The organism is Rhodococcus sp. UNC363MFTsu5.1, assembly GCF_000686785.1.
GTDB classification, from domain to species: Bacteria; Actinomycetota; Actinomycetes; order Mycobacteriales; family Mycobacteriaceae; genus Rhodococcus_G; species Rhodococcus_G maanshanensis.
Genome location: NZ_JMLO01000025.1, coordinates 1 through 55800, shown reverse-complemented (window position 1 = coordinate 55800; position 55800 = coordinate 1). Strand labels below are relative to the sequence as shown.

Sequence of the window (55800 nt, the reverse complement as noted above, 5' to 3'; positions counted from 1 at the left end):
CGGCCCGCACCAGCACCTGCGGGTCGACCCCGAGTTCGTCGCTCACGACCGGACCTCGGCGGGCGGGAACGCCATGGGCGACGGGCCCGCGATGTCGACGACCACGCCGGTCGGGTTCGGCAGCCCTGGCACGAGTTCGTCGACAATCCGGCCGCCGAGCAGGGTGCGGAATGCCCGGCCCTCCTGGCCCCCGCGGGCGGCGAGGTACCGGGCGTACTCGCCCTCGCCGGTGAAGGCGCAGATCCAGTCCAGCCCGCCGACGGCGCTGGTGAGCAGCCTGTCGTCGTCCGTCACCGGGATCAGCAGCACCGACGACCGCATCGCGTCGGTCAGCGCCCTGGGTTGGCCGAACCCCTGATAGAACGCGTCGATCTCAGCCAGCAGCGCGCTGCGGCCGCCGTCCACCGCCCCCAATTGAATCCCCCCGGATTGACTACAGATCCCCCGGACGCCGGGCAGCCGGGTGGACCGGCTTGGGCGTCACGCGGCCAAGAATAGCCGCCTCGGCGCGGTCGTCGCGCGGGCTCACTCCCGCCCGGCGCCGAGCAGCCGGTGTGCGCACAGCCCCACGTACAGCTCGGCGGCGTGCACCGGGTCGGAGAAGTCCCGGCCGGTCAGCTCCTGGATCCGGCGCAGCCGGTACAGCACGGTGTTGCGGTGATAGTGCAGCTCCGCTGCCGCGGCCGTCGTCGATCCGCGGGCGGCGAACCAGGCCTCGAGGGTCGTCAGGAGGCTGCGCTGCTCGTCGGCGGGCAGGGCCAGCACCGGCCCGAGAACCTGACGGACGGCGAGCTGACCGGCGTCCGGCTGCCGGATCACCAGCAGCGGCACCGGAACTGAGTCGTAGCGCGTCGGGTCGCCCGACCCGTCGGGCGCGCAGCGGCGGGCCTGCCTGGCCTGCTCCACGGCCGCGCCGATGCCGCCCGGTCGACCGAAGCCGCGGCTCACCCCGACGGGTCCGCCGCCGATCTCGCCCAGCGCGGCGAGGGCCGCGTCCAGTGCCGCCTCCGCCGGTGCCCACAGCAGGCCGATGCGGCCGTCGACCTCGGTGTCCCACACCGAGTCGATGCCGACCGTGCTCACCCTGGACCGCAGCGCGTCCGCCGACGGGCAGGACGACGAATCCCGAACGGACACAACCAGAAAGGCTCCTCGCTCGGGAATCCGGAACGCCCGCACCGCGTCCGCGACGCCCGCCGGGTTGAGGGCGTGGTTCGCGAACAGCGTCCGGATCAGCCGCCTGCTCGCCTCGGCGTCCTCCCTGGCACGCCTGTCGGCCGCCTCCCGGTAGGCGTCGGCCGCGGCGTCCGAATAGACATCCACCAGCGCCCAGACCTGCGCGGCCATGTCCAGCAGCCACTGGCTGGCGCGTCCGTCCGACCGCGCCGTCAGCTCCTCCCAGATCAACCGTCCGCCGAGCCGGAAGGCGTGCAGCAGCGCGGCCAGCGACACGCCCTGCTCGGCCTTCATCCGCCCGGCTGCGCGAGCTGACTCCAGCCGGACCGGCGCGGTGCCGTCGAGGTTCGCCAGCATCGAGGACAGGTTGTCCCAGCAGGCGAACCGCAGCTGCTCCGGCGTCAGCAGCGAGGCGTCGGCATAGTCCTGCTCGGCGGCCACGATGCGCGCGACCAGCTCGTCGGCGAGATCGTCCACCGAGGCGCGCATGTCGTGCAGCAGCTCGGCGGGCGTGGGTGGAGCGATTTCGGGGCTTACGGACATCGCCCCAGGGTAGCCGCCCCAGAGTGACCCACGCCATAGCGGTTTGTGCGGTCGCACAAATGGGTCGTCGACTTCGGCGCCGTCCGCCTATGGCGCGCGGCCCCCGATGGGACGAGGATCACAGTAGAAGATCCGACGAGTCCGGCCCCCGCCCGCCTCGAATCGAACGGAGTTGTCCGATGTCCGATCACGACCCCGCCAGCACCCACCCGGCCATCGACGAAGCACTCGCCGATCTCGTCGAGGGAGAGAAGGCCTGGGCGGGTATGCCCTTGAGCGAACGCCGACGACTACTCGAGCGGGTCGGCGAGCTCACGGTGCAGCATGCGGCCGAATGGGTGGCGGCGGCGGTCGAGACCAAGCGACTCGACCCCGATTCGCCCCTGGTCGGCGAGGAGTGGATATCCGGGCCGTACCCGATGGCCACGGCCACGACCGCGCTGTCCGCCAGCCTCGCGAAGCTCGAATCGGGCACCAGCCCGCTGGCCGGGGCCACCTTCGGCACCGCCCCCGGCGGCCGCACCACCGTGCGGGCGCTGCCGATGAACGTCTTCGACAGGCTGCTGCTGAGCGGGTTCAGCGTCGACGTCTGGCTGCAGCCGGGCATAAATCGTGCGACCGCACAGCGCGAGGCGGGCCTCGCCCAGCTCGATCCCACCCGGACACAGGGCGTCGGGGTGGTGCTGGGCGCCGGCAACATCACCTCCATCGCCCCGCTCGACACGCTGTACGAGCTGTTCGCACACAACCGCGTCGTCGCCCTCAAGCTCAACCCGATCATGGACCGGATGCTGCCTGTCTTCGAGAAGGTGCTCGAGCCGTTCATCGCGGCGGGCGTCGTCAGGTTGCTGACCGGCGGCGCGGACGTCGGCACGTACCTGACCCGGCACCGGCTGGTCGATCACGTCCACATGACCGGCAGCGCGCTCACCCACGACGCGATCGTCTTCGGCACCGGCGAGGACGGCGCGCGCCGCAAGGCGGCGGGCGAGCCGATCCTCGACAAGGGGATGACCAGCGAACTGGGTGGGGTGTCGCCTGCGATCGTGCTGCCCGGCAAATGGAGCCGCGCGGACATCGAGTTCCAGGCCGAGCACATCGCGACGCAGCGCCTGCACAACGGCGGCTATAACTGCATCGCGTCGCAGGTGGTCGTGCTGTCCTCGCGGTGGCCACAGCGCGACGAGTTCGTCGCGGCGTTGCGCGCCGCGGTCGACCGCGCCCCGACCCGCCCCGCCTACTACCCGGGCAGCGACGACCGCGTCGCCTCGGCCGCGCAGTCCTACCCGAAGGCCGAGCGGTTGGGCGAGCGCGGCGGCCGGGTGCTGGTGTCGGGCCTGCAGCCCGACGAGTTCGCCCCGCTGCTGCAGACCGAGTACTTCGGGCCGGTGCTGGGGGTGATCGAGCTGCCGCACGAGGGCGAGCAGTTCGCGACCCGCGCGGCCGAGGTGGTCAACGAGCAGTTCGTCGGCACGCTCGGGGTCAACATCATCGCCGAGCCCGGCACCATCGACGCTATGGGTGATCGCTTCGACACGCTGCTCGAGTCCCTGCGGTACGGGACCATCGCCGTGAACGCGTGGACCGGGTTCGGATTCCTCACCGCCGCGGCGCCCTGGGGCGCCTTCCCCGGCCACACGCTCAGCGACGTGCAGAGCGGGATCGGTATCGTCCACAACGCCCTGCTGATCGACCGACCGGAGCGCACCGTGGTGCGCGGCCCGTTCCGGCCTTCCCCGCGTTCGCTGCTGCACGGCGAGTGGTCGATCTCGCCGAAGCCGCCGTGGTTCCTCACCAACAAGACCGCGGCCGGGACCGGGCGTCTACTGACCGAGTTCGCGGGCAAGCCGTCGTGGACCCGGCTGCCCGCGATCTTCGCCTCGGCGCTGCGCGGCTGAGAGCGACGGTTCCTCACCGTGACGAGAACCGCCTCCCCCCAAAACCTTTCGATGTGGAGATAAACGCATGATCCAGGAAACGACGGTCGCCGACTATGTCATCGTCGGCGCGGGATCGTCCGGCGCCGCGCTGGCCGGCCGGCTCAGCAACGACCCGCGCACCGAGGTCGTCCTCCTCGAGGCCGGGCCACCGGACAAGGACAAGTACATCCACATTCCCGCGGCCTTCTCCAAGCTGTTCCGCAGCGAGGTCGACTGGGACTACCTGACCGAGCCCCAGCCCGGGCTCGGCGGCCGCAGCATCTACTGGCCGCGCGGGAAGACGCTCGGCGGTTCCTCGTCGATGAACGCCATGATGTGGGTGCGCGGCTTCGCCGCCGACTACGACGAGTGGGCCGAGCTCGCCGACGACTCGTGGTCCTTCGGCAAGGTGGTGGAGTACTTCCGCAGGATCGAGAACGTGGAGGGCGGCGCGAGCGCCGATGACGCAGGCACCACCGGCCCGCTGACGGTGAGCAACCAGCGCAGCCCACGCCCGCTGACCGGCGCCTACCTGGAGGCGGCGCGCGAGACGGGGTTCCCGGTCGAGCGCGCGAACACCGCTGCCCCCGAGGGCTTCTCGCAGACGATGGTCACCCAGAAGCGCGGCGCCCGATGGAGCACGGCCGACGCCTACCTCGCGCCCGCGCGCAAGCGCGCCAACCTGACGGTGCTCACCGAGGCCGCCGCGACCCGGGTGCTGTTCGAGGGATCCGCCGCCGTCGGGGTCGAGTACCTGCAGGGCGGCGTGCGCCGCACGGTCCGCGCCCGCAACGAGGTGGTGCTCGCGGGCGGCGCGATCAACACCCCGCAGCTGCTGATGCTGTCCGGCATCGGCGACGAGCAGCAGTTGCGCGAGCACGGCATCGCCGTGCGGCACCACCTGCCGGAGGTGGGCCGCAACCTGTCCGATCACCTGGTGTCGATGCTCGGCTACCGCGTCGAATCGGACACGCTCTTCGCCGCCGAGAAGCTGCCCGAGCTCGCCAACTACCTGGTCCGGCGCCGCGGGATGCTCACCTCGAATGTCGGCGAGGCGTACGGGTTCACCCGCAGCCGTGAGGAACTCGCGCTGCCCGACCTGGAGATGATCTTCGCGCCCGCCCCGTTCTTCGACGAAGGCCTCGTGCCCGGCACCGAGCACGCCGCGATCCTCGGCACGATCCTGCTCAAGCCGGAGAGCCGCGGGGAGATCACGCTGCGATCGGCGGACCACGCGGACAAGCCGATCATCGATCCGCGCTACCTCAGCGACGACGGTGGCGTCGACCGCCGCGCGATGCTCGAGGGCCTGCGGGTGTGCGAGGCGCTCGCCTCCGCCCCGGCGCTGAAGTCCCGTCTCGGCGAGATGATCCGGCCCGCCGTGACCGCCCCGACCCCCCTCGAGGACGTGCTGGCGACCGCGCTCGAGCGCAACTCGCACACCCTCTATCACCCCACCGGAACCTGCCGGATGGGCAAGGACGCGGACAGCGTCGTCGATCCCGAGCTGCGGGTGCGCGGGGTGAACCGGCTGCGCGTGGCGGACGCGTCGATCATGCCGACCATCATCCGCGGCCACACCCACGCGCCGTGCGTCGTGATCGGGGAGAAGGCGGCCGACCTGCTCCGACGGTCGAACTGAGCGGGCCGGCCGGGCCGCGGGTGACGGGTCGCGCGCCTACAACGACTTCGCGATGATCCCCTTCATCACCTCGTTGGCCCCGGCGTAGATCTTCTGGACGCGGGCGTCCTCGTACATCCGCGCGATCAGGTACTCGCGCATGTAGCCGTAGCCGCCGTAGAGCTGGACGCACCGGTCGATCACCGCGCACTGCTGCTCGGTGAGCCAGTACTTGACCATCGCCGCCTCGGACGGGTCCAGCTCGCCGCGCAGGTGCGCCTGGATGCAGTGGTCGAGGAACACCTCGCAGGTGCGCGCGATGGTCTGGCACTCGGCCAGCTCGAAGGCGGTATTCTGGAACTCGAAGAGGCTGTGCCCGAACGCCTGTCGCGACTTCGTGTACGCGACGGTGTCCTGCACGGCCCGGTTCATCGCGCCCGACGCCTGCGCGCCGATGATCAGCCGCTCCTGCACTAGCTGCGCGATCAGCTGGCCGAAGCCCTGCCCCTCGGCGTCGCCGAGCAGGTTCGACACCGGCACCCGGACGTCGGTGAACGAGAGCTCGGAGGTGTCGGCACCGTGCTGGCCCACCTTGTCCAGCACCCGCCCGACGGCGAACCCCGGACAGTCGCGCAGGTCGACGATCAGCAGGGACACGCCCTTGGCGCCCGCCTTCGGGTCGGTCTTGACGACGAGCACGATCACGTCGGCCGAGGCACCGTTGGTGATGAACGTCTTCGAGCCGTTGACGATGTAGTCGTCGCCGTCGCGGATCGCGGTGGTCTTGATGGCCTTGAGGTCCGAGCCGGCGCCGGGCTCGGTCATGCCGATGGCGGCGAGGATCTCGCCGGTCGCCATCCCCGGAAGCCAGGTCTTCTTCTGCTCCTCGGTGCCGTACTCGGCGATGTAGTGCGGAACGATGCCGCTGTGCACAGAGATCCCGAACGCGAGGTCGCCGGCGTAGCCCTGGGCCTCGAAGACGGCGAGGTCGTGCGCGAAGGTGCCGCCACCGCCGCCGTATTCCTCCGGGATGGAGCAGCACAGCAGGCCCAGCTCGCCTGCCTTGAGCCACACCTCGCGGTCGATGCGGTGCTGGGCGTCCCACTTCTCGTTGTGCGCGACCACCTCCCGCTCGAAGAATCCGGCCGCGAGCTCGGACAGCGCACGGACCTCGTCGTCGTGCCAGCTGGGGAGGTACTTCTTCACGACGTCGACCGCCTTCTGGGATACCGGGACGCCGGCCGCGTCTGTCGGCCGGTCGCTACTTGGTGCCCATGCTAACGATGTGCACCGGCGCGTCGCGGAACGCCCTGGTCTACCATCGAACGGATCAGATCCGGGGGGGGCTGAAGATGATCGAGCACACTCAATTCGGCACGGACGTGCTGTTTGTCCCAACGCGTCCGCGCGACGCATCCGGGCAGGTCCAACTCGAGCTTCGCACTTTGCCGGACGGCCGTCTGGCGCTGCCGGTCTACACGTCGATCCCGAGTCTCGTGCGCTGTTGCGGGCCGTTCCAGCATTGGAGCGCCATCGACGGCAGCGGATTCGACAGTGTGAAGGCTTCCACCGGATTCGACGTCGCGCTGGTCGATGCCGGCATCCCCAACGAACACCGACATCGACCACCGGAGCCTGTTCAGGTAGACGACGCGGCGCCGCCCGATTCGTGGCTCGAGTCGGGATCGGCGTGGGGCGAAGGGAATCTGCGATGAGTTCACCGATGGAGGTCGGTGACCTCTCCCCCGCGGCTCGCTCGCTGGCCTTGGGCGCGAACGGGCTCCAGGAGTTGGCCGCGCGGGCACCCCAGCTACCGAATGCGGGCGCATCCACGGCATTCGTCGGTGACGTGTTGGCGGCCTTGGCGGAAGCGATGTCGCAGGCCGCCGCGGTCGAAGCGAGCGCAGCCGACACCGTCCACGTCAACGCCTCGTCCTACACAGAGTCGGACACGAATGCCGGTCAGATTCTCGACAGGACCGGGCAAGCACTGCCCGGCCAGGGTGGAGATCGCTGATGCCGATCTATGTTGCCGTCGATGCGGATCCGCAATCGTGCACCGCCTGTGTCGACGCGCTGTACGCGATCGCGAACGGAACCGACGAGGAGGCACGGACCTTCCTCGATGCACGGTCGTCCTCCCAGTCGAACTGGCGCGGCGACGCGGGCGACGCCTTCCGGGACCGGATCACCGCGTTGGAGCGCGTGACCGCGGACCTCGCGGATCGGGCGCGCGACACCGCCAAGACGCTGCAGCAATTCGTCGATGCCATCACCACGGCCAAGGAACGCATGGTGCAGGCGGCCGCCATCGCCCTCGAGGCCGGGCTGTATGCCGGACCCAACCCATGTGACCCGCTGTGGATCGGCGATCCGAAACGCGTGGTCTCGGTGGGACCCGTCAGCCCCGCAGATGACGCCGTCTTCGCGAAACAGCAAGCCGCGTACGCCGAGTCCCTCGCGATGGCGGGCGAGGGACGAAGGCTCGAGATGCAGGCACACGCGGCACTGCGCGAAGCGATGCTGGAGAAGCGGTCGGCATTCACCACCTTCAAGGGCGAATTCCTGGACGAGGCCCCCTGGCTCGGGGCCGGACTCGCGACCGGCTACGTGCAGGCCATGGTCGCCAAGCAAGCGCCGTGGGACGACTTCGCCCGCACGATGACCGCACAGTCGGAACGATTTCGGACAATCGCCGCCGAACCGCTCCCGGATGCGGTGCGCCGATCCGCGATGAACGCCGCCGAACGGTTCGGACTCGGCGCCGACGACGCGGTGAGGGCGGCCTCGAACACCCCCTACAACCGGATGCTTCCCGGCGGAACGGGGCATCCCCTGTGGCAGAGGATCTCGGCGCCTGTCGTTTCCAGCGGCGGAACATCGATGCTGTCGAAGGTCGGATCGAAGGTACCGATTGCCGGTGTGGTGTTGACGGGGTGGCAGACGGCAGACGAGGTGATGGGCGCCGAGGATAGGGGCGACGCGGCGCTGGCCGTGGGTAAGAACGTCGCCGGCTTCGCCGCGGGAACTGTAGCCACAGAACTGATGATGGCGAGTGTGGCGGGTGGCCCCGCAACTGTCGCGGTCGTCGTAGGCGGTGTCTTCATCGGTTGGGGTGTCAGTGAGGCCATCGAATGGGCCGGAGGAGAGTGATGGGACGCCATGGCCCGTTCTCGGTGAACCCGCTGAAACACTCATCCCCGGTTCCCGATCCCTCAACGGGGCTTCCCCGGCCACCACGGGCGCCCCGCGAATGGAACGGGTACAACCCCACCCCTGTCGACCGCGAGCCGCGAAACCCACTGCCCGGCCCAGACGATCTTGGAAAGCGCCTCGAATGGAACCAACACTCGAGGCGGGACATCCGTGTTGCGGATCTGGGCATCATCGCCCTGTTCGCGGGTTTCGCGACCTGGCGTGCCGGTGGCCTGGTCTGGATGACGTGGTGGTGGTCTTGGCTCGTGCTCGGACTATGGCTTGCCCATGGTTGGTGGTTCTCCCGCCACGGCAACTGGCTGGCCGCCGGCGCGGTGTGGGTTCAACAGGACAAGAACTGGGTCAACATCTACGAGCTGACCAGAATCAGGTTCACGGTCAGCGGGCTGAACCGCGTCCTGAATCTGACCGATTCGTCGGGCCGAACCATTCACGGCCTCGTGATCCGCGACGTGCAATCCAATCAACCGATGTGGGACCTCGTCTACAACGGCATCCTCCACTCCGTCGCGTCGGGCAACTGCGACATCTCGGACAAGGCGCGTTCCGTCCTCAAGGTGCCCACCGATCTGGGCAGGCCACCGACCGAGGACCACCCGGGCTGACGACACCCGCCCCCGAAACCGCAGCACGTTCCGCTGCTTCGGTGACCTGATGGCGGCCCCGCCCGCGGGCTGGTGAGCAGGCCGAGCCCGGCGGCGACCCCTTTGCCCGAGTACGCCCGCTTCCAGTAGCGTCTGGACATGTGTCTAGCGAAGCTAAGTTCGAATCCACTCGCCGACGCCTGACCGAGCAGCAGGCCGAGACCGTCGACAAGCTGACCACAGCGGCCGTCGCGGTGCTCCGGGAGCAGGGATTCTCCGGCCTCACCGTGCGCATGGTGGCGACGGAGGCCGGCGTCGCGGCCGCCACCGCGTACACCTACTTCTCCTCGAAGAGCCACCTCGTCGCGGAGGTGTTCTGGCGGCGCCTGGCCGCCATCCCGCGGGAGGTACCCACCGACCTCGATCCCGTCGCCCGGGTCTGCCAGGTCCTGCGCGACGTCGCCTTGCTCGTCTCCGACGAGCCCGCCCTGGCCGCGGCCGCCACCACCGCGATCCTGGGCGACGACCCCGACGTCGAACACCTGCGGTTGCGCATCGGCAAGGACATCCGCGGCCGCCTCGTCGCGGCCCTCGGCCCCGGGCACGATCCGGACGTGCTCGAGGCCCTCGAGATCGCGTGGTCCGGGGCGCTCGTCCGCGCCGGCATGGGCTACGAGTCCTACACCCAGATCGCCGACCGACTCGAGACCACCGCCAAGCTGATCATGGCGGGTCAGCAGTAGCGTCGCCCGCTACCAGGCCTTCGCCCCGACCAGCGGCAGGTTCAGGAAGCTGGGGCGGTCCGGCGACAGCTGCACGTGCTGCGGCCGGTTCTGGCCGTCGGCCATCATCGGGCCGAGCGGCAGGTACCGGGGAACGCTGGCGGCGTAGACGTCCACCCGCAGCCGGTGCCCCGGCTTCAGCAGCGCGTCGGTGGGCACGAGGTTGATGTCGACGGGCGTCACCTGGCCAGGGATGACGGGCTGGCGCGCGGACACCGTCAGCTTGTGGTGCGGTTCGGTGTAGTCCCCGTTCGCCGAGCGCTGGCTCAGCGCCTCGTCCACCTCCCGCAGCGACGCGGTCAGCGCCCCGTTGGTGAGCGTGGTCGAGGTGCCGTCGGGCGCGACGTCGTTGAGGGTGACCGCCCAGAAGCCGTCGAGCGCGTCGAGAACGGTCTCCAGGTGCAGGTTCACCGGACCGGACAGCTCGGTCGGCTCCGCGACAGGGGCGCTGGTGAACGCGAGCCCCTCGGCCTCCTGGATCCGGGAGTCCTTGCTGCACACCGAGCCCAGGATCACGGTCATGCCCGCGGTGCCCTGCGCGCCGTCGCGGGAGCAGAACCCGCGCAGCCCCGGGGCGGCCGTGAGCCGCGCCGAGCTCTGCGGCGTGCCCGCGACGAGGCTGCCGTCGCGGGCCGCGTGGCCCGCGGTCCCGCTCGGCGCGTCCGACAGGTACATCCGCTGATACTCGACACCCGCGCGGGGGAACTGGTCGGTCGTCGTCCAGCCGTTGCCCTGCTGGTACAGCGTGACCGGGCCGTAGCGGTCGATGCCGTTGTCGATTCCCTTGAGCCACTTGTCGAACCAGGCCCGCTCGAGGACGTCGAGCCGCGGCGGCGCGCCCTCCTCACCGAATCCGCCGCCGAAGGTGACGTGGTAGTTGTCGCTCATGATCAGCTGCTTCTGACCGGCCGGGAGCGGGATCGCGTTGTAGACACGGGGCTCACTGTTGGCGAAGATGTCGTGCCAGGCTCCGTAGAGCATGGTGGGCACCGCGATGTTCTCCACGTTGGCCTTTCGCTCCTGGTAGAAGCTGCCGTCCTGCGCGACGCGCAGCGTGGTGGGATCGAGATCGTTCACGGTCGGGACGGTCATCACCTCGCCCAGTTCGGCGATCAGGGTGAGCGGATCGCGCAGCCGGTCCTGCAGCCACTGCTGGTCGAACCGCCCCTGCACGAGGGACTGCACGTCGGGGATGAGCTTGGTCCCGTTGACGAGGGCGAGCCAGATCGGCATGAAGCCGACGCCGAGTCCGCCTCCGGTGCCGACGATGTCGCGGATCAGGTCGTTGCCCGGTTCGGTCGGGAAGATCGCCTTCAGCGCGGGCGGCCGGTACCCCGCGGCCTGCAGGGAGTTGATCCCGGAATAGGACACGCCCGCCATGCCGACCTTGCCGTTCGACCACGGCTGCTTGCTCACCCAGTCGATGATCTCGACGGAATCCTGCTGCTCACGCGGGCCGAGCGTCTGCCACTCCCCCTGGGAGAATCCGGTGCCGCGGGTGTCGACGACCACCTGCGTGTAGCCGCTGCGGACGAGGTCCCGGTTCACGGCGAACACGCGCATCCCGCCGCCGGTGAGCACCTTCGCGGTCTCGCCGACGCCGTCCAGCGGGGTGCCGGCGAGGTCGTAGGAGTTGACCAGATCGACGAGCGTGTCCTCGAGCCCGGGTACGGCCATCATCGAGTCGACCACGTTGCTGATCAGCTTGGTGTAGGGCGTCACGTTGAGGATCGACGGCATCTTGGTGTCGATCGGCTTGCCCGAGGCGTCCGCGGGCCGATAGACGTTGCCCTTGAGCACGGTTCCGTCGCTCATCGTGATCGGCACGTCCCAGTCGATCGCGACGACCGGGTACTCCGGAGGGGCGTCGGCGGTGGCCAACCACTTCGCGCCGTCCGCTCCCCCGCTCGGGTCGGCGGACGCGGCGCCGCCCGGCGCGACCGCGAGGCCGATCGCCAGGGCTCCCGCCAGGGCCAGCGTTCCGGTCCGCGACAGCGACCCTCGTCGAGCCATCCGTGTGCGCATCGCTACTCGAACCCCCCATGGATTCTCCGGTGACGCTCGATCCCCGGGTGGTCGCCGTCACAAACTTACTGGATAGTAACCACCCATACACCCGCCGTCAATACTGAAGTTAACCTCGATTCGCCGCCACCAAGGCGCGTATCAGCGTTGCGCGAGAAGGCAATTCGCGCCGACCTACGCCCAGCCGGACCCCTGTCGCGCGGCCTGATGCCCGACCAGTCGCTCGACGAGCGCGATCAGCTGCGCGCGCTCCCCCACATCGAGCGGCGCGAGCAGGTCCTCCTGGGCCTCGACCGCGAGGGCTCCCAGTCGCCGCCGGTGCCGCTCCCCCTCGGCGGTGATCGTGACGACATTGCGGCGCCGGTCGAGCGGGTCCGGCTCGCGCACGAGGTGGCCGCCGCCCTCGAGTTCGCCGACCACGGCGGCGATATCGCTGCGATCGAGGCGGCAGTGGCGGCCGAGCGACGCCTGACTGAGCGGACCGTGCTCGGCGAGCGCGGACAGCACCGAGTAATGCCACCGGTGCGCCCCGGCCTCCGCCATCCGCTCGTTGAGCAGTCGCTGGGCGTGGATGCCCGCCTGCCCCATCAGCCAGGTCGGCGATCGACGCAGCGCGGTCGGCGGGCCGTCATCGGTGGACTCCATGCGCACCATCCTAATAACCGTTGGCGTCACCAACAAGTTCTGTTATCGTTGGCGACACCAACGATTAGCCCCAGGAGGTTCCGATGCCCGACACGACCATCAGCCCGTACCGGATCGACATCCCGCAGTCCGCACTCGACGACCTGCGCGACCGGCTGGCCCGCACCCGCTGGCCCGACGAGCTCGACGACGCCGGCTGGGACTACGGCATCCCGCTCGGCCGGATGGGGGAGCTGGCCGACTACTGGCGCGACGGATACGACTGGCGCGCACACGAGGCCGTTCTCAACCGCCACCCACAGTTCGTCACCGAGATCGACGGCGCCACCATGCATTTCCTGCACGTTCGCTCCCCCGAACCCGACGCGACGCCGCTGATCCTCACCCATGGCTGGCCGGGCTCGTTCATCGAATTCCTCGACGTAATCGGCCCGCTGTCCGACCCGCGCGCGCACGGCGGCGATCCCGCGGACGCCTTCCACCTGGTGATCCCGTCGATCCCCGGCTTCGGGCCGTCCGGCCCGACCCGCGACCGCGGCTGGGACACCGCCCGCGTCGCCCGCGCCTTCGCGGAGCTCATGGACCGGCTGGGCTACGAGCGGTACGGCGCGCAGGGCGGCGACTGGGGCTCGGGCGTGTCCCGGCTGCTCGCGGTCGTGGCGCCCGAGAACGTGATCGGCGTGCACGTCAACTACCTGCCGCACGGACCGGTCCCGACCGAGGGGCTCTCCGACGACGACGCCGCGCGGGTCGAGGTCATCCGGGACTTCCTCGCCAACACGCCCGGTTACATGCGGATGCAGGCCACCCGCCCGCAGACCATCGCCTACTCCCTCACCGACTCACCGACCGGGCAGCTGGCCTGGATCGCCGACAAGGTCCGGGAGTGGACCGACCCGGCGTACCCGCTGCCGGACGACACGTTGCTGACCAACGTGTCATTGCACTGGTTCTTCGGCACCGCCGGATCCTCGGCGCGGCTGACGTTCGAGTCGGGCGGCCCGCGCAGCGGCGGGCCGACGGGCGTCGCGCCCCTCGGGATGGCGGTGTTCGCGCACGACATCGTCCTGCCGGTCCGCAGCATCTCGGAGAAGGCGCACCCGACGCTCGTGCACTGGAGCGAGTTCGACGAGGGCGGGCACTTCGCGGCGCTGGAGGTCCCGGACCTGCTGGTGGGCGACGTGCGGGCGTTCTTCCGTGACCGTCGCGGGTAGCGGCGGCGTCAGGGCCTGCGGTGCAGGTACACCTCGGTGAGCAGGCTGAAGACGTCCCGGCCCTGCGCGTCCGCCAGCTGTCCGGTCGTGGTCACCAGCCCGCGGCCGCGCTCGTCCAGTTCGACCTCGTCGATCACCATCAGGCCGGTCAGCACATCGCCGGGGCGCACGGGACGCAGGAACCGGACGTCCCGCAGCCCGCGCGCACCGATCACGCTCCAGTGCCGATAGGCGCCGAGCACCGCGAGCCGTTGGTAGACGGCCAGGGTGTGCATGCCGCTGGCGATGAGTCCGCCGAAGTACCCCTGCGCGGCCGCCCCCGCGTCGAGATGGGAGTCCTGCGGATCCCAGACGGTCGAGAAGGCCACCATCTCGGCCTCGCCGACGGTGTGCGAGCCCAGATCGATGACGTCGCCGACCATCAGGTCCTCGGCGTACTTCACCTCGTCCATGGGTCCATCGTGCCAGGACACCGCCCCGAGCCGGGCAGATCGGCGCGGGCGCGCCGCGATCGGGGTTGTCGCGTCAGACGCGAACGCCGGACCGGGTGGCCTCCACGGCGTCGCCGATCCACGGCACCACGGCGGCGTGCACGTCGACCGGGCTCGGCAGCAGGCCGTTGGCGGCCAGCAGGTTTCCGGCACGCTGCTGCTCGTCGAGGAACGCCTCGCTGACCCGATGCAGGCCGAACGGGCGCCCGCGCAGCGCGCGCTCCCAGCGGTCGAGGTCGGCCCGATCGCCGCGGGCGAGGGCGTCGTCGACGAAGTACTGCGCGGCCTCGCGCGGGTTGGCCTCGATCCACGCGTCGGACTCCTGCAGCGCCGCGATGACGGCCTCGAGCGCCTCGCGGTTTTCCTCTGCGAAATCCCGGCGGGTGAACCACAGCGACGGGTGGCTGAACAGCGATTCGGTGTCCACGAGGGTGCGCAACCGATGGGACGTCTCCAGCGCCTCGAGGCCGGGGTAGGCCCCGACCCACGCGTCCAGGTCCCCGCGCAGCAGCGCGTCGGCGCCGTCGTTCACCCCGGTGTCGACCGGCTCGATGTCGGCCCAGGTGAGCCCGGCCCGCTCGAGCGCGAACAGCAGCAGCGTGGTCTGCCAGGATCCGTGTGCGATCCCCACCCGCTTGCCACTCAGGTCCGCCGCGGTCTCGATGCCGGACTCCGCGAGCGCCACCAGGCGGCCGTTCTCCACCCGGGGGCCGGAGATGCCGATGTAGACCACGTCGTGGCCCTTCGCGAGCGCCGTCAGCGGCGGGGTGAAGCCGGTGCCGATGACGTCGTAGCCGCCCTCGGTGAACAGCCAGTCCGAGTGCAGGCTCGGCAGCCCGGTCTTGGGATCCACCGCCTCGGCCTCCGGAAGGGCGCGCAGGTCAACCCATTCCACGTCGGGCAGCGTCCGCTCGAGGATGCCGCGGTGACGCAGGACGAACAGGGAGTTGTTGTGCGGGAAGTAGCCGACGCGAACGGTCATGAGAGTTCTCCTCGAAAAATGGGGGGTGGGTGAGGCGCTTCGCGCCCGTGAGTCCTTGTGGCCCCCAGGAGGACCAGAAGGACTCACGGGCGGCGGAGCCGCCTAGACGAGTCCGCGGCGGCGGGCCTCGTCGACCAGGCCGCTGCGGGACCACTGGGCGACGAGGTTGGTCTTGTCGAATTCGACCGTGCCGCCGACGGACTCGCCGATGGCCTGGTACTGGGCGCCCTCCTCGAGCAGCACCACGAACTTGGCCAGCTCGAGCAGGCCGTCGCGGCCGATCACGTTGACGCCGCCGTTGGCCTCGAAGATCGCGACCAGGTCGGGGTCGCGGACCAGCTCGCCGAGGATGAAGTCGCCCGCGCCGATGCTGCGGTCGATGTGCGGCGGGATGGACCGCGACAACGTCAGCCGCTGCGAGGCCGCGTACCGGATCGGCAGCGGCTGGTGAGTCTGCGCGAAGCCGCCCAGCCACGGGGTGTGCACGTGCACGATCGAGGTGATCTCCTGGTGCTCGCGGAATACCTTGGCGTAGCCGGTGACGAAGCCGGCGGAGCCGCGTCCGGAGAGCACCTCGCCGTCGAAGGTCGCGACGACGGGCTCGATGGTGCGGTCGTCGGCCCAGGGCCCCGGCTCGTTGAGGGCGACTGCGATCTCCTCGCCTGGCACCCGCTCGACGAAGTTGACGGTGCCGTTGGCGGAGACGGTGCCGGTCTCGCGGAAGACGCGGAACGCCTTCTCCGCGTCGCGGGTGGCGCTCTCGACGAACGCGGTGACGGTCTCGGAGACGCGGGATTCGGTGGTGGTCATGGTTTCTCTCCTGGTATTCGAATGTGGACTAGGGAACGAGGAGCCGTGAGTCCTTCTGGCCCGCAGGGGGACCAAAAGGACTCACGGGCGGCGGAGCCGCCTGGAGCAACGGGAGGACCTCCTCGCCGACGCGGTAGGCCTCCTCGAGGTGCGGGTTGCCCGCGAGGATGAACGCGTCGACGCCCAGCTCGCGCAGCTCGTCGAGCCGCTGCGCGACCTGCTCGTAGCTGCCGACCAGGCCGAAAGCGGGGCCGCCGCGGATCAGGCTGAACCCGGCCCAGACGTTCGGCTGCACCTCGAGATCGCGGTAGCCGGTGATGGTCTCGGGCACCCAGCCCTTGATCCTGGCCGCGCCGACCGAGTCGCCCTGGGCGGCGCGGTTGGCGGCGTCGCGGTCGACGAACGCCCAGCCCTTCTCCACCTCGGCCCAGGCGGCCTCCTCGGTGTGCCGGGCGACGACGTCGATCCGGACCGCGAACTTCGGTGTGCGGCCCAGCTTCTCGGCGTGGGTGCGGACGCCGTCGAACTTGGCCCGCAGGTCGCCGAACGGCTCGAGCCAGGACAGGTAGTAGTCGCTGTGCAGCCCGGCGGCGCCGACCGCGGCTGCCGACGAACCGGAGAAATAGACCTCCGGGAAGGGCTGGCCGGCGAGCCCGGGCGGCAGGGCGGCCCCCGCGGTCCGGAAGAACCGGCCGTCATGGTCGTAGGGCTCGCCGTCCCACACCCCGCGCAGGACGTCGAGGAACTCGCTGGTGCGCGCGTAGCGGTCGTCGTGGTTCACCTTGTCGCCCCACCACAGCTGCGCCGGTCCCCCGCCGCCGCTGATGATGTTATAGACCAGCCGGCCGCCGGTGGCCCGCTGCAGGCTCGCCGACATCCGCGCCGCCTGCACGGGATGCAGGAAGCCGGGCTGGAAGGCGACCATGAACCGGTAGGTGGTGGTCTCGCGGGCCAGCGCCGCCGCCACCGCCCACGGGTCCTCGGTGACCGGGAACGACGGCAGCAGCCCGCCGAGGAACCCCGCCGACTCCGACGCCCTGGCGACCGCAGCCATGTGGTCGATGTAGCCGTAGCCGTCGAGTTCGCCGCCGCGGATCGCGGGCGCGATGTTGCCGGGACCGTGCCCGTTCGCCTCCCCGCGGTTGTAGCGGCGCGGGGTGCGCAGCGACGCGTGGTCGCCCTCCATCCCGATGCGCCAGTAGAAGTCGATGCTCATGCGGTGGCCTCCTGACCAGCCAGGGTGCGTCCGGCCGGGTCGACCAGGTGCAGCAGGTGTTCGCCGGTGCGGTGCAGTTCCTCGATGTGCGGGTGTCCGTCCAGCACGATGCTGTCGACGCCGGCCTCGACGTACTCCGAGAGCCGCTGCGCCACCTGCTCGTAACTGCCGACCAGACCGATCGGTTGCTCGTAGCCGATCTCGGTGAAGCCGGCCCAGCGCCCGCCGCCGAGGTCGAGCGAACGCGCTCCGACGCCGTCGTCGTGGATCTCGTGCCACTGCCGCTCGGCCCGCGCCCAGGCCTCGTCCTCGGTCTCTCGGGCGATGATCGGCAGCTCAAGGCCGGCGCGCACCGTGCGGCCCTGTGCCAGCGACCGGCGCCGCAGGTCGGCCACCGATGCCGCGACCCCGTCGACGGTCTCCACGAACAGGTGCACGTCGCCGTGCCGCGCGGACAGCTCCAGCGCCTGCTCCGAGTCGCCGGACAGGTACACCGTCGGGAACGGCAGCCCGGACAGGATGCCGCGGAACCCGCCGTCGATGACGTCGAAGTAATCGCCGTCGAAGTCGAACCCGGTGCCGTTGAATCCGGCTCCGGCGACCGGGGTCTCGTTCCACACCCCGCGCGCGACGGTGAGGAACTCCGCCGCCCTGGTGTATCGGTCCACGCCGGTGACCCGGTCCCCGCGGGCGCGGGCGTCGGCCTCGTCGGTCTCCACCTGCAACCGCCAGGACAGCCGGCCCCCGGAGAGCCGCTGCAGCGTCGCGGACACCTTCGCCGCGTAGACGGGGGTGCCGAAGGAGGGGTGGAACTCGACGATCACCCGGGAGTGCCTGGTGTCGCGCAGCGCGCCACCGCCGACGATCCACGACTCCTCGCCGAGCGGGTCGTAGGGCGCGAGCACCCCGTCGAGCCCGGACAGTTCGGCCGCGAGCACCACCTGGGCGAGGTCGTCGAAGGGCCCGAAGTTACCGGGGCGCAGGTCCGTCGCCACGGTGGGCACCTGCGGTCCGCCGAACCCGCCACGGTTGCGCGAGCCCGGCGACGCGTGCCTGCCGTCCCCTCGCGAGGGCAGCCGCCACAGGAACTCGGTCATGACGGCACCTTTCCGGCGGCCAGCAGCTCGAGGGCCTGCTGCAGAGGCTCTCGGGCCACCCAGGATTCGAGGTCGAAGTCGGCGGCCAGGAACCCGTGGGTGTAGAGGAACTGCTTCTGGATCCCGATCAGCTCGACGCGCTCGTCGGAGAGCGAGGGGTGCAGGTCAAGGTGGAAGCCCTCCTTGTACGCGGCGACGACTCCCTCCGGGCCGGAAAGGGTTTCGCGGGCGAGCACCTCGCGGACGCGGTCCAGGTTGTCGGCCGCCCAGTCCGCGGCGCGCAGGCTCTGGGCGAGGAAGCCGACCACCAGCTCGGGCCGGGACTCGAGCAGGTCGGCGTGCACGGTGATGGGGCGCGGGGTGCCGTTGTTGACGCGCAGCCGCTTCGCCTCGGTGGCGTCGAGGTCCACCGCGACCCGCAGGCCGTGCTCGCTGGCCACCTCCTTGGCGCGGGCGCCCTTGACGTAGATGGCGTCCACCTCGCCACGCAGCAGCTCGTCGACACCCCAGGTCGTGGTGCGCCGTTGGTCCCGAACGGCGCTGCGCACCTGCGGGTTCCGCTCCACCTCCACCTCGACCGCGGTGACATCGGCGAGGGTGAGGCCGGCAAGGCGCAGCGCGTTCGCGAAGCCGTGCAGGGCCATCGCGCGCGGGAAGCTGCGCGCCTGGTCCTGCGCCCAGGCCGGGATGCCGATCCGCAGGCCGGCCAGGTCGGCGGCGCCCGCGACCGTGGAGTCCGGCCCGACGAGGATGGCCTGCGCTTCGTCGATCCAGGTCAGCCCGATCAGCCGGGTCGGCGAGCCCTGCGCGCGGGCCGCGATCGCGGGGACGTTGCCGCCCTCGCGGACCAGGCCGAGCAGCTGGTGGTCGAAGTGGCGGACGGCCAGCTCCGGGCCTGCGTCCTGCAGGACGCCGAGGCTGACGCCCGCCTGGGCCGCGGTCTCCCCCAGCCAGCCGAGGCTGTGCGCGAGGCCGCTCGCGGTTGGCACGGGGCAGCGGGTGTACCAGAGGGTGTCGAGGGTGGTGTCAACTGCTGCGGTCATCTCGGGCTCCTAAGTGGTTGTGGGGGAAGCGGTGCGGCCGACGCCGAGCTCGGCGAGGAAGGCGGCGCGGTAGCGGAGGGACTCGGGGTCGGTGCGGTCGCGGGGCCTGGCGAGGTCGATGTCGACGTCCACCGCGAACCGGCCCTCGTTGAGGATCAGCACCCGGTCGGCCAGCCGCACGGCCTCGTCGACGTCGTGCGTGACCAGCAGCACCGCGGGGCGGTGCCGGGCCACGAGATCGCCGACCAGGTCCTGCATCTGCAGCCGGGTGAGCGCGTCGAGCGCGGCGAACGGCTCGTCGAGCAGCAGCAGCTCCGGCTCGCGGACCAGGGCCCTGGCCAGCGCGACCCGCTGCGCCTCGCCGCCGGACAGGGTGGCCGGCCACTGCCGCGCCTTGGCCTCCAGGTTCACCTCGGCCAGCGAGCGGGCGGCGCGCTCCCGGTTCTGCGCGGTCCGGCGCTGCCCGACGGTGACGTTGGCCAGCACCCGCTTGGACGGGATCAGCCGCGGCTCCTGGTAGACGGTGGTGCGTTGGCCGGGTACCAGGATCTTTCCTGCGTCCGGCCTTTCGAGGCCGGTGAGCAGCCGCAGCAGCGTCGTCTTGCCGGTGCCGCTCGGGCCGAGCAACACCACGAACTCGCCGCGGTGGATCTCCAGGTCAACACCGTCGAGGACGGTCTTGTCCCCGAACGCCTTGCTGACCCCGCGCAGCGACACGGCGACGGGCTCGCCCGCCCGCCGGTCGCGGGCCGCCGTCGCGGTGCGTTCCCGGACCGCCAGCGGCGGCAACGCGGTATCCTGGGCGCTCATCGGACCGCCACCTGTCCCCGCCAGGGCATCGCGAACTTCTCGATCACCCGGACGATGCCGTCGAAGATCAGGCCGAGCACCGCGTAGAGCACCACGCACAGCACCATGTAGTCGGTGCGGTTGTACTCCTGCGCCAGCGTCACCAGGTAGCCGATGCCCTCCCTGGTGCCGACCTGTTCGGCGGCGATGAGTCCGGTGATGCTGATGGACAGGCAGATTCGCAGCGCCATCAGCACCCCGGGCAGCGCGGCCGGCAGGATCGCGCCGAACACGAGCCGCCATCCCCGCAGGCCGAAGCTCTGGGCGGCCTCGACCATCTTGCGATCCACGTTGCGGACACCGAGGTAGGTGTAGGCGTACATCGGGCCGACGGTGGCCACCGCGATCAGCAGCACCTTGAAGGTCTCGTCGATGCCGAACCAGGCGATGAACAGCGGCACCAATGCCAGGAACGGGATGGCCCGGTTGATCTGCATCGTGGAGTCGATGAGTTCCTCGCCCAGGCTGGACAGTCCGGCGAGCACCCCGAGCGCCAGGCCGATCACGACGCCGAAGAACACGCCGACCGCGGCCCGTTTGAAGGACGCGATGGAGAAGTCGACCAGCTGCCCGGTCTGGTAGAGCTCGGTGAAGGCGCTCCACACCGCGGGCGGTCCGGCGAGGATCTCCTCGGGGATCGCTCCGGTGGCCGAGCCGATCCACCAGGCCGCGACGATCAGTGCGGGCACAAGGAAGCGCAGCGGGATCGACACCCAGGCGGGCCGGGTGCGGCCGGCGCGGTACCGCGGCTCCTCGAGTTCCAGTGTGGTTTGCCCGCCGCCGCGATCCTCCCGCGTCCTCGGCGGGGTCAGCAGCGCCATGTCAGTTCCCGGACTTCGTCGGGGCCGACTGGACCTGGGCGGTCGCGTCCACCTTGGACTGCAGCGGATAGAAGACGTCCTTGGCGGTGAGCGCGCGGATGGTCACACCGTTCTGGAAGAACAGGTCGGCGACCTCCTGCAGGTCCGCCTCGTCGGCCGCGGTCGGGTAGTGCGGGACCGCGGCCCTGCGGCCGAGATCGAGCGCCCGCTCGAGCCGCTCGCCGGACAGCGCTCGCGGGCCCGCCTTCTCGAAGACGTTCTGGTAGTCCTCCGGGTTGCTGCGCTGCCGCTCGGTCAGCGCCTGCAGGGTCTCGAGGTACTTGGCCGCGACGTCGGGGCGCTCCTCGAGCACCGCGGTGCGGAACGCGACGATCGTGTTGTCCTTGGAATCGATGCTGGCCTCGGTGGCGATCTCCACCACGCCGTCGCGGGCCTTGGCCTCCTGGTAGGGGTCGTTGAACGAGGCCCACGCGTCCACCTGGCCGGTGGAGAAGGCCGACGCGGCGTCGGAGGGCTGCAACGGCACCCGCTCGACCTGGTCGAACGGGATGTTGGCCCGGCGCAACGCCTTCAGGGTGATGTACTCGCCCTTACCCGCGGGGTTCACCGCGATGCGCTTGCCGACGAGGTCCTTGACCTCCTTCACCCCCGAGCCAGGGGACGCGATGATGCCGCTCTGGTCCTGGTCGACCGGGTCCGCGACGGCGATGATCCGCACCGCGACGTCCTTGGACAGCGCGCCGACCACCGGGCTGTACGCACCGCCGGAGACGTCGAGCTGACCGGCGTTGAACAGCTTGAGGTTCGCGCTGAACGCGGGCGGCGCCTTCACCCACTCGACCTTCGCGCCGAGCGGGGCCAGCGCCTCGTCGAACGTGCCGTCGCGCTTGCCGACCGCGAGCGGTCCGGCGTTGCCGGGGTCGGTCACCTTGAGCACGAACGTCGGCTCGGCGGAGCCGGCGGCGTCCGCGGGGGCCTCGGAGTCCGACCCGCAGGCGGCAACCAGGGCGACGACGGGGAGAAGCGCGAGCGCGAGGCGCGCTCGGGGAAGTCGGCGGTTGCGGGACATCGGGGGCTCCTGTTCGAGAGGCTGGTCGATCTACGCCCCGAAAACTAGGCCAGCTAAACCCCACCGGATAGGTATAGTTTTCCGTTGATTGGAAATGTTGACAGATGCGGGGTCCGGCAGGTTGCGCTCGGACCACCAGCACTGCTGCCGAATACTTGCCGCCGGATACCGACGCCACCCGGACCCATCGGGGCAGCTTTCCTAATAATGGAAAGCTCTCGGCCCCGCCGCACGTGTTAGCGTCGCGACGTGGAGACCCCCTCAGACCTCAACCCCACGGCGACCGGCTCCGTGCAGACCGTCGCCCGCGCCCTGTCGGTGCTCGGCTGCTTCCGCGGCGGCGACGAGCTCGGGGTGTCCGAGGTGGCCCGCCTCCAGGGGCTCGCGGTCAGCACCACGCACCGACTGCTCGCCGCCCTCGTCGACGCGGGCTTCCTCGACAAGGACGCGGAGTCGAGCCGGTACCGTCTCGGCGGCGCGCTCGCGGAGTACGGCCAGATCGCCTACCGGCAGCACCGCATCTACCTCGCCGAGCCGCACCTCGAGCAGCTCGCCACCACCACCGGCGCGAGCGCCTCGATCGCGACGCGATACGGCAACGACGCCGTGCTGCTCGGCACCAGCCGGTGGCGGGAGGCCGACGGCCACCAGCTGCAGGGGGTCCGGCTGCCGCTGCACGCCAGCGCGCTCGGCAAGGCCCTGCTGGCGTGGTCCCAGGTCACCGACGACGAGCTGGGCCGGCTGCCCTACGAAACGGGTACGGCGCGTTCGGTTCCCGGGCCACAGGAGCTGGGCAAGGAGCTGGCCCTGACCCGCGAGCGGGGTTACGCCTTCAACGACGAGGAGCTGGCCGCCGGGTACCGGACGATCGGCGTCCCGATCGTCGGGGACGACGGTCTCGCCCGGTTCGCGCTGGGACTGCGCGGGCCGACCGAGCTGATGATCGCCGAACGGGTGCCCTTCTTCGTCGAACTGGCCAGGGTCACCGCCCGCGAGATCGCCGCCGTCATGCAGTGACGCTGCGGCGAATTCAGCAGAGGGCGTTACTGAGCAGGGCGAGGGTGTCGACCTCCTGCGGCGGCGCCTGGGTGACGGTGATCGCCGCGGCCCGGCCGTCCTCGGTGGCACCGGAGAGCGTGTGGAATCCCGGGATGTCGCCGGAGTGCCCCCAGAAGATCTTGCCGCAGGACAGTTTCGCCGACATCAACCCGAGCCCGTAGGACATGCCGGGCTGATCCATCGGCACGATGTCGGTCATCGCGGCCCAGGACGCCTCCGAGGTGAGCCGGCCCTCGACCAGCGCGCGCAGGAACGTGGTCAGGTCCGGCCCGCTCGAGACCATCGCGCCCGCGGCCCACGGGCCGGACGGCTCGGTCGCCGTCATCTCGACGATGGTGCCCCCGTCCGACTCGTAGCCGGACGGGTGCCGTCCGCGGATCTGCTTCTCCCCCGTCCCTGGCAGGTAGGTGTCGGTCAGCCCCAGCGGCCCGGTGATCCGGCTCGCGAGCTCGTCCTCGACCGTGTTCCCGGTGACCTTCTCGACCAGCATCCCGTTCACCAGGTAGTTGGTGTTTGTGTATTTCATCCGCTCACCGGGGCGGAACTGTGCGGGGTGCGCCATCGCCATGGCGAGCAGGTCCTGGCGGGTGAACCGTTCGCCGCTGCCGAGATAGGTCTGCGTGATGCGCGGGTCATCGGAGTACTCGGGCAGGCCGCTGGTGTGCTGCAGTAGCTGCCGGACCGTGATCGCCCCCGGGTCGACACCCTCCGCGACCAGTGCGCCGGGCAGATAGCGATCGATGGGGGCATCGAGCTCGACCTTCCCCTCGTCGACCAGCTGCATCACGATGGCCGCCACGAATGTCTTGGTGACACTGCCGATCCGGACCTGCGCGCCGGCCGGGATCTGCTCGGCGGTCACCCGGTCGCCCACCCCGCTGCGCAGCTCCACCGTCTCGCCTGGAACGGACAGGGTCGCGACCGCGCCGCCCACGGTCGAGCGGACCAGTTCGTCCAGGTCGGCCTGCACGGCCGCACGATTGGGAAAGCTGTTGACCACCACGGGATCCGAGGTGTCCGAACATCCGGCGAGCAGGAGGACCGAGATACCGACCGCGACCGCAGCAGATTTCATGCCCCGACCCTATGGCGCGAGAACCGTTCGGCGCATCCGGATTTACCCTGATATCGCCGCCGTCACACCCTCACCTCAGCCGCGAAGGTACGCCAGCACCGCCAACACCCGACGATGTCCGCTGTCGGAGGCGGACAGCCCGAGCTTGGCGAAGATGTTGCCGATGTGCTTGCTCACCGCGGTCTCGCTGACCACGAGCCGGCCGGCGATGGTGCCGTTGTCCAGGCCCTCGGCCATCAGGCCGAGCACCTCGGACTCGCGTGGGGTCAGCGAGCGGATCGGGTCGTCGGACCGCCTGCGGCTCATCAGCTGCGAGATCACCTCGGGGTCCATCACCGTGCCGCCCGCGGCGACCCTCCGCAGCGCGTCGGTGAACTCGGCGACCCGGCCGACGCGCTCCTTGAGCAGGTACCCCATCCCGTTCGCGCCCTCGGCGAGCAGCCTGCCCGCGTACCGGTCCTCCACGTACGCGGAGAGCACCAGCACCGGGAACCCCGGCCTGCGCCGTCGCGCCTCCTCGGCCGCCTTGAGCCCCTCGTTGGTGAAGGTCGGCGGCATCCGGACGTCGAGCACCGCGGCATCCGCGGAATCCAGCACCTCCAGGAAGGACTCGGCGTTGTCCACCGCGGCGACGACCTCGAAGCCCTCCCCGCGCAGCAACAGCGCCAGACCCTCGCGCAGGAGGGCATCGTCCTCGGCGATCACGATCCGCACGGCAGCTCCACCTTCAGCGTCGTCGGCCCGCCCTCGGGGCTGGCCAGTTCCATCGTTCCCTCGAAGGCCTCGGCCCTGCGCCTGATCCCGCTCAGCCCGCCGCCCGCCCGCTCGACCGCTCCCCCGTGCCCGTCGTCGGTGATCGCGATCCGCAGCACCTCGCCGGAATCCCGGTCGGCCGTGCACAGGCGGACGGTCACCCCGCCCGCGCCGCCGTGCTTGACCACGTTGGTCAGTCCCTCGGCCACCACGAAGTACGCGGCCGACTCCACCGCGACCGGCGCCCGTCGCAAGCCGCCCAGGTCCAGCACGCACGGCACCGCGCACCGGCCCGCCAGCGCCGAGACCGCACCCTCGAGCCCGAGCTCGTCGAGGATCGGCGGGTAGATGTCGTGCACGATGGTGCGCAGGCCCGCGAGCGCGTCGGCGGCCGCGTCCTGGGCCCGAAGCAGCTGCGGCAAGGCCTGTTCCGGATTCGTCCGCAGCGACCGTTCCGCGATACCCAACATCATCCCCCCCCCGACGAGCCGGTTCTGGGCGCCGTCGTGCAGGTCCCGTTCGATCCGGCGGAGCTCCGCGGCGTGCGCGTCGAGGGCGGCCGCGCGGCTCGCGGTCAGCGCGCTGACCCGCTCCACCAGCCGCGACTCCCGAGTTGGCGCCAGCAGCCGCACGGCCAATCCGCACACCCCGCGCGCCATCAGCGGGGTCAGCCACAGCGCCAGCGCGCCGTAGGCGACACCGACCAGCGGCATGGCCGCAGCCCCCCACCACGATGTCACCGGGTAGATGTTGGTGACCGGCTCGTCGGCGGGCATCAACTGCCAGTACGCCGGGATCAGCAGGGAATTGACCGCACCGGCGGGGAGCGCGACCGCGAGCAGGCCCGCGACGGGCGCGATCAACGCGTGCGCCGCGAGCCAGCCTGCGTCCCGACGGGTCGAGGCCGCGGTCGCCAGTCGCCGCAGGTCCTCGAACGTCGGGTCGGCCGGGATCGGCAGGTATCGCTCGGGCAGCACCTCGCCCGAGAACCACCCCGCCCGGCGCCGGGCCAGCCCGGTCCACCATCGCAGCAGCCGCACCGCCCTCGGTGCCAGCAGCAGGCCCGGCCCGAACAGCAGGAAGATCATCAGCACCAGCCCGGCGACCAGCAGCGCCATCGACGCCATGCCCGCGACACCCTCCGCCGCCAGATAGCGCAGCGCACGCCACCAGCTCCGCAGCCGCCCGGTCCTCGCCATGCACCCAGCATGCCGCACCCCCGTGGGCGCTGTCGGTATAGCCAGCCACACCATGGATTCGGTAGCGCGCGGGATCGTCCGCCGCCGCGGCCGTCCATAGCGTCGACATCCATGAGCACACAGGTTCTGAGCCCGCCCGTCGCCGCCGTCCGACTCGAGCAGGTCAGCAAGAGGTACGGGTCCGGCCCCGCCGGAGTGACCGCGCTGCGCGGCATCGACCTCACCCTGCCCCGCGGGGCCTTCACCGCCGTCATGGGCCCGTCGGGCTCCGGCAAGAGCACCTTCCTGCACTGCGCGGCCGGCCTCGACCAGCCGACGTCGGGCTCCGTCTGGCTCGGTGACACCGACATCTCCCGGCTCAAGCCCAAGGCGCTGACCGTGTTCCGGCGCGACCACGTCGGCTTCGTCTTCCAGGCATACAACCTGCTGCCCGCGCTGTCGGTGGAACAGAACATCACCCTGCCGCTGCTGCTGGCCGGTCGCGGCGCCGACCCCGGCTGGCTCGACTTCGTGACCGGCGCCGTCGGCCTGGCGGATCTGCGCGGGCGCAGGCCCGCGGAGCTGTCCGGCGGCCAGCAACAACGGGTCGCGATCGCGCGGGCCCTGGTGACCCGGCCCGATGCCGTGTTCGCCGACGAGCCGACCGGCGCACTGGATTCACGGACCGGCCGCCAGGTCCTCGAACTGCTCCGCCGTACCGCCGAGGAGCTCGGGCAGACCGTCGTGATGGTCACCCACGATCCGATCGCCGCCTCGTACGCCGACCGGGTGCAGTTCCTCGCCGACGGTGCCTTCGTCGGTCACCTGGACCGGCCGAGCGCCCAGCAGGTCGCCGACCACATGACCCATCTCGGGGAGTGGTGACCCGATGAGATCGCTTGCAGGCGCGAATATTCGCGCGCACCGCGGCGGGTTCGTCGGCATGTTCGTCGCGGTGTTGTTCGCCGCGATGCTCGTCACCGGTCTCGGCGTTCTCATCGAGTCCGGGATCCGCGGCGGGATCGAGCCACAGCGCTACGCCGGCGCCGACGTCGTCGTCGGCGGCACGCAGTCGCTCGTCGTCGAGGAGGACATCGACCAGCCGTTCGCGGAGCGGGCGCCTCTGGCGGCCGACATCGTGGGCGAACTGGAGTCGATTCCCGGCGTGGCCCGGGCCGTCCCCGACCTCAGCGTTCCGCTCACGTGGTCGGGCAGGCCGGTGCAGGCGCACGGCTGGGCCTCCGCCGCGCTGACGCCCTACGAGATCCGGGAGGGACGGGCACCGAACGGTGCGGGCGAGGTCGTGGTGGACGGCGCCGAGCAGGCCCGCATCGGCGACCGGATCTCGTTGGCGCACGGCGGCATCGCCGACGACTACACCGTGGTCGGCGTCGCGGGCGCGAACCCGACCCCGGACCGGGCCGCACACGTGTTCCTGTCCGACGGCCAGGTCCATTCGCTGTCACCGCGTTCGGGCAACATCGACACCGTCGGAGTCACGGCGGCCGACGGCGTCACGGCTACCGCGCTGGCCGAGCGGATCCGCGAGCGGCTGCCCGAGGTCGAGACGTACACCGGACGGGCCCGCGGCGACGCCGAGTTCCTCGACGCGGGCGGCGCGCGAACCGAACTGGTGATGATCGGCATCTCATTCGCCGGGACCGCGGTGATGATCGCCATGTTCGTGGTGGCCAGCACGCTGTCGCTGTCGATCCAGCAGCGCAGGCGCGAGTTCGCACTGCTCCGCGCGGTCGGCGCGACCCCGGGTCAGATTCACCGGCTCGTCGGGCGCGAGGTGATGCTGGTCGCGGGCGTCGCCGCGGTCGCGGGCACCGTCCCCGGCTACGTCCTCGCCGGCTACCTGCGGTCTCGCTTCGCGGGAGCGGGACTGCTGCCCGCCGACTTCGCGTTGGCCCTCGGCCCGCTGCCCGCCGTCGCGGCCGTGGCCCTGAGCCTGATCACCGCACGGGCGGCCGCGGCCATCGCCGCGCGCAGGCCCGCCAGGATCAATCCGATCGACGCGCTGGCGGAGGCATCGGCCACCCCGGCCCGCCTAGGCCGCGGACGGACGATCACCGGGCTGGTCCTCGGCACGGCGGGTCTGGTGATCTCTCTGCTGCCCGCCGTGATCGGGGGCCAGGCGGCGCTCGCGGGCGCAGGGGGTGCCGCTGTACTGCTGATGATCTCGGTGGGACTGCTGGGGCCGCGCCTGGTCAGCGGCGCGGTGGCCGCGCTCGGCGGGCCGCTGCGCCGGTCGGGATCGCCCGCCCTGTTCCTGGCGGCCGCGAACACCCGCGGCAACGCCCGCCGCCTCGCCGCGGCCATCACCCCGCTCGCCCTGGCGATCGCGATCGGGTCGGTGCAGATCTTCGTCCAGAGCACCGTCGCGGCGGAGGCGGCCACCCAGTCGAGGGAGGGTGTCACCGCGGACTTCCTCGTCACCGGCACCGGGTCGGGACTGTCCCCCGCAGCCGTCGACGCGATCGGCCGGACGCCCGGCGTCGGGGCGGCGAATCCCATTGCCCGCAGCCAGGTCTACGCCCCGCGCTTCGACGGCGAGTCCACCACCACCGAGCGGTATGCGGCGCAGGGCGTCGACCCGGCCGCGACCGTCGCGACGATGGATCTGGAGGTCGAGTCCGGCAGCATGGACGCGCTGGCCGGACCGGGCACGGTCGCGCTGAGCAGCGACGCCGCCCAGACGCTCGGCGTCGGGCTCGGGGAGACCGCCACGCTCTACCTCGGCGACGGCACCGCGGTCAGCCCCACCGTCGTCGCGACCTACGGGCGCGGGCTCGGATTCGGCGACATCACCTTCGCGAACGAGGTCGTGCGCGCCCACACCACGAGCGGCCTGGACGACAGCGTGCTGGTGCGGGCCGAGCCCGGCAGGCGGTCCGAGGTCGGCGCCGCACTGACCGCGGCTGGTTACGCCGTCATCGACCGCGACGGGCTCGGCGCGGCGGGCGAATCCGAGCGCAGCGCGCAGTCCTGGACGAGCCTGATCGCGCTGTCGGTGCTGCTGGCCTACCTGGCGGTGGCGGTGGTGAACACCCTCGTGATGGCGACGGCCGAGCGTGGCCGGGAGTTCGCGTTGCTGCGACTGGTCGGATCGAGCCGCAGGCAGGTGCGCGCGATGATGCGCGCCGAGGCGGTGATGGTGGTGACGATCGCGTCGGTGGTCGGCACGCTGACCGCGCTGCCGCCGCTGGTGGGGGTCAGCCTCGGGGTCTCCGGGCAGCCGATCCCCGCCGTCTCCCCCGTCACCTACGCGGCGATCATCGCCGTCACCGTGACACTGGGACTGCTCGCGCTCGCGATACCGACCCGCGCGAGGCTGCGCGCCGACCCGGTCGCGGCGATCTCCTCCCGGGAGTAGGACCCGTCGCGCCCGGCACCGTCCCGCGGTGCCGGGTGCGCGGCTCCGGTGCACGAGTGCTGTCTCAGGTCGGTGGGATCGGCCGGAAGGCGCGGAGCTCGTCCCGTCCCGGCCTGACCACCCCGGCCGAGGATTCCATCACCTCGTTCCACGCGCCGGGAAGCTCGCGCAACGGTTCGGAGACCACGAACCGGGTCTCCCCACCCAGCTGGTGGAGGACGGGCACCTCCGGGTGGAGTTCCCGCAGCCTGGAGATCTCGGTCGAGAAGAACAGCGACCTCGATTGCCCCTCGGTCGAGTAGCGGAAGATCCAGGTGGATTCGCCGTCCGTCGTCGCGACCGTCATCTGGACCGGATGGTCGACTCCGTGGGCACGGCCGACGTCCTCGACGAGACCGACGGCCCTGGCGACTGCGTCGAAGGGGTCCTCGGTGAGCCCGAAGGTCAGGGCGAGGAAGAACAGCGTCTCGGAGTCCGTCGACCCCTCGAGGTCCGGGAACAGTGCGGGGTCGATCGCGGTCACCAGGTCGCGCCGGGTCTCGTGGAACCCGCGGAGGGCGCCGTTGTGCATCCACAACCAGCGCCCGTGCCGAAACGGATGGCAGTTGCTGCGCTGCACCGCGGTCCCCGTCGACGCCCGGACGTGCGCGAAGAACAGCGGAGTGCGGAGCTGACCGGCGATCTCGCGCAGATTCGAGTCGTTCCATGCCGGTTCGATGCTCTTGAACACCGCCGGTTCGGCGCCCTCGCCGTACCAGCCGATGCCGAAGCCGTCGCCGTTCGTGGTCGTGGCGCCGAGCCGGGAGTGCAGGCTCTGGTCGATCAGTGAGTGTTCAGGCCGGAACAGCAGGTCCTCCGCGAGGATCGGCTCTCCCGAGTAGGCCATCCACCTACACATACCTCAATTGAACACCGAACTCCGCCCGTCGTGCTCGGTCGTTCGCGGGGTCAGCTGACGCGTGCCCGGCCAGGGGCGACCGCGAGGGCGGCGGTGATGGGTTCGGGCGGCCCCGCGAGTCGACGCCTGCGGCGCCGGATCGCCTTCTCCGCCTCGATCACGACCGGGACGATCAGTGCCCAACCGATGCAGGCGAGCCACTGCCCACCCGTCAGGGACGTCGTCATGAGCAGGTTCTGGAGAAAGCCGGTCTCGACCGCGAACACGGTGACGATGATCGGGACGGACAGGATCTTCAGCGCGCCGAGCACGGGTGCGGCGAGGCCGGACTCGGGGTCACGCCTCATGACCAGGCCGCTGAGGACCGAACCGAACGACAGCACCACGAACGCCGTCGTCATCGGTACGCTCGCCTCGGTCGAACTCATCGGACCGGGGGCCAGGAGCATCGCCGCGAGGGTGACGGCGAACTGGAGGATCCCGTACGCGAGCCACTGGATGAACGCCTTCCGGTGTGCGATCGGGAGTTTCGGATCCCGGGGCGGTTTGCTCATCAGGTCCGGCGGCAGCGGGTCGAGCATGATGACGGCGACCGGGAACAGGGTGACGAAGAAGTTCTGGAACAGCACCATCAGCGGGGTGAGCGCGATGCCGTCGTTGATGTCGAACACGCTCGCGACGAGAAACAGCAGCACCAGCGCCAACAGCTTGGCCATCTGGTAGCGGACGTACGACACGATCTTCTCGTAGATGCCGCGACCGAGGCGGATCGCGGTGACCAGCGTCCCGAAGTTGTCGTCGGTCAGCACCATCCGTCCTGCCTGCTTGGTGACCTCGCTTCCCGACCCCATCGCCACCCCGATGTCCGCCTTCTTCAGCGCGGCGGCATCGTTGACGGCGTCGCCGGTCATGGCCACGATTGCGCCGCCCTGCTGCATGATGTCGGCCAGACGCAGCTTGTCCTGCGGCGTGACGCGGCCGAAGACGTGGAGTTCCGGCAGGGCCGCCGTCAGTTCCTCGTCCGTCATGGCCTGGAGTTCGGCGCCGCCGATCGCGCCAGGCCCGAGCCCCAGTTCGGCGCCGATCGCGGCTGCGGTGATCGCGTGGTCGCCGGTGATCATGCGGACGTCGATACCCGCCGCGTGGGCGGTGCGCACGGCATCGATCGCCTCCGGCCGAAGCGGGTCGATGATCCCCACCATGCCGACGAACGTGAGGTCCTCGACGAACGACATCGGGTCCGCGGTCACGGCCTCCTCCCGACCGTCGAGCAGCCGGGTGGCAAAGGCCAGCACGCGAAGCCCCTTCTCCGACATCGCACGGTTCGCGGCCGTCAGCTCGCCCCTGACCTCGGCCAATGGCACCACCTCCCCACCGGGGACGAACGCGGTCGCGCACCGCTCCAGGACCACGTCGGGCCCGCCCTTGACCAGCTCCACGAATCGCGTGTCGCCGCGGGCATGGAGGTGATGGAAGGTCGCCATGAACTTGTACGCGGAATCGAACGGCACCTCGGCCACACGCGGATAGGTCTGCCGGGTCAGCGGGGCGTCGACGCCCATCTTGGCCGCGAGCACCACCAGCGCGGCCTCGGTCGGATCGCCGACGACCTCCCCCGTGTCGGAGACGGTGGCATCGCTGTCCAGACACAACCCGTAGGCGAGCAGGGTGAAGTCCGGAACCACCTCCCCCGCAACGTGTGCGATCGTCCCGGCCTTGCCATAGCCCTCGCCGTCCACCGCGAACCACCGACCGTGAAAGTACAGCGAGCGCACCGTCATCTGATTCATGGTCAGCGTGCCGGTCTTGTCGGAGTTGATCGCGCTCGTGGCACCGAGGGTCTCGACATCGTTGAGGTTCTTCACGATCGCCTTCGCCTCGGCGAGCTGGCGCGCCCCGTAGGCCAGCATCGCCTGGACGAAGGTCGGCATACCGGTCGGGATGGCCGAGACAGCCATCGAGATGCCGAGCAGCAGTAGCGTTGTCAGGCTCTGCCCGCGCAGCACACCGAGGATCACGATGATCGCCACGGCCGTCCAGGCGATGACGGACAGCACCTTTGTCAACGAGTTCAGCTCGCGCTGCAGCGGGGACCTGCTCGGCGCGACGGCCGAGAGCATCGACGCGATCAGGCCCATCTGGGTGCGCATGCCGGTCTCCGTGACCACCATGGTGGCGGTGCCGCGGGTGACCGAGGTGTTCTGGAACACCATGTTGCTGCGGTCGCCGAGAGCGACGTCGGCGGTGTCGAGCGTCCCGGGATCCTTTGCGATCGGTGCACTCTCACCGGTCAGCGCCGCCTCCTGGGTCTCGAGGGTGGCCGACCGCAACAGTCGACCGTCCGCGGGGACGATGTCGCCCGACTCGAGCGCGACGATGTCGCCCGGCACGAGGTCGGTCGCGTCGAGCTGGGTCAGGACCCCGTCGCGCATCACCCGGGCCTGCGGCGTCTGCATCTTCGCGAGCGCGTCCACGCTGGCGCGGGCCTTCAGTTCCTGCTGCGTGCCCAGCACGATGTTGAGCACGACGAGCGCCGCGACCACGATCGCGGTCGGCACCTCGCCGATGATCACGCTGACGACCGCCACCGCGACCAGCATCAGGTTCATCGGGTCCGTCAGCTGCAGCAGTGCGATCGCCCACGTCGAGGGCGCCGGCTCGGCCGCGATCTCGTTGCCCCCGTATCGCCGCCGCCGCGCGTCGACCTCGGTCTCCGTCAGACCCGATCGCGGGTCGGTGCCGAGCGCCGCGACGACGGTGTCTGCGTCCTCGGCGTGCCATGTTTCGCCGGATTCGGCGGTGGCGCGTTGGCGGACCTGGTCGGGTGTTGGTTCCGTGGTGGCCATGACCGCTGCTCCTCGCCGGGTACTCGGAAACGTCAGTAAGGAGTGGGAATCCAGTGCAGCGCCAGCGCAGGCGCGCGATAGTCGCCGGGGCTCTGCCGCTTCGGCAGGGTGACGTCGGGACGCTCGAGCGGCGTGTACGGGATCTGGCTGAGCAGGTGACTGATGATGTTGAGCCGCCCACGCTTCTTGTCGTCGTTGAGCGCGACGAACCACGGCGCCAAGCCGGAATCGGTGAACCGGAACATCTCGTCACGGGCTCGCGAGTAGTCGTACCAGCGGCTGTAGGACTTCAGATCCAGCGGGGAGAGCTTCCAGGTCTTCCGCGGATCTTCGATGCGACTCTGTAGGCGCATCGTCTGTTGCTCCTCGCTCACCTCGAGCCAGTACTTGAGCAAAATGACCCCCGACTCGACGATCACGCGCTCGACCGCCGGGATGAGCTCGAGGAACTTCTGAGCCTGTTCCTCCGTGCAGAATCCCATGACGCGTTCGACGCCGGCCCGGTTGTACCAGCTGCGGTCGAAGATGACGACCTCCCCGGCGGCGGGCAGATGCGGCACGTACCGCTGAAAGTACATCTGCGACTTCTCCCGCTCGGTCGGCGCGGGCAGGGCCACCACCCGGAACACCCGTGGGCTGACGCGTTCGGTGATCGTCCTGATGACCCCGCCCTTCCCGGCGGTATCGCGGCCCTCGAAGAGGATGCAGACCCTCGCCCCTGTCGACTTGACCCACTCCTGCAGCGCGACCAGTTCCGCGTCGAGCACCTTGAGATGGCGGCGGTATTCCTTGTTCGACATCGGTGGGGCATGTTCCGCGGCGGACGAGTCGATCAGCTCTCCGGCCTCGGCAGGCTGCCGCCCGGTCTGCTCGGATCGCTTCTTGGACTTCGTGTGCTTGGATTTGCCCACCGGCTCTCCCTCGGCCGTCCGCTCGTGCGTACTCGTCCGGTCCTCACCCGGTTCGCCGACAGCAGGACCGCGACACCGAGGTGCGCGGCCCTGCGACCGGAGTAGTCACCAAATCATCCTGCTTTCCATTGTGTTCCGGGTCAGACTGCTTGCGGCTTCCAGGTCGACACCGCCCAGATGACCACGACGTCGAGGGCGATGATCAGCACCGACCACCACGGGTAGTAGGGCAGCCACATGAAGTTGGCGATGATCGAGATCGAGGCGATCACGATCGCCGCCACCCGTGCCCATCCGGCCCCGGTGAACAGCGCGACGCCGATCACGCCGACCAGGACGCCGAGCACGATGTGGATCCAGCCCCACGTGGTGAGGTCGAACTTGTAGGTGTACTCCACGCCGACGATGAAGACCTCGTTCTCGGCCACCGCGGCGATCCCCTGGATGAGCTGGATGATGCCCACTGTCACCAGGATGACGGCCGCCCCCATCGACGTGCCTGCCGCGACGCCCTGTTCGGCCGGCGACTTCTCAGACATGACGGTCCCCTTCCTCGCAACCGAATGGTGCTATGTCCCCATTGTCCGCTTCCTGCACCGCGTTCATCGCGGATTCGAGGTTCGAATCCCGCTGACCCGGGCAGCGCCCCCGGTGTGCGATCCGTGCCTGTCCCGAGTCCCTATTGAGTCTTGACCGCCGTGGACAGCCGGGCAGACGATGAGTCGATGACCGGCGATGACGAATTGCTTCAAGTCGAGCACGTCATCGCGCGACTGATCGCTCGCTACCCCGCCGAATCGCCTGCGGACATCGAGCACACCGTGTGGACGATCCATCAGCGCTTCGCCAACGGCAAGGTCCGCGACTTCGTGCCCCTGCTCGTCGAGAAGGCGGCCCGGCGGCAGATCGCGGACCGGGTGACCGCCAAGACGGCCATGGGCGAGCGCGACGACGCCGCGCCATTCGATGGCCTTGTTTCCTAGCCGCGCGGCCCTCCCAGGTGAGATGCTGGCAGCGTCGCTCAACACTCGAATACCGTTCTGACCACGACCATCTTCAAGGAGAGAGGTCCTGCAGTGAACGACAACGAATTCGACGAAGTCGGGCCCATCGACTATCTCGTGGTGGAGTTCCCCGCCGACCGGCCGCCGGACGGGTCGGCGCTGCCGATGCTCCGCGATCTGGTCGACAACGGCATCATTCGCGTGCTCGATCTCGTGTTCGTCCGCAAGAACACCGACGGATCGCTGGCGGGAATCGCGATCGACGACCTCGGCCTCGAGGGCGGCGTGGACGTGACGCTGTTCGCGGAGGCGTCGTCGGGGCTGGTGAATCGAAGCGACGTCGAGGAGGCCGGTGCCATCCTCGAACCGGGCTGCTCCGGAGCCATTCTCGTCTACGAGAACCTGTGGGCCGCCCCGTTCGCCACCGCGCTGCGCCGCGGCGGCGCGCAACTCGTGGCCTCGGGCCGCATCCCCCTCCAAGGCATCATGGCGGCACTCGACTCGCTCGATGCCGACAGCTGAAGACGAAGGAGCACACCATGCCTGGACTTCTCCGTGGCGTCGCGCGTACCGCCGTCGTGGCCGGGACCGCGACCGCCGTCTCGAATCGGGTTTCCCGCAGGCAGGGTCAGCGGTGGAACGCCGAACAAGCCCAACAGGCTCCCCCGCCCCAGCCCCCGCCCCCGCCCGCAGCCGCACCACCTTCTGGCGGCGTCGATCGTCTCGCCGCCTTGCAGCAGCTCGGTGAGCTGAAGGCCCAGGGTGTGCTCACCGAGGACGAGTTCAACGCCGAGAAGGCCAGAATCCTGGCCTCCTGACCGCACAGCGGCGCCCAGGAAAATCGCTCGCGCGGCCGCCGCGGGGACGCTAGCGTCGGGACATGTCTCCTCCATATTGAAAGAACCCCGACATGACTGCGACGACGGCCACGGCCGCACGCCGGTACACACCCCTGGTCCTGATCAACCTCGCCACGCTGCTCTCGGCGACCGGAAACGGCATCACCATCGTCGCGCTGCCGTGGCTGGTCCTCGCACAGACCGGCCGGGCCACCGACGCCGCCGTCGTCGCAGGCGCCGCCACCCTGCCGCTGCTGCTCTCGAGCCTGTTCTCCGGCACGGTGGTCGACCGGTTCGGCCGCCGCCGCACCTCGCTGGTCTCCGACTTCCTGTCCGCGGTGTCGGTGGCCCTGATCCCGGTGATGGCCGCGACGGTCGGGCTGTCGGTTGGCATCATCGCGGCGCTCGCCGCCCTCGGCGCCGCCTTCGACCCGGCCGGCATCTCGGCCCGCGAATCCATGCTGCCGGCCGCGACGAGGGAGGCCCGGTGGTCGTTGGACCGGGTCAACAGCCTGTACGAGGCCAACTACAACGTCGCGTACCTGATCGGCCCCGGCATCGGCGGCGTGCTGATCGCCACGGTGGGTGCGGTGAACACCCTGTGGGTGACGTCCGTCTGCTTCGCCCTCTCGATCCTCACCATCGCCTTCCTCCGACTCGACGGCGCGGGCACACCCGACCGCGAGACCCGGCCGGAATCGATGTGGAGCGGCACGCTCGAGGGCCTGAAGTTCGTGTGGCACAACCGATTGCTGCGCACCCTCGCCCTTGTCGACATGGCGATCGTCGCGCTGTACATGCCCGTGGAGAGCGTGCTCTTCCCTGTCTACTTCACCGAACGCGGGGAGCCGGCGCAGCTCGGCTGGGTGCTGATGGCGATGAGCATCGGCGGCGTGATCGGCGCCCTGACCTACGGCGCGCTCGCCGCCCGCGTCAGGCGCCGGACCCTCATGCTGCTGGCGGTGACCGCGCTCGGCGGATGCATGATCGGCATGGCGTTCCTGCCTGCTCTGTGGGTGACGCTCACGCTGGCACTGCTGGTGGGCCTGGTGTTCGGGCCCGTCGGCCCGATAGCGAACTACGCGATGCAGACCCGCAGCCCCGAGCACATGCGCGGCCGCGTCGTCGGCGTCATGACCTCAACCGCGTACGCCGCGGGCCCGCTCGGCTACCTGCTTGCTGGCCCGTTGATCGACGCCGTCGGCCTGCGGATCACCTTCTTCGCGCTGGCGATCCCGGTCCTGGTGATCGCCGCGGTCTGCTTCACGCTGCCCGCTTTGCGCGATCTGGACGCACCGGTGCCCGATTCGGTCGACACTCGAATCCACTAGAGGGTGAGAGAGGAACGCCATGACGCACTACCTGCTCAGTGTCTACCAACCCGACGGACCGGTGCCCGCGCCGGAGATCCTCGAGGTGATCATCGAGGACATCGAAGCCCTCAACCAGGAACTCAAGGCCGCGGGCGCGTTGGTGTTCTCCGGGGGTCTGCACCCGCCGGAGAAGGCGACGGTCCTGCGGCCGAAGAGCGGCGAGGTGCTCGTCACCGACGGCCCGTTCGCGGAGGCCGCGGATCATCTCGGCGGATTCACGATCATCGAGGCGCCCGACCTCGACGCCGCGCTCGGCTGGGGACGCAAGCTGGCGGCCGCGACCACCCTGCCCATCGAGGTCCGGCCGTTCCAGCAAGGTCCCGAGGACTGACGCGCGAGCGGGGCGATCAGGCGCGGGTCAGCGCGTGACGATCAGCAGGAAGCCGCCGCCGCCCGGCTCGATCTTGGTGTCCAGCGTCAGCTCGGGCGCGAGCCGGGAGAGCCGGTCCAGCAGCCAGGCGGACGCGTCCTCGGCGTCGGACTTCGAGGGGCACCGCGCGACGGCGACCCGTCCTGGCTTGCGGGTGAGCTGCTCGACCACCCCGATGATCGGCGCGGGATCGATCACGAACAGCGCGTCCGACCACGGCACCACCGGCTTGATCGCGCCCTTCTTGGTGTTGCAGGCGCGGTGCGCGAGCCGCTCCGGGCCGCCCTTGCCCTTCTTGGCGGTGTTGATGCTGTCGATGCTCGGACCGCGCGGGTCGTTCACCGACATGTCCGGGTCGACGGGTTCGTCGCACAACCAGCAGCGCCACGATTCCCGTTCGCCGACCTCATCCAGCTTGCTCATGTGTACGACGCTACAGAGCGCCGGTCCCGGTCACTTGAACCCCATCACCTTGTCGCCCCACGCGGCCCGCAGCTCCCGGTCCGGGTCGCTCGCCAGGGTGTCGGTCTTGTCGATGAGCAGCGTCGCCCTGGTGTCCTCACGGTACGGCGCCCAGTGCTTGGAGGCGTCGAGCGCCGCGGGCACGCCGTGCTGCGCGAACGCCAGCCACCGGCGCTGCACCCGGCCGGACACCTCCAGCGCTGCCTTGCGTCCGCCGAGCCAGAAGGTCGGGTCGTGGTTGAGCGTGCCGAAATTGCCGAACACGTAGGGCAGTTCGGTGGCGTGCCCGGCGCCGACCCGGGCCGCCCACAGCATCGGGGTGGCGTGGTCGAACCGGTACACCCAGGTGGGCGAGTGCTTGCTGTGCGCGTCCGCGATCCACAGGCACGGCATCCGGAAGGCCGCGTCCCGCGAAACCGCGAGGGCACCGCTGGTCTTCGACCAGTCCGGGTAGGCCGAGATGATCTCCGCGACCCGGATCGCGGGCAGCTTCGGGTGGTCGGCGGCGATCGCGGTGAACATCTGGTTCACGGTGTCCGCGGTGACGGGCATGATCGGGGAGCGGGTGAGCCGGAAGATCGACGCCTCGTCCTTGTTGGTGCCGATGATCAACGGGATTCGGTGTGCGAAACCCTTCTGGAACGCGGCGACCGGGTACCGCGGCACCAGGTCGCCGTCGACCACTGGCGCCATCGACAGCGTGCCCGGCACCGAGGTCGTCACCTCGTCGAGCAGCACGTCGCCCGCCGCGGTCAGCTTCTCGATCGGCAGCTCACACAGCCTGCCCGCCTCGTCCTCGTTCACCCCGACGATCTCGAGGAAGCGCCTTGCCACCGTCGCCGCCCGCTCGGCACCGTAAACCGATGTGGCGGGCGCACTTTGCACGATGGCCTTGTGGAAGAGCCCCTCCGCTCGAGGCGAGGTCATCAGCGTCGTGATCGACCCGGCACCCGAGGACTCCCCGAAAGCGGTGACGTTGTCCGGGTCGCCGCCGAACGCGGCGATGCAGTCTCGCACCCATTCGAACGCGGCGATCATGTCGCGGAGCCCGATGTTGGTCTCGAACGGATGCTCGTCGGTCGAGAAGGTCGACAGGTCGAGGAACCCGAGCACCCCGGTCCGGTAGTTGACGGTGACCACCACGACGTCGCCCAACTCGGCCAGCCGCCTGCCGTCGTACACGCTCTGCGACGACGAGCCGACGCAGTACGCACCGCCGTGGATCCAGACCATCACCGGGCGCGGCGTCCCGTCCGGGCGGGGCGCCCACACGTTGAGCGAGAGGCAGTCCTCGTCCGCCACCGAGCCCGGCTCCATCGGCACCTGAACCGTCTTGGCCTGCGGGGCGATGGGGCCGAAGTCCCTGCAGTCGCGTTCACCCAGCCACGCTGACGGTGCCACCGCGGACCGGAACCGCCTCGCCGCGCCGGCGGCGGCGTACGGGATGCCCTTCCATGCGAACACCGAGCCTGCCGCGTAGCCGCGCGCGTCGCCGTCGCGGGCGGACACGGTCAGCGTCTCGGCCGGGGTCGCGGTCACATCCAGTCCGGTGGGCACGGCAGCCTCCTCGCAGCGGGATCCCAGCCAACGTACCAAGAATGCGCGACCACCTGCGGGAACCGGCGGGGGCACTGGGAGGCACGCCACACCCGGCCCGACCGGCGCTCCCGCTTGTCGGGAAATACGACTGCGCCGGCGACGGTGGTGGTCTGGGATGGAGCCATGTCATCACAGACCGTTTTCACCCCTGGAGCCCTGCTGGCGGGACGGCGCGCGGTTGTCACCGGCGGCGCGGCGGGCATCGGCGCGGCCATCGCGCGGTCGTTCGCGGCGCACGGCGCCCACGTCCTGGTCGCGGACCTCGATCCGGTCACCGATCGCACATTCGACCCGGCGGCGGGCGGGTCGATCGAGGCCATCGAGGCCGACGTCCGCACGGCCCCGGTACCCGAGGCGCTACTCGCGCACCGACCGGACATCCTGGTGAACAACGTCGGCCACTACCTGCGTCCGCCGCGCCCGTTCGCCGAGAACCAGCCCGATCTGTGGGAGCAGCTGCACGAGGTCAATCTCGGCCACGTGCTGCGGCTCACGCACGCCGTGCTGCCCGGCATGGCCGAGCGCGGCGGCGGCTCGGTCATCAACCTCACCACCGTCGAGGCACACCGCGCGATGCCAGGGCACACCGTCTACTCGGCCTACAAGGCCGCGCTGATGCAGTTCACCCGCTCGCTCGCCGCCGAGGTCGGCCCCACGGGGATTCGAGTCAACGCCATCGCCCCCGACCTCATCGAAACGGTGCAGGTCCCCTACGCCGAGCTGGTGCCCGAGGAGCAGACGCCGCTGTGGCCGACCTGGTCCCCGCTCGGCGGGCCAGGGCAGCCGGAGGACGTGGCGGGCCCAGCGCTGTTCCTGGCGTCCGACCTGTCCCGCTTCGTGACCGGCGGCACCATCCACGTCGACGGCGGCACCCACGGCGCAGGCGGCTGGGTGCCGCGCGCCTCCGGCGGCTGGACCAACCGCCCCCTCAATCCCTGACCGGTCCCCGAAGGACCTCCGTCCCAACGTCCTGATCCGCCGAGTGTGCACCTGCCGGGGCATCGCCCGAGTGCAGGCGCCGGCAGCTGCACACTCGGCGACCCCATCGCCGGCCGCTCCCACCAATAAGCAATCAATGGTTGCGCAACTTCGCACTGTCCGCTAACGTCACATGCAACCAAACGTTGCATATCGAAGAAGGGTGCGGAGCATGGAGTACGGCAGCATCGAACGGGAGATCTACGTCGACGCCCCGCCCGAGGTGGCCTTCGAGGTGGTCAGCAGCCCCGAGCACATCTCGGAATGGTGGTCCGACGACGCCGAGATCGACCCGACCCCCGGCGCGGTCGGTGAGCTCATCTGGGGCGACAGGGCGGAGGTCGCCCAGATCAAGGTGGTGGACGCGCAGCCGCCTCGGTTGTTCTCGTTCCGCTGGTGCCACGCCGACGGCAAGGTCGACGACTCCGCCGACTCGCTGCTGGTCACCTTCGAACTGACTCCGTCGGGCTCGGGCACCAGGATTCGGCTCACCGAGACCGGGTTCCGGGAAATGGGTTGGGAGGCTGCGAAGTTGGAGGAGCTGTACAACGAGCACAGCACCGGGTGGGACACCTTCGTGCCCCGACTCGGGGAATACCTTGCACGGCTGGTGGCCACCCCGTGAGCACCGCCGTCGACGACGACCTCTGGTCCGCAGTCGGGGATCCGACCCGTCGGCGGATGCTCGACCTGCTCCTGGCCGAGGGCGATGGCACGGCCACCAGCCTCAGCGCGCAGCTCCCCGTGACACGGCAGGCCATCGCGAAACATCTCGGTGTGCTCGACCGGGTCGGCCTGGTGCACGCCACGCCTGCCGGGCGAGAGAGGAGGTACCGGGTGGACGAGGCGCAACTCGCTCGCGCGGTCGCGCAGTTGTCCTCGGTTGGGGCGACGTGGGACGCGAGGCTGCGACGCATCAAGCGGATTGCCGAGACCATCGCGCGCAGTAAGGACCAGCGCGATACGCGGCAGTGAGTTCAGGCAAATCGAGAACCAACACCGGAAGGAAGGAACGACAATGGCGGACATCCTGCACAGGGTCGGCATCAAATCGACGCCTGCCGAGGTCTACACGGCCTTGACCACCGCCGAGGGGCTGGCCGGCTGGTGGACGGCCGACACCGAGGGCGACGGCAGCGACGTGGGCGGTGTGCTCCGATTCCGCTTCGGGGCAGGCGGATTCGACATGAAGGTCGACGAACTCGTCCCCGGCAAGCGTGTGCAGTGGGAGGTGATCGACGGGCCTGAAGAATGGGTCGGAACGCACGTGGTCTGGGACCTCGATCAGGTCGACGACTACACCATCGTCCTCTTCAATCACCAGGGTTGGAAGGAGCCGGTGGAGTTCATGTACCACTGCAGCACCAAGTGGGCGGTCTTCCTGATGAGCCTGAAGTCGCTGATCGAAACAGGGACGGGCGCTCCCGACCCCCACGACGTCAAGATCGACAACTGGAACTGATCGACCCACCTCGACGTGGCACCAGCGCCGCGTCCCGTCGAGTGTGCACCTGCCGGGGCATCGCCCGAGAGCGACCGCCGGCAGGTGCACACTCGGCGATGCGGCGGCCGGTATCCCGACAGCTTCGGCTATCCGGCGCGGCGGGATCCCAGCGGCGCGCGGTCGGCGCCCTCGATCTGCCAGAACGACCACCCGTCCTTGGACTCGACGTCCCCGCTGATGTGGCTGGCGACGGCGTTGGCAGCGGTGGTCGGGTTGTCGAAGCGGCGGCCCTCCATCGGTCCGCGGGTGATCTCGAGCCTGCCCGTCTGCTCGTCGTACATGCCGACGAGCCGGTAGCCCTCGAAATCCGCGACCACCTGCAGCCGCTCGTCGACGACCTCCTCGACGGCCGCGGACTTCCTCGTGCGGGTGATCGGCACCAGCTTCGGCCTGCTCGGCTCCGGCGCGGTGCCCGCGGGCTTGCGACTGGGGTCCTTCACATCGGACAGCCCGAGCAGGTCCCAGCGCGCGCGGCCGTGCTCCACCCGTTCGACGGCGATCGCATGGCTACCCGTCCTGGTGCGCCCGGGAACCTCCTTGACCCACAGGTCGACCTCACTGTGGATGTCGGCGGCCACCTCCTCGGACGGGACGACGAAGTACTCCTCCGGGGACGTGGCCAGGTCGACGAACACCCAGAACTGGGATCCGGTGTCATCGGTGTCCAGCGCGCCGTCCTGTTTGCGCGCCTGCCAGTCGCCGTCGAGCTTGGTTCGCACCCGCACCACGCAACTGTCGTCGCCGACGCCCCACACCTGGACCGGGTTGCGCCGCGAATGGGTGAGCCGGACCGCGCGGCCACCGCGCTGGACGACCTCCGAGATGAATGCCTGAATGCCCAGGCTGGCAGTGTTCTCCATGGTGTCCGTCCGTGCCGCTCAGCCCGTGCAAATGTGAGAGCAGTGGGGCGACGGGCGACGCGGACACGACTCGGTCTCTGACCTCCACCTTACGGGCATGTGGACGCGTGGAGGCCCACAGCACGTGAAATCACCGTTCTTGCAGGACCGAGAGGATGTTTCCGGCCGGATCGGTGAACCACGCGATGTAGGGTCCACCGCCCCGGAAGATGCCACGTTCGTCGGCCGCCATCCCCTGGTACCGCTCGAAGGTGACGCCCCGCTCGCGCAGCGCGTCGACCGCCGCATCGATGTCCTCGACCGGGAAGTTCATGATGGTGTACTCCGCAGGGGTGTGGTTCTGCTTGGGGTACGCCAGCACGGTCTTGTCCCCGCCGATCTGTATGGCGAGCAGGCCGGACTCCTCGGTGACGGCCAGGCCGAGGATGTCGCGGTAGAAGGCCGCGGCCGAATCGATGTCATCGACGGCGAAGCCGCTGAACGGCGCCGAGCTCAGCGTCGCGGACGGGGCGGACACCCGGGCCGCCAGGTACCGCGCACCGAGCTCGATGATCTGGAAGTAGTTCCCGTCCGGGTCGATCAGCGTCCCGAAGAGCATCCCCTCGGAGCGTTCCTCGAGCGGGACCAGCCAGTCGGCATCCATCTCGTCCAGTCGGGCCGCGACCGCTGCCGCGTCGTCCACGTGGAAGTTGAGGATCGTGCGCCCGGGCTCCGGGTTCTTCTCCGCGACGTCGTCGCGCTGGTCGAACAGGACACTGACGCCCCCGAATCGAACGTCGCCGTCCGGGCTCGGCGTGGCGCCGAAGGCCCTGCAGTACCAGTCCCGAAGGCGATCGGGGTCCGGGCTCGCGAGCAGAATGGAACCGAGGTCGGGGCTGGTCATGTGTCCTCCCGGGGTGCGAGTGCCGGTCTCGACACTGCCCCCGACCGCGGTCCCGCGCAAGGGCGACCCGCCGGGGAGGGTTCCTCGGCGGGCGAAAACGTAGCTCCCCCACTGCGGTGTCGGGCAACTACGGTTCGCGAGGACACCAGCACCGACCGACAGAGGGACGTTTTCCGTGAAGCGCGCGCATTTCTCCCCGCTGGCCACGCTGCTCGTCGCGGCCATTGCACTCGGCGGCGCCGCCGCCGGATCTCCCGCCTCCGCGGCCCCGATCCTGCCGACGCCGGGCGGCGACACCGCCATCGGGGCCACCGCGCTGAGCCTCGTCGACCGTGGCCGCGAGGACCCATGGGCACCCGGCACCCGGCGCGAACTCGCCGTCACGGTCACCTACCCCGCGGCGGGCGTGAGCGGGAGCGAACCCGCCGAATACGTCCCGGGCAGCGGGCTCCAGACGAACGCCCGCCTCGACGCGCCGGTCGCCTCGAGCGGACCGCGCTCGCTGCCGGTGGTGCTCTTCTCCCCCGGCTTCTACATGCCCCGAACGCTCTCGACCGGCACCGCCGAGCATCTCGCCGGCCGCGGGTACGTGGTGATCAGCATCGATCACACCGGGGACGGCCTTGCCACGGTCTTCCCCGACGGCCGGGTCGTCCCCCAGCGGATGCCGGACGCGTACTCGGAGGCCACCCTGCGCAAGGCCCTCGACACCAGAGTCGCCGACGCGAGGTTCGTGATCGATGTCGTCGAGTCGATCGCACGCGGCGACGGCGATGCCGTTGCGACGCCCCTCCCCGACGGACTCGCCGACGCCATCGACCCGTCCAGGATCGGCATGTTCGGTCATTCGATGGGCGGCGCGTCCACCGCCGAGGTGCTGCGCACCGAACCGCGGCTCGATGCCGGGGTGAATCTCGACGGCGCCCTCTTCTACGGAACGGCACCGAGCCCGATCGTCACCGGGGGCGCCACCCGCCCGCTGCTGAGCATCATCAGCTCGTTGCACGCCGACAGCCGCGAAGGGCGCGAACGGTTCTGGGACCAGTACTTCCGGACGCCCCGCGGGTGGAGCCGCGTCTACGCGATCGCCGATACCGGGCACGCCAGCTTCACCGACGCCGAACACCTCGTCCCGCAGAGCGTGCCCGACCTCCCGGCCTTCCAGATCCCCGGCGGCCTGAGCCTCGGAACCGCTCCGCGACAGGAGGTGACGAGGACGATCGACGGCCTCGTCACGGCGATGTTCGATCGTCACCTCAAGGACCGGCAGGATCCGGTGCTGGAGAACCCGACGCCCCGGTACCCGCTCGTCCGCGAGGTCCGCTAGGCGCGGCGGCCGACCGAGATCCGAGTCAGCGGTACAGCGCGTCGATCTCCTCACCGAAGCGCTCGGTGACCACCTTGCGCTTGATCTTCAGGGTCGCGGTCATCTCGCCGTCCGCCTCGGTGAGATCGCGATGGAGGATCGTGAACTTCTTGATCGCCTCGGAATGCGAAACGGTGCTGTTCGCGTCGTCGACCACCTGCTGCAGCGCGGCACGCAGGTCCCGGTCCTCGCTCAGGTCCGCGATGGACGCCGAGGCGGGCTTGCCGTTCTCGGTCTTCCACAGCGCGAACACGTCCGGGTCGACGGTGAGCAGCGCGGCGATGAAGGGGCGCGCGTCCCCGACGACCACGGCCTGCGAGATCAGGGCGTGCGAGCGCATCCGATCCTCGAGCGGTCCCGGCGAGACGTTCTTGCCGCCCGCGGTGATCAGCAAGTCCTTCTTCCGCCCGGTGATGGTGAGGAAGCCGTCCTCGTCGAGCTCGCCGAGGTCGCCGGTCCGCAGCCAGCCCTGGTCGAAGGATTCGGCGGTGGCCTGCTCGTTGTGCCAGTACCCGCCGAACACCACACCGCCGCGCAGCTCGATCTCACCGTCGGCCGCGATGCGAACGCTGTTGCCGCCCAACGGCCGTCCGACGGTACCCATCTTGTGCGCGCCCGGGACGTTGACGCAGTGCGCCGCGGTGGTCTCGGTGAGTCCGTAACCCTCGTAGATCGGCACGCCGACGCCACGGAAGAAGTGCCCGAGGCTGGGCATCAGCGCGCCACCACCGGAGATGGCCCACCAGCACTCGCCGCCGAGCGCAGCCCGGAGCTTCGAGTAGACGAGCCGGTCCGCGACCCAGTGCTTGGCGCGGAGCACAGGAGACGGTCCGCCCGCATCGAGCGCCTCGCTGTAGCGGACGGCGGTCGTCTCGGCGAAGCCGAAGATCGCCTTCTTGACGGCGCCGCCCTGCGCGGCGCTGTGTGCGGCCGAGTCCCTGACCTTCTCGAAGACCCGCGGTACCCCGAGGATCGTGTGCGGCTTGAACCGGGCGAACTGCCCGACAACGGTGCTGAAGTTCGACCAGTGCGCCTGCGCCCCACCGGCTTCGAACATCGCGAGGGACACGGCACGGGCCAGCACATGGGCGAGAGGCAGGAAGGTGAGCATCCGGTTGCCCGGCTTCGCCACCTCGCCGACACTGGCGCTGAGGATGCCGCGCACCTCGGACAGGAAGTTGCGGTGGGTCAGGATGCAGCCCTTCGGCCTGCCCGTGGTGCCGGAGGTGTACACCAGCGACGCCAGGTCATCGGCCCGGATCGCCGCCACCCGGTCGTGCACCTCGGCATCGTCGAGATGCACGCCCGCCGCGATCAGCGCACCAACCGCGTTGTCGTCGATCTGACGGACGCTCAGTCCGGAACCGTCGAAGGCCGACGCGTGCCGTTCGGTCTCCACGATCGCGGTCACCGCCCCCGAATCCTCGGCGATCCACCGGATCTGGTCAGCAGAGGACGAGTCATAGATAGGCACCGACGCGGCGCCGGCCGCCCAGATCGCGAAGTCGAACAGTGACCATTCGAACCGGGTGGCCGACAGCAGGATCACCCGATCCCCTCGGGCCACACCGCCCGCGATCAGGCCCTTCGCGACGCCGACCACCAGATCGGCGAACTCCGCCGCAGTGACGTCGACCCAGTCGCCCCCGATCGGCCGGCTGAACAGCACCCGCTGGGGCGCTTCCTGCGCGTGCCGGTAGACGGAGCGGACGAGCGCGTCGTCGTCCGCGACGGTGAACTGGGCGGTGGTGGTGAATTCACGCACGGGGGTCTGCTCCGATGCTCTGGTCGGTGTCGTGGTCTGCGGTACTGGTGCGGAACCTGTGCAACATGCGGGCGAGGTCGGCGATGTCCGCGTCCGACCAGTCCCGGACCCGCTCCCCCACCTCGTCGCGGCGGCGCCGGTCGGCATCCCCGAGGACGTCGCGGCCTGCGTCCGTGAGGCTCAGCGGGTGCCCGCTGCGGATCGGTCCCGGCTCGGCCTGGACCCACCCGGCGTCGACACAACCGCGCAGCTGCCGCGACACCGTCGACCGGTGCACCCCGAACGCCTCGGAGATCTCGGTCGCCCGGCATCCCGGGTTGCGCTCGATGTAGGAGAGCACCGAGTGCTGGGCGAAGGTGGGCAACCCCTCGGCGGGACGCTCCCCCGTCATCAGCTGGCGGACCAGGTGCACGAGCTCCTCGTGTACCTGGGCGACAGCAGCGGTCGATCGTTGTTGCACAACGCAACTATAAACCCGATCCGACGCCGCTCGACGCGGGCCCGAGCCCGAGGGCCGGATCCGAACATTCGGATCAGCGTGATCCGAACTCGGTCCTGGCCCCGCTCGGCGGCGCAATCGCCAACCGGCCCGCCGTTTGCCCAGGTCCGACCGCACCGCTGGTGGCGCAATCGCCTCACCGCCCCCGCGGCCAAGAAGTGAGCGGCCGGAAGGCCCCGAAACCGCCGCTACTGTCGGCATTCGTCCAGGTCACCGGCCACGAGGGAGGGAAGCAGATGAGCACAGCCACCGAGCAGCCGAGCCGCCGCTCGCGCGCCGATCGGGCCCGCCAGGTCGCGGACGTGCTGCGCCAGCAGACCCTGGCAGGCGCGTTCGCGGGCACCCTGCCGCCCGAGCACCAGCTCGCCGCCGAGTTCGACGTCTCCAGGAACACCGTGCGCGCCGCCCTCGCGCTGCTCAAGGACGAGGGCCTGATCGACCGCGCCCCTCGGGTCGGCACCCAGGTGTCCGGACGCAAGTTCGACCACGGCATCGACACCCTGCTCGGTCTCAAGGAGACGCTCCGCGAACACGGCGAGGTGCGCAACGAGGTGCGCGCGGCCCTGCACCTGGTGCCCCCGCCCGCCGTCGCTCGCCGCCTCGAGCTCGACAGGGGCGAACCCGCGGTCTACATCGAGCGGCTCCGCTACCTCGGCGATCTGCCGCTCAGCCTCGACCTGACCTACCTCGTCCCCGACCTCGGCGAGGAACTGCTGCGCCGCGACCTCGCGGGCAACGACGTGTTCGCCCTGATCGAGGAGGTCGCGGGCAGGCCGCTCGGATCGGCCGAGCTGGCCATCGAATCCGTCAACGCCGACGCCCACACCGCGGCCGCGCTGCAGGCCCCCGAGGGCGCCGCGCTGCTGCTGCTCGAACGGCTCACCACTCTCGACGACGGCAGGCCCGTCGACCTCGAGTACGTCCGCATGCGGGGTGACCGCATCACCATGCGCGGCAACCTCTTCCGCACGAACCAACCCTGGGAGCTCACCTGATGGCACTGGTCAACCAACGCGCCGACGTCCCGGTCACCATCGACGAGTCGCTCTGCATCGAGGGCTGCACCCTCTGCGTCGAGATCTGCCCGCTCGACTCGCTGGCGATCAACCCGGACAACGGCAAGGCCTTCATGCACGTCGACGAGTGCTGGTACTGCGGCCCCTGCGCGGCCCGCTGTCCCACCGGCGCCGTCACCGTCAACATGCCCTTCCTGCTCCGCTAGCCGCCAGGCACCGGACGCCCCGACCACCAAGGACCCGAACATGAAACGCCGCATCCCCGCGGCGGCGCTGGCCGCTGCCCTCACCACAGCCCTGCTCGCCGGTTGCTCCCTCGACAGTGACTCCGGCGGCGGCGCAGGAGGCGCGGACACCGTGCCCGTCGTCATCGGCTATCAGTCCAAGACGATCAACACCGTCACCGCGGGCACCCTGCTGAAGGCACAGGGCTATCTCGAGAAGCGCCTCGCGGCCGTGACCGAGCGCACCGGCACCGCGTATTCCGTGCAATGGCAGGACTACGACACCGGCGCACCGATCACCGCGCAGATGGTCGCCGAGAAGATCGACATCGGTTCGATGGGCGACTATCCGATGCTCATCAACGGGTCCCGGACCCAGGCCAACCCGCGCGCAAAGACCGAGATCGTCTCGGTCACCGGGTACAACCCCAAAGGCGCGCTGAACATGGTTGTGGTGCCACCGGATTCGTCGGCAACCGGCCTCGCCGACCTGGCCGGCCAGAAGGTGTCCGCCAGCGTCGGCTCCGCCGGCCACGGCACCCTCGTGCAGGCGCTCGACCGCGCCGGCCTCGACCCCGCCACCGGGGTCGAGGTCCTCAACCAGCAGCCACAGGTCGGCTCGTCCGCGCTCGAGTCCGGGCAGGTGGCCGCGCTGTCGCAGTTCGTGGCCTGGCCGGGCCTGCTGGTGTTCCAGGACAAGGCGAAGCTGCTCTACGACGGCGCGGAGCTGAACCGACCGACCCTGCACGGAGTGGTGGTGCGCGAGTCGTACGCCGAGCAGCACCCCGAGGTGCTCGATGCCTTCCTGCTCGCGCAGCTCGACGCCACCCGCTTCATCCGCAGCGAGCCACTCGAGGCGTCGCGGATCGTCGCCGAGCAGAGTGGACTGCCGCAGGAGGTGGTCTATCTCTACAACGGTCCCGGCGGCACCTCCTTCGACCCGACGCTCAAGCCCCGCCTGGTCGAGGCCCTGAAAACCGATGTGCCCTACCTGAAGTCGATCGGCGACTTCGCCGACCTGGACGTCGACGGATTCGTCGACGACGCGCCGCTGCGGGCCGCCTACGCGGCCGAGGGGACCGAGACCTACGACGCCGCGGCCGCCGTCACCGCCAACCCAACGACCCTGACCGGCACCGACCCGGTTTGCGGACTCCCCGTCGCCGATCCCGCGCAGGCGAGCGAGCTGTGGTTCGACGGCGCGACACAGACGCAGCCCGCGGCCGACCCCACCTGCCTCCTGCGCTCGATCAAGAAGGCACGCGCCGAGGGCAGGGGCATCCGCGCCGCGTACGTGCCCGACGCGGAACTGGGCACCCGCTGGTTCGCGGACAAGGCGGTGTGGGTGCGCGACGGAGCCCGCTACCTGCCCTTCACCACCGCGGCCGCCGCGGGGCGCTACCTGCAGACGAACCCCGCGAGCGTCCCGATCACCTACGACCGCGCCGTCGAGGAGGTCCGGCCGTGACCGCGTCCGTGACCGCACCCGACGCGCGGGCGGCGGCCGCGGAGCCGGTCGGGCCCGCGCCGGACGCGGCGCCCGACCCCGGCGGCAGGCCGGCGGCACCCGCCCGGTGGCGGTCCAGAGCCATCCGGATCTCCTCGGTGCTCGCCGCGGTGCTCGCGTGGCAGCTGCTGACCGCCAACGACGTCCGGCTGTGGCTGCGGTTCGACACGCTGCCCACCGTGACCGAGATCGTCTCGGCGTACGGGGGTCAGCTCCGGACCGACCTGTTCTACCTGGACCTCGGCCAGTCGCTGATCCGGATCGTGTCCGGGTTCGGCCTCGCCACGGTGACCGGGGTGACCGTCGGCATCGCGCTGGGACGCTCTCGCCTGTTCGCCGACACCGTCGGCCCGCTGGCCGAACTGGCGAGGCCCATTCCGGCGATCGCCATCGTTCCGGTGGCGATCCTGCTGTTCCCCAGCGACGAGGCAGGCATCGTCTTCATCACCTTCGTCGCCGCCTTCTTCCCGATCATGGTCAGCACCCGGCACGCCGTGCGGGCGCTCCCGACCATCTGGGAGGACTCCGTGCGCACGCTTGGCGGCAGCCGGTGGGACGTCCTCGGCCGCGTTGTGCTCCCCGGGATCCTGCCCGGACTGTTCGGCGGGTTGTCGGTCGGCATCGGCGTCGCGTGGATCTGCGTGATCTCCGCCGAGATGATCTCGGGCCGCCTCGGGGTCGGCTATCGCACCTGGCAGGCATACACGATCGTCGACTACCCGGGCGTGTTCGTCGGCATGATCACCATCGGCATCCTCGGGTTCTCGACGTCCGCGGCGGTCGAGCTGCTCGGCCGCCGCGTCACCCGGTGGCTGCCCCGAGGGGAGAACACCAGATGACCACAGCCACAGGCGAAGAGAAGATCGCTGCGGGCATGTCGCTGACCCTGGACGGGGTCACCCTGTCCTACACCGGCGCCCCCGTGGTCCGATCGCTGTACCTGACCGCCCTGCCCGGCGAGATCCTGGTGCTGACCGGGCCCTCCGGGTGCGGGAAGTCGACGGTGCTCCGCGCGCTGGCGGGCCTCCTGGCGCCGGACTCCGGCCGCATCCTCGCGGACGGAGCCGCGGTGACCACCACCTCGCGGGACCGCGCCGTGGTCTTCCAGGACAACGCACTCCTGCCCTGGCGCACCGTCCGGTCCAATATCGAACTCGCCCTTGCACTTCGCGGCCGGCCGAGGTCGGGGCGCAGGCGCGAGGCGGAGCGGTGGATCGAGGAGGTCGGGCTCACCGGCTTCGGGGACTTCCTGCCCAAGAACCTCTCCGGCGGCATGCGTCAGCGGGTGCAGCTGGCGCGCGGCCTTGCCGGTGCGCCCCGGGCCGTGATGATGGACGAACCGTTCGGAGCGCTCGACACCCAGACCCGCGCGACCATGCAACGACTGCTCATCGAGACCTGGCGCACGCACCCGACGACGGTGGTCTTCGTGACCCACGACGTCGACGAGGCGGTCCTGCTCGGAGACCGGGTCGCGGTACTCGGGCGCGCGGGCGCCCCGCTGCGCACCGTCGTCGATGTGCCACGGCCCCGCGACCGCGACGCCCTCGACCACCCCGACACCCGAGCCGCCCGCGCGAAAGTCCTGGCTGCGCTGGGCCACACGAACACCCAGGAGAACTGATGGACATCCCAGACCTGGCCGACACCATCCGCCTCGATTGCGACGTACTGGTCATCGGCGGCGGCACGGCAGGCACGATGGCCGCGCTGACCGCAGCCGAGAACGGCGCCGACGTGCTGCTGCTCGAGAAGGCACACGTACGGCACTCCGGCGCACTGGCCATGGGGATGGACGGCGTCAACAACGCCGTCATCCCCGGCAAGGCCGAGCCGGAGGACTACGTCGCCGAGATCACCCGCGCCAACGACGGAATCGTGAACCAGCGCACCGTCTACCAGACCGCGACCCGCGGTTTCGCGATGGTGCAGCGGCTCGAGAAATACGGCGTGAAGTTCGAGAAGGACGAGTACGGCGAGTATGCGGTGCGCCGGGTGCACCGCTCCGGTTCCTATGTGCTGCCGATGCCCGAGGGCAAGGACGTGAAGAAGGCGCTGTACCGGGTACTGCGGCAACGGAAGATGCGCGAGAAGATCCGGATCGAGAACCGCCTGATGCCGGTGCGGGTGCTGACGGATCGGGGCCGCGCGGTCGGTGCGGCGGCACTGAACACCCGCACCGGGGAGTTCGTCGCGGTCGGGGCGAAGGCCGTCATCCTGGCGACCGGCCCCTGCGGACGGCTCGGGCTGCCCGCGTCGGGATACCTGTACGGCACTTACGAGAACCCGACCAACGCGGGCGACGGCTACTCGATGGCGTACCACGCGGGGGCCGAGCTCAGCGGCATCGAGTGCTTCCAGATCAACCCCCTGATCAAGGACTACAACGGACCGGCGTGCGCGTACGTCGCGAACCCGTTCGGCGGCTACCAGGTCAACGCGCAGGGCGAGCGCTTCGTCGACTCCGACTACTGGTCGGGACAGATGATGAGCGAGGTCAAGCAGGAGATCGAATCAGCCCGCGGCCCCATCTATCTCAAGGTCAGTCACCTGCCGACCGAGACCCTGGACACGCTCGAGTCCATCCTGCACACCACCGAACGGCCCACCCGCGGAACGTTTCACGTGAATCGCGGGCACGACTACCGCACCCATGACATCGAGATGCACATCTCCGAGATCGGCCTGTGCAGTGGACATTCGGCATCCGGCGTGTGGGTGGACGAGCACGGCGCGACGACGGTGCCCGGGCTGTACGCGGCAGGCGACCTGGCCTGCGTGCCACACAACTACATGATCGGCGCCTTCGTGTACGGGGACCTCGCGGGGTCTCACGCCACAGGCACCCTGGCGACCGTGGCCGCGCCGGCCGAACTGCCTGCCGATCAGTTGCGCGCGGCGCACGAGCTGATCTACCGGCCGCTCCTACACCCGGAGGGACCGCCGCAACCGCAGGTCGAGTACAAGCTGCGGCGCTTCGTCAATGACTATGTGGCGCCGCCGAAAACGGCCACCAAGCTGTCCATCGCGGTAGAGACCTTCCAGCGGATGACCGCGGAGATCGAGGGCATGGGGGCGACCAGCCCGCACGAGCTGATGCGGTGCGCCGAGGTGTCGTTCATCCGGGACTGCGCGGAAATGGCGTCGCGCAGCTCGCTCACCCGCACGGAGAGCCGATGGGGCCTGTACCACGAGCGGGCGGACCTGCCCGGCCAGAACGACTCCGACTGGGGATACCACCTGAACCTGCGCAAGAGCGCCGGGGGCCAGATGGAGTTCCTCAAGCGCCCGGTGGCGCCGTACTTCGTGCCGGTCCCGGGACTGGACGACCTTCCGCCGCGGGACCAGCGGGTCGTGCCGGTGCGGCAGCCGCCGCTGGTCGGCGGCCGCGCGCCGATCGCGCCGACCTCGCGGGTCGACGCCACCCCTGCCGACGTCCGGCCCCGCTCGCCCCGGATCGTGGAGATCCTCGGGCTCGACAATCCGACCGCCGCACAGCTGCGCCCCTATTTGATCGACGCGGACCCGCAGGTGCGCTCGACCGCCATCGCCACGCTGACCGAGGCCACCCCAGATGGGTTCGACGCCCAGCTGGTCGCCGCGCTCGGCGACGAGCACGCCGGCGTTCGCCGGGCGGCCGCGGAGGGACTACGCGAGCTGGTCGAGGTGCTGCCCTCGGCCGATGGGCTGGCGCGCCACCTCGAATCCGGCGACCCGGTCGTGCGCTCCACCGTGATCGACCTACTGCGGGCGCTGCGCAGCGGGACCGAGGCGCAGTACCGGGCGGCGCTCGAGGACCTCGACCATCGGGTCCGCATCGAGTCGGTGCGCGCGCTGGTGTCCCTGAACGACTGGCAGACGGTGGCCACCGTCGCCGCGGACGAGAACCGCGAGGTGCGGATCGCCTGCGCGCATGGCCTCGCGACGATCGGGCTCGGGGGTCTCGAGGCGGTCCGCACCCTCGCGGCCGACCGCGACCCCCTCGTCCGCGCGGCCGCACTGGCGGCCTTCGCCTCGCTGCGACCCACCGGGACCGATGTCGCGCTGGCCGTCGCCGGGCTGAAGGAGTCTGCATGGCAGATCCGGCAGGGTGCGGCACGCGCCCTCGCCGGTGCCCTCCCGGACGATGCGGTGCCCGCGCTGGCGGGGGCCCTCACCGACGTGCACCTCGACGTCCGCAAGGCCGCCGTGCTCGCGCTCGCCACCTGGCCGGGAGACCCTGCGGCGCAACAGGTCCTGAGCACCGCGATCGACGACACGGACGCCGACGTGCGCGCCTACGCCCGGCGCGCGCTCCTGGACCCGGTCCGGGTCTGAGGGACCGGGCCGGACACTCGGTTCACCCCCGTCGCAGCGCGTACTCGGTGTACGTTCCGACGGGGGTGAACCCGATCCGCTCGTAGACGGGCGCACCGTCCTCGGACGCCTGCAACACCACCCGCTCCACCCCGGCCGCCCGGACACGATCGATCGCCGCCAGGGTCACCGCGGTACCGAATCCCCGCCTGCGATGGGCCTCGAGGGTGACCACGCCGTAGAGACCGGCAACGCCGGCTGCCAGATGAATCTCCGCTCCCGCCACCGGTTCCCCGGCGAGATAGCCGACGACGAAGGTGCTGGCGCACTCGCTCCGCAGGATCGCCGAACCCGCGGCCTCGAAGAAGTCGAACACCGCCGGGGACGGCGGCGTCCAGTTCCTGGCCATCAGCTCCGCATAGTGACGCAACTGCTCGCGATTCGTCACGGTCACGACCTTCAGGTCCGTGTCCGGCGCGGGCAACGGGATCTCCGTCATCGACGCGGTCATCGCCAGCTCCGTCTCCGACGCCCGAAGGCCCCTCTCCCGCAGCAACTCTCCCAGATTCGCCGGCGTCGAGGTCGGGGCGACCCACCACGAGAACGGGCGCCCCGTCGCCCTCACCGTGGCCAGAGTCTCCTCGCAGCCTGCCTGCGCCGTGAGCGGTGCCAACCGCGCCCGGCACACGAGGTTGAAGGTGTCGTCGTCCAGTCCGCCGTCCACGATCAGGATGTCACCGGGGTCGTGCACCCTCGCGCCGGCGACCGTGGGGTGCAGGTGCCCCGCATGAGACGCGAGATTGAGTTCCATTGCTTCCATCAGATCGTCGCCCACAGCGCGATCCTAGTGAGCCCATCGTCCCCTGGATATGCGAAATGCCTCGCATCGCAGTCTCTTTCAAGACTGTGATGCGAGGCATTCGCAATTTATGTTCGGCGGTGTCCTACTCTCCCACACCCTGTCGAGTGCAGTACCATCGGCGCTGGAGGGCTTAGCTTCCGGGTTCGGAATGGGGCCGGGCGTTTCCCCTCCGCTATGGCCGCCGTAACTCT

The 55800-nt window shown here is 70.2% G+C and carries 56 protein-coding genes and 1 rRNA gene (1 of these 57 only partly in view); 27 read left to right on the top strand and 30 right to left on the bottom strand.

Annotated elements, in window-relative coordinates; translation table 11 throughout:
- The 3 genes from BR31_RS0118870 to BR31_RS0118860 form a co-directional block, all read right to left on the bottom strand.
- Window positions 1-46 carry the 5' portion of a hypothetical protein gene (locus BR31_RS0118870; protein WP_027502344.1) on the bottom strand. Its footprint begins 593 nt before the window's first position, so the window shows 46 of its 639 coding nt (coding positions 1-46); it begins with the start codon at window positions 44-46; its stop codon lies off the left edge, out of view.
- A complete protein-coding gene (locus tag BR31_RS0118865; protein ID WP_027502343.1) occupies window positions 43-405 on the bottom strand; it encodes an SseB family protein in 363 nt (120 codons plus the stop codon). Before BR31_RS0118865 ends, BR31_RS0118870 begins: the two co-directional genes overlap by 4 nt.
- 120 nt (window positions 406-525) lie before the next feature.
- Window positions 526-1719 (bottom strand): PucR family transcriptional regulator, encoded by a 1194-nt coding sequence (locus BR31_RS0118860; RefSeq protein WP_027502342.1) that lies wholly within the window; start codon window positions 1717-1719, stop codon window positions 526-528.
- 179 nt (window positions 1720-1898) lie between these two features.
- On the opposite strand from BR31_RS0118860, the gene BR31_RS0118855 reads away from it, so the two are divergent.
- Together BR31_RS0118855 and BR31_RS0118850 are read left to right on the top strand one after the other, a co-directional pair.
- Complete coding sequence (locus tag BR31_RS0118855; RefSeq protein WP_037177222.1) at window positions 1899-3617, top strand: aldehyde dehydrogenase family protein; 1719 nt, start codon at window positions 1899-1901, stop codon at window positions 3615-3617.
- 67 nt (window positions 3618-3684) lie between these two features.
- A complete protein-coding gene (locus tag BR31_RS0118850) occupies window positions 3685-5280 on the top strand; it encodes a GMC family oxidoreductase (protein ID WP_027502340.1) in 1596 nt (531 codons plus the stop codon).
- Between the two features lie 36 nt (window positions 5281-5316).
- Here the strand turns inward: BR31_RS0118850 and BR31_RS0118845 are convergent, their stop codons facing one another.
- Window positions 5317-6465 carry an acyl-CoA dehydrogenase family protein gene (locus BR31_RS0118845; protein WP_027502339.1) on the bottom strand — a complete coding sequence of 383 codons (1149 nt, stop codon included), beginning with the start codon at window positions 6463-6465 and terminating at the stop codon, window positions 5317-5319.
- Between the two features lie 146 nt (window positions 6466-6611).
- Between BR31_RS0118845 and BR31_RS29235 the strand changes: the two genes are divergently transcribed.
- From BR31_RS29235 to BR31_RS0118815, 5 genes are all read left to right on the top strand, one after another.
- Window positions 6612-6974, top strand: coding sequence for an SAV_915 family protein (locus BR31_RS29235; protein ID WP_051637567.1), 363 nt, complete (start codon window positions 6612-6614; stop codon window positions 6972-6974).
- Complete coding sequence (locus BR31_RS0118835) at window positions 6971-7276, top strand: hypothetical protein (protein WP_027502338.1); 306 nt, start codon at window positions 6971-6973, stop codon at window positions 7274-7276. The genes BR31_RS29235 and BR31_RS0118835 overlap by 4 nt, the downstream gene beginning before the upstream one ends.
- Window positions 7276-8412, top strand: a complete 1137-nt coding sequence (locus tag BR31_RS30685) for a hypothetical protein (RefSeq protein ID WP_051637560.1) — start codon at window positions 7276-7278, stop codon at window positions 8410-8412. Before BR31_RS0118835 ends, BR31_RS30685 begins: the two co-directional genes overlap by 1 nt.
- A complete protein-coding gene (locus tag BR31_RS29220; RefSeq protein WP_197023654.1) occupies window positions 8412-9080 on the top strand; it encodes a hypothetical protein in 669 nt (222 codons plus the stop codon). The genes BR31_RS30685 and BR31_RS29220 overlap by 1 nt, the downstream gene beginning before the upstream one ends.
- 140 nt (window positions 9081-9220) lie before the next feature.
- Window positions 9221-9802, top strand: coding sequence for a TetR/AcrR family transcriptional regulator (locus BR31_RS0118815; RefSeq protein WP_027502337.1), 582 nt, complete (start codon window positions 9221-9223; stop codon window positions 9800-9802).
- 9 nt (window positions 9803-9811) lie between these two features.
- On the opposite strand, the gene BR31_RS0118810 is transcribed toward BR31_RS0118815, so the two are convergent.
- Window positions 9812-11854, bottom strand: coding sequence for a CocE/NonD family hydrolase (locus BR31_RS0118810; RefSeq protein WP_027502336.1), 2043 nt, complete (start codon window positions 11852-11854; stop codon window positions 9812-9814).
- Between the two features lie 186 nt (window positions 11855-12040).
- On the bottom strand, window positions 12041-12511 hold the full coding sequence (locus BR31_RS0118805) for a MarR family winged helix-turn-helix transcriptional regulator (protein WP_027502335.1): 471 nt from the start codon (window positions 12509-12511) through the stop codon (window positions 12041-12043).
- Window positions 12512-12594: 83 nt separating this feature from the next.
- Here BR31_RS0118805 and BR31_RS0118800 point away from each other — a divergent pair, with 83 nt between their 5' ends.
- Complete coding sequence (locus BR31_RS0118800) at window positions 12595-13725, top strand: epoxide hydrolase family protein (protein ID WP_027502334.1); 1131 nt, start codon at window positions 12595-12597, stop codon at window positions 13723-13725.
- An 8-nt stretch (window positions 13726-13733) separates the two neighbouring features.
- Here BR31_RS0118800 and BR31_RS0118795 read toward each other — a convergent pair whose 3' ends face one another.
- From BR31_RS0118795 to BR31_RS0118755, 9 genes are all read right to left on the bottom strand, one after another.
- Window positions 13734-14177 (bottom strand): MaoC/PaaZ C-terminal domain-containing protein, encoded by a 444-nt coding sequence (locus BR31_RS0118795; protein ID WP_027502333.1) that lies wholly within the window; start codon window positions 14175-14177, stop codon window positions 13734-13736.
- A 73-nt stretch (window positions 14178-14250) separates the two neighbouring features.
- On the bottom strand, window positions 14251-15198 hold the full coding sequence (locus BR31_RS0118790) for an ABC transporter substrate-binding protein (protein WP_027502332.1): 948 nt from the start codon (window positions 15196-15198) through the stop codon (window positions 14251-14253).
- A 102-nt stretch (window positions 15199-15300) separates the two neighbouring features.
- Complete coding sequence (locus BR31_RS0118785) at window positions 15301-16008, bottom strand: class II aldolase/adducin family protein (RefSeq protein ID WP_027502331.1); 708 nt, start codon at window positions 16006-16008, stop codon at window positions 15301-15303.
- A gap of 28 nt (window positions 16009-16036) precedes the next feature.
- Complete coding sequence (locus tag BR31_RS29215) at window positions 16037-17224, bottom strand: LLM class flavin-dependent oxidoreductase (RefSeq protein WP_051637559.1); 1188 nt, start codon at window positions 17222-17224, stop codon at window positions 16037-16039.
- Window positions 17221-18321 carry an LLM class flavin-dependent oxidoreductase gene (locus tag BR31_RS0118775; protein WP_027502330.1) on the bottom strand — a complete coding sequence of 367 codons (1101 nt, stop codon included), beginning with the start codon at window positions 18319-18321 and terminating at the stop codon, window positions 17221-17223. The genes BR31_RS29215 and BR31_RS0118775 overlap by 4 nt, the downstream gene beginning before the upstream one ends.
- On the bottom strand, window positions 18318-19364 hold the full coding sequence (locus BR31_RS0118770; protein ID WP_027502329.1) for an ABC transporter substrate-binding protein: 1047 nt from the start codon (window positions 19362-19364) through the stop codon (window positions 18318-18320). Before BR31_RS0118770 ends, BR31_RS0118775 begins: the two co-directional genes overlap by 4 nt.
- Window positions 19365-19373: 9 nt before the next feature.
- Window positions 19374-20174 carry an ABC transporter ATP-binding protein gene (locus BR31_RS0118765; protein WP_027502328.1) on the bottom strand — a complete coding sequence of 267 codons (801 nt, stop codon included), beginning with the start codon at window positions 20172-20174 and terminating at the stop codon, window positions 19374-19376.
- Window positions 20171-21034 (bottom strand): ABC transporter permease, encoded by an 864-nt coding sequence (locus BR31_RS0118760; protein ID WP_027502327.1) that lies wholly within the window; start codon window positions 21032-21034, stop codon window positions 20171-20173. The genes BR31_RS0118765 and BR31_RS0118760 overlap by 4 nt, the downstream gene beginning before the upstream one ends.
- 1 nt (window position 21035) lies before the next feature.
- Window positions 21036-22103, bottom strand: a complete 1068-nt coding sequence (locus tag BR31_RS0118755) for an NrtA/SsuA/CpmA family ABC transporter substrate-binding protein (RefSeq protein WP_027502326.1) — start codon at window positions 22101-22103, stop codon at window positions 21036-21038.
- A gap of 249 nt (window positions 22104-22352) precedes the next feature.
- On the opposite strand from BR31_RS0118755, the gene BR31_RS0118750 reads away from it, so the two are divergent.
- Window positions 22353-23120: an IclR family transcriptional regulator gene (locus tag BR31_RS0118750; RefSeq protein ID WP_231496577.1), complete on the top strand. Its 768-nt coding sequence runs from the start codon at window positions 22353-22355 to the stop codon at window positions 23118-23120.
- 13 nt (window positions 23121-23133) lie between these two features.
- On the opposite strand, the gene BR31_RS0118745 is transcribed toward BR31_RS0118750, so the two are convergent.
- From BR31_RS0118745 to BR31_RS0118735, 3 genes are all read right to left on the bottom strand, one after another.
- Complete coding sequence (locus tag BR31_RS0118745; RefSeq protein ID WP_027502324.1) at window positions 23134-24237, bottom strand: serine hydrolase domain-containing protein; 1104 nt, start codon at window positions 24235-24237, stop codon at window positions 23134-23136.
- Window positions 24238-24312: 75 nt separating this feature from the next.
- Window positions 24313-24951: a response regulator gene (locus tag BR31_RS0118740; protein ID WP_027502323.1), complete on the bottom strand. Its 639-nt coding sequence runs from the start codon at window positions 24949-24951 to the stop codon at window positions 24313-24315.
- Window positions 24939-26189 carry a sensor histidine kinase gene (locus BR31_RS0118735; RefSeq protein WP_027502322.1) on the bottom strand — a complete coding sequence of 417 codons (1251 nt, stop codon included), beginning with the start codon at window positions 26187-26189 and terminating at the stop codon, window positions 24939-24941. Before BR31_RS0118735 ends, BR31_RS0118740 begins: the two co-directional genes overlap by 13 nt.
- A 111-nt stretch (window positions 26190-26300) precedes the next feature.
- Here BR31_RS0118735 and BR31_RS0118730 point away from each other — a divergent pair, with 111 nt between their 5' ends.
- Together BR31_RS0118730 and BR31_RS0118725 are read left to right on the top strand one after the other, a co-directional pair.
- Window positions 26301-27053, top strand: coding sequence for an ABC transporter ATP-binding protein (locus BR31_RS0118730; RefSeq protein ID WP_197023652.1), 753 nt, complete (start codon window positions 26301-26303; stop codon window positions 27051-27053).
- Between the two features lie 4 nt (window positions 27054-27057).
- Window positions 27058-29547 (top strand): FtsX-like permease family protein, encoded by a 2490-nt coding sequence (locus tag BR31_RS0118725; protein ID WP_027502320.1) that lies wholly within the window; start codon window positions 27058-27060, stop codon window positions 29545-29547.
- Between the two features lie 64 nt (window positions 29548-29611).
- Here the strand turns inward: BR31_RS0118725 and BR31_RS0118720 are convergent, their stop codons facing one another.
- The 4 genes from BR31_RS0118720 to BR31_RS0118705 form a co-directional block, all read right to left on the bottom strand.
- Window positions 29612-30445 (bottom strand): class II glutamine amidotransferase, encoded by an 834-nt coding sequence (locus BR31_RS0118720; RefSeq protein WP_231496575.1) that lies wholly within the window; start codon window positions 30443-30445, stop codon window positions 29612-29614.
- Between the two features lie 50 nt (window positions 30446-30495).
- A complete protein-coding gene (locus BR31_RS0118715; protein ID WP_027502318.1) occupies window positions 30496-33291 on the bottom strand; it encodes a cation-translocating P-type ATPase in 2796 nt (931 codons plus the stop codon).
- A gap of 32 nt (window positions 33292-33323) precedes the next feature.
- Entirely contained in the window at window positions 33324-34127 is an 804-nt protein-coding gene (gene ppk2, locus BR31_RS29210) for a polyphosphate kinase 2 (protein ID WP_037177238.1), read from the bottom strand.
- Between the two features lie 215 nt (window positions 34128-34342).
- Complete coding sequence (locus BR31_RS0118705; protein WP_027502317.1) at window positions 34343-34741, bottom strand: DUF7144 family membrane protein; 399 nt, start codon at window positions 34739-34741, stop codon at window positions 34343-34345.
- Between the two features lie 186 nt (window positions 34742-34927).
- On the opposite strand from BR31_RS0118705, the gene BR31_RS29205 reads away from it, so the two are divergent.
- From BR31_RS29205 to BR31_RS0118680, 5 genes are all read left to right on the top strand, one after another.
- Window positions 34928-35185: a three-helix bundle dimerization domain-containing protein gene (locus BR31_RS29205; protein WP_051637566.1), complete on the top strand. Its 258-nt coding sequence runs from the start codon at window positions 34928-34930 to the stop codon at window positions 35183-35185.
- A gap of 93 nt (window positions 35186-35278) precedes the next feature.
- Window positions 35279-35728 carry a DUF6325 family protein gene (locus BR31_RS0118695; protein WP_027502316.1) on the top strand — a complete coding sequence of 150 codons (450 nt, stop codon included), beginning with the start codon at window positions 35279-35281 and terminating at the stop codon, window positions 35726-35728.
- Window positions 35729-35745: 17 nt separating this feature from the next.
- Window positions 35746-36024 carry an SHOCT domain-containing protein gene (locus BR31_RS29200; RefSeq protein WP_037177220.1) on the top strand — a complete coding sequence of 93 codons (279 nt, stop codon included), beginning with the start codon at window positions 35746-35748 and terminating at the stop codon, window positions 36022-36024.
- Between the two features lie 92 nt (window positions 36025-36116).
- Window positions 36117-37376 (top strand): MFS transporter, encoded by a 1260-nt coding sequence (locus BR31_RS0118685; RefSeq protein ID WP_027502315.1) that lies wholly within the window; start codon window positions 36117-36119, stop codon window positions 37374-37376.
- A gap of 19 nt (window positions 37377-37395) precedes the next feature.
- Window positions 37396-37749, top strand: a complete 354-nt coding sequence (locus BR31_RS0118680; RefSeq protein WP_027502314.1) for a YciI family protein — start codon at window positions 37396-37398, stop codon at window positions 37747-37749.
- A gap of 27 nt (window positions 37750-37776) precedes the next feature.
- Here the strand turns inward: BR31_RS0118680 and BR31_RS0118675 are convergent, their stop codons facing one another.
- A complete protein-coding gene (locus tag BR31_RS0118675; protein ID WP_027502313.1) occupies window positions 37777-38211 on the bottom strand; it encodes a hypothetical protein in 435 nt (144 codons plus the stop codon).
- Between the two features lie 30 nt (window positions 38212-38241).
- On the bottom strand, window positions 38242-39807 hold the full coding sequence (locus tag BR31_RS0118670) for a carboxylesterase/lipase family protein (protein ID WP_442970227.1): 1566 nt from the start codon (window positions 39805-39807) through the stop codon (window positions 38242-38244).
- Between the two features lie 165 nt (window positions 39808-39972).
- Between BR31_RS0118670 and BR31_RS0118665 the strand changes: the two genes are divergently transcribed.
- The 4 genes from BR31_RS0118665 to BR31_RS0118650 all read left to right on the top strand — a co-directional run bounded on the left by BR31_RS0118665 (window position 39973) and on the right by BR31_RS0118650 (window position 42289).
- A complete protein-coding gene (locus tag BR31_RS0118665) occupies window positions 39973-40788 on the top strand; it encodes an SDR family NAD(P)-dependent oxidoreductase (RefSeq protein ID WP_027502311.1) in 816 nt (271 codons plus the stop codon).
- 211 nt (window positions 40789-40999) lie between these two features.
- On the top strand, window positions 41000-41452 hold the full coding sequence (locus BR31_RS0118660; RefSeq protein WP_027502310.1) for an SRPBCC domain-containing protein: 453 nt from the start codon (window positions 41000-41002) through the stop codon (window positions 41450-41452).
- The gene (locus BR31_RS0118655; protein ID WP_027502309.1) at window positions 41449-41802 is read left to right on the top strand and encodes an ArsR/SmtB family transcription factor; all 354 of its coding nucleotides are present in this window, start codon (window positions 41449-41451) and stop codon (window positions 41800-41802) included. The genes BR31_RS0118660 and BR31_RS0118655 overlap by 4 nt, the downstream gene beginning before the upstream one ends.
- Window positions 41803-41845: 43 nt before the next feature.
- Window positions 41846-42289 carry an SRPBCC family protein gene (locus BR31_RS0118650; RefSeq protein ID WP_027502308.1) on the top strand — a complete coding sequence of 148 codons (444 nt, stop codon included), beginning with the start codon at window positions 41846-41848 and terminating at the stop codon, window positions 42287-42289.
- A gap of 128 nt (window positions 42290-42417) precedes the next feature.
- Here the strand turns inward: BR31_RS0118650 and BR31_RS0118645 are convergent, their stop codons facing one another.
- Entirely contained in the window at window positions 42418-43191 is a 774-nt protein-coding gene (locus BR31_RS0118645; RefSeq protein ID WP_027502307.1) for a hypothetical protein, read from the bottom strand.
- 130 nt (window positions 43192-43321) lie between these two features.
- Complete coding sequence (locus BR31_RS0118640; protein WP_027502306.1) at window positions 43322-44074, bottom strand: VOC family protein; 753 nt, start codon at window positions 44072-44074, stop codon at window positions 43322-43324.
- 175 nt (window positions 44075-44249) lie between these two features.
- On the opposite strand from BR31_RS0118640, the gene BR31_RS0118635 reads away from it, so the two are divergent.
- On the top strand, window positions 44250-45401 hold the full coding sequence (locus BR31_RS0118635) for an alpha/beta hydrolase family protein (protein WP_051637558.1): 1152 nt from the start codon (window positions 44250-44252) through the stop codon (window positions 45399-45401).
- A 25-nt stretch (window positions 45402-45426) separates the two neighbouring features.
- Here BR31_RS0118635 and BR31_RS0118630 read toward each other — a convergent pair whose 3' ends face one another.
- Both BR31_RS0118630 and BR31_RS0118625 read right to left on the bottom strand, forming a co-directional pair.
- The gene (locus tag BR31_RS0118630; protein ID WP_027502304.1) at window positions 45427-47205 is read right to left on the bottom strand and encodes an AMP-dependent synthetase/ligase; all 1779 of its coding nucleotides are present in this window, start codon (window positions 47203-47205) and stop codon (window positions 45427-45429) included.
- Window positions 47198-47665, bottom strand: a complete 468-nt coding sequence (locus BR31_RS0118625; RefSeq protein ID WP_027502303.1) for a MarR family winged helix-turn-helix transcriptional regulator — start codon at window positions 47663-47665, stop codon at window positions 47198-47200. Before BR31_RS0118625 ends, BR31_RS0118630 begins: the two co-directional genes overlap by 8 nt.
- A gap of 275 nt (window positions 47666-47940) precedes the next feature.
- On the opposite strand from BR31_RS0118625, the gene BR31_RS0118620 reads away from it, so the two are divergent.
- From BR31_RS0118620 to BR31_RS0118595, 6 genes are read left to right on the top strand one after another with little or no spacing between them, the layout of a single operon-like run.
- On the top strand, window positions 47941-48699 hold the full coding sequence (locus BR31_RS0118620; RefSeq protein WP_027502302.1) for a GntR family transcriptional regulator: 759 nt from the start codon (window positions 47941-47943) through the stop codon (window positions 48697-48699).
- Window positions 48699-48926 carry a 4Fe-4S dicluster domain-containing protein gene (locus BR31_RS0118615; RefSeq protein ID WP_027502301.1) on the top strand — a complete coding sequence of 76 codons (228 nt, stop codon included), beginning with the start codon at window positions 48699-48701 and terminating at the stop codon, window positions 48924-48926. The genes BR31_RS0118620 and BR31_RS0118615 overlap by 1 nt, the downstream gene beginning before the upstream one ends.
- 40 nt (window positions 48927-48966) lie before the next feature.
- Complete coding sequence (locus BR31_RS0118610) at window positions 48967-50412, top strand: ABC transporter substrate-binding protein (RefSeq protein ID WP_027502300.1); 1446 nt, start codon at window positions 48967-48969, stop codon at window positions 50410-50412.
- Between the two features lie 8 nt (window positions 50413-50420).
- Window positions 50421-51290 carry an ABC transporter permease gene (locus tag BR31_RS0118605; protein ID WP_027502299.1) on the top strand — a complete coding sequence of 290 codons (870 nt, stop codon included), beginning with the start codon at window positions 50421-50423 and terminating at the stop codon, window positions 51288-51290.
- Complete coding sequence (locus BR31_RS0118600) at window positions 51287-52075, top strand: ABC transporter ATP-binding protein (RefSeq protein WP_081830573.1); 789 nt, start codon at window positions 51287-51289, stop codon at window positions 52073-52075. The genes BR31_RS0118605 and BR31_RS0118600 overlap by 4 nt, the downstream gene beginning before the upstream one ends.
- The gene (locus tag BR31_RS0118595) at window positions 52075-54768 is read left to right on the top strand and encodes a fumarate reductase/succinate dehydrogenase flavoprotein subunit (protein ID WP_027502297.1); all 2694 of its coding nucleotides are present in this window, start codon (window positions 52075-52077) and stop codon (window positions 54766-54768) included. The genes BR31_RS0118600 and BR31_RS0118595 overlap by 1 nt, the downstream gene beginning before the upstream one ends.
- 22 nt (window positions 54769-54790) lie before the next feature.
- On the opposite strand, the gene BR31_RS0118590 is transcribed toward BR31_RS0118595, so the two are convergent.
- Both BR31_RS0118590 and rrf read right to left on the bottom strand, forming a co-directional pair.
- Entirely contained in the window at window positions 54791-55582 is a 792-nt protein-coding gene (locus tag BR31_RS0118590; RefSeq protein ID WP_027502296.1) for a GNAT family N-acetyltransferase, read from the bottom strand.
- A gap of 96 nt (window positions 55583-55678) precedes the next feature.
- A 5S ribosomal RNA gene (gene rrf / locus BR31_RS0118585) occupies window positions 55679-55795 on the bottom strand.
- Between the last annotated feature and the right edge of the window lie 5 nt (window positions 55796-55800).

Bases quoted from the DNA above. Each gene is read 5' to 3' on its own strand.
- BR31_RS0118860 (WP_027502342.1), bottom strand. From the start codon at position 1,719: ATGTCCGTAAGCCCCGAAATCGCTCCACCCACGCCCGCCGAGCTGCTG.
- BR31_RS0118855 (WP_037177222.1), top strand. From the start codon at position 1,899: ATGTCCGATCACGACCCCGCCAGCACCCACCCGGCCATCGACGAAGCA.
- BR31_RS0118850 (WP_027502340.1), top strand. From the start codon at position 3,685: ATGATCCAGGAAACGACGGTCGCCGACTATGTCATCGTCGGCGCGGGA.
- BR31_RS29235 (WP_051637567.1), top strand. From the start codon at position 6,612: ATGATCGAGCACACTCAATTCGGCACGGACGTGCTGTTTGTCCCAACG.
- BR31_RS0118835 (WP_027502338.1), top strand. From the start codon at position 6,971: ATGAGTTCACCGATGGAGGTCGGTGACCTCTCCCCCGCGGCTCGCTCG.
- BR31_RS30685 (WP_051637560.1), top strand. From the start codon at position 7,276: ATGCCGATCTATGTTGCCGTCGATGCGGATCCGCAATCGTGCACCGCC.
- BR31_RS29220 (WP_197023654.1), top strand. From the start codon at position 8,412: ATGGGACGCCATGGCCCGTTCTCGGTGAACCCGCTGAAACACTCATCC.
- BR31_RS0118810 (WP_027502336.1), bottom strand. From the start codon at position 11,854: ATGGCTCGACGAGGGTCGCTGTCGCGGACCGGAACGCTGGCCCTGGCG.
- BR31_RS0118805 (WP_027502335.1), bottom strand. From the start codon at position 12,511: ATGGAGTCCACCGATGACGGCCCGCCGACCGCGCTGCGTCGATCGCCG.
- BR31_RS0118800 (WP_027502334.1), top strand. From the start codon at position 12,595: ATGCCCGACACGACCATCAGCCCGTACCGGATCGACATCCCGCAGTCC.
- BR31_RS0118795 (WP_027502333.1), bottom strand. From the start codon at position 14,177: ATGGACGAGGTGAAGTACGCCGAGGACCTGATGGTCGGCGACGTCATC.
- BR31_RS0118790 (WP_027502332.1), bottom strand. From the start codon at position 15,198: ATGACCGTTCGCGTCGGCTACTTCCCGCACAACAACTCCCTGTTCGTC.
- BR31_RS0118785 (WP_027502331.1), bottom strand. From the start codon at position 16,008: ATGACCACCACCGAATCCCGCGTCTCCGAGACCGTCACCGCGTTCGTC.
- BR31_RS29215 (WP_051637559.1), bottom strand. From the start codon at position 17,224: ATGAGCATCGACTTCTACTGGCGCATCGGGATGGAGGGCGACCACGCG.
- BR31_RS0118775 (WP_027502330.1), bottom strand. From the start codon at position 18,321: ATGACCGAGTTCCTGTGGCGGCTGCCCTCGCGAGGGGACGGCAGGCAC.
- BR31_RS0118770 (WP_027502329.1), bottom strand. From the start codon at position 19,364: ATGACCGCAGCAGTTGACACCACCCTCGACACCCTCTGGTACACCCGC.
- BR31_RS0118765 (WP_027502328.1), bottom strand. From the start codon at position 20,174: ATGAGCGCCCAGGATACCGCGTTGCCGCCGCTGGCGGTCCGGGAACGC.
- BR31_RS0118760 (WP_027502327.1), bottom strand. From the start codon at position 21,034: ATGGCGCTGCTGACCCCGCCGAGGACGCGGGAGGATCGCGGCGGCGGG.
- BR31_RS0118755 (WP_027502326.1), bottom strand. From the start codon at position 22,103: ATGTCCCGCAACCGCCGACTTCCCCGAGCGCGCCTCGCGCTCGCGCTT.
- BR31_RS0118745 (WP_027502324.1), bottom strand. From the start codon at position 24,237: ATGAAATCTGCTGCGGTCGCGGTCGGTATCTCGGTCCTCCTGCTCGCC.
- BR31_RS0118735 (WP_027502322.1), bottom strand. From the start codon at position 26,189: ATGGCGAGGACCGGGCGGCTGCGGAGCTGGTGGCGTGCGCTGCGCTAT.
- BR31_RS0118730 (WP_197023652.1), top strand. From the start codon at position 26,301: ATGAGCACACAGGTTCTGAGCCCGCCCGTCGCCGCCGTCCGACTCGAG.
- BR31_RS0118725 (WP_027502320.1), top strand. From the start codon at position 27,058: ATGAGATCGCTTGCAGGCGCGAATATTCGCGCGCACCGCGGCGGGTTC.
- BR31_RS0118720 (WP_231496575.1), bottom strand. From the start codon at position 30,445: ATGTGTAGGTGGATGGCCTACTCGGGAGAGCCGATCCTCGCGGAGGAC.
- BR31_RS0118715 (WP_027502318.1), bottom strand. From the start codon at position 33,291: ATGGCCACCACGGAACCAACACCCGACCAGGTCCGCCAACGCGCCACC.
- BR31_RS0118705 (WP_027502317.1), bottom strand. From the start codon at position 34,741: ATGTCTGAGAAGTCGCCGGCCGAACAGGGCGTCGCGGCAGGCACGTCG.
- BR31_RS29205 (WP_051637566.1), top strand. From the start codon at position 34,928: ATGACCGGCGATGACGAATTGCTTCAAGTCGAGCACGTCATCGCGCGA.
- BR31_RS29200 (WP_037177220.1), top strand. From the start codon at position 35,746: ATGCCTGGACTTCTCCGTGGCGTCGCGCGTACCGCCGTCGTGGCCGGG.
- BR31_RS0118685 (WP_027502315.1), top strand. From the start codon at position 36,117: ATGACTGCGACGACGGCCACGGCCGCACGCCGGTACACACCCCTGGTC.
- BR31_RS0118680 (WP_027502314.1), top strand. From the start codon at position 37,396: ATGACGCACTACCTGCTCAGTGTCTACCAACCCGACGGACCGGTGCCC.
- BR31_RS0118675 (WP_027502313.1), bottom strand. From the start codon at position 38,211: ATGAGCAAGCTGGATGAGGTCGGCGAACGGGAATCGTGGCGCTGCTGG.
- BR31_RS0118665 (WP_027502311.1), top strand. From the start codon at position 39,973: ATGTCATCACAGACCGTTTTCACCCCTGGAGCCCTGCTGGCGGGACGG.
- BR31_RS0118660 (WP_027502310.1), top strand. From the start codon at position 41,000: ATGGAGTACGGCAGCATCGAACGGGAGATCTACGTCGACGCCCCGCCC.
- BR31_RS0118650 (WP_027502308.1), top strand. From the start codon at position 41,846: ATGGCGGACATCCTGCACAGGGTCGGCATCAAATCGACGCCTGCCGAG.
- BR31_RS0118645 (WP_027502307.1), bottom strand. From the start codon at position 43,191: ATGGAGAACACTGCCAGCCTGGGCATTCAGGCATTCATCTCGGAGGTC.
- BR31_RS0118640 (WP_027502306.1), bottom strand. From the start codon at position 44,074: ATGACCAGCCCCGACCTCGGTTCCATTCTGCTCGCGAGCCCGGACCCC.
- BR31_RS0118620 (WP_027502302.1), top strand. From the start codon at position 47,941: ATGAGCACAGCCACCGAGCAGCCGAGCCGCCGCTCGCGCGCCGATCGG.
- BR31_RS0118615 (WP_027502301.1), top strand. From the start codon at position 48,699: ATGGCACTGGTCAACCAACGCGCCGACGTCCCGGTCACCATCGACGAG.
- BR31_RS0118610 (WP_027502300.1), top strand. From the start codon at position 48,967: ATGAAACGCCGCATCCCCGCGGCGGCGCTGGCCGCTGCCCTCACCACA.
- BR31_RS0118600 (WP_081830573.1), top strand. From the start codon at position 51,287: ATGACCACAGCCACAGGCGAAGAGAAGATCGCTGCGGGCATGTCGCTG.
- BR31_RS0118595 (WP_027502297.1), top strand. From the start codon at position 52,075: ATGGACATCCCAGACCTGGCCGACACCATCCGCCTCGATTGCGACGTA.